44 protein-coding genes and 2 pseudogenes (1 of these 46 only partly in view) are annotated in these 57,671 nt (G+C 40.1%); 26 read left to right on the forward strand and 20 right to left on the reverse strand.

The genetic code is table 11. From position 1 onward, the window contains the following. The first annotated feature begins 115 nt into the window (after window positions 1–115). From WH223_RS14665 to WH223_RS14685, 5 genes are all read left to right on the forward strand, one after another. Window positions 116–904 carry an ankyrin repeat domain-containing protein gene (locus WH223_RS14665; RefSeq protein ID WP_340048501.1) on the forward strand — a complete coding sequence of 263 codons (789 nt, stop codon included), beginning with the start codon at window positions 116–118 and terminating at the stop codon, window positions 902–904. 282 nt (window positions 905–1,186) lie between these two features. Next, entirely contained in the window at window positions 1,187–1,753 is a 567-nt protein-coding gene (locus tag WH223_RS14670) for an RNA polymerase sigma-70 factor (RefSeq protein WP_340048502.1), read from the forward strand. 45 nt (window positions 1,754–1,798) lie between these two features. Beyond that, entirely contained in the window at window positions 1,799–2,818 is a 1,020-nt protein-coding gene (locus WH223_RS14675; RefSeq protein WP_340048503.1) for a FecR family protein, read from the forward strand. Window positions 2,819–2,957: 139 nt separating this feature from the next. Continuing rightward, on the forward strand, window positions 2,958–6,296 hold the full coding sequence (locus tag WH223_RS14680; RefSeq protein WP_340048504.1) for a SusC/RagA family TonB-linked outer membrane protein: 3,339 nt from the start codon (window positions 2,958–2,960) through the stop codon (window positions 6,294–6,296). Between the two features lie 28 nt (window positions 6,297–6,324). Beyond that, window positions 6,325–8,016 carry a RagB/SusD family nutrient uptake outer membrane protein gene (locus WH223_RS14685; protein ID WP_340048505.1) on the forward strand — a complete coding sequence of 564 codons (1,692 nt, stop codon included), beginning with the start codon at window positions 6,325–6,327 and terminating at the stop codon, window positions 8,014–8,016. Window positions 8,017–8,103: 87 nt separating this feature from the next. Here the strand turns inward: WH223_RS14685 and WH223_RS14690 are convergent, their stop codons facing one another. Further along, window positions 8,104–8,583 (reverse strand): DUF6265 family protein, encoded by a 480-nt coding sequence (locus tag WH223_RS14690; protein ID WP_340048506.1) that lies wholly within the window; start codon window positions 8,581–8,583, stop codon window positions 8,104–8,106. Between the two features lie 22 nt (window positions 8,584–8,605). Further along, window positions 8,606–9,169 carry an RNA polymerase sigma-70 factor gene (locus tag WH223_RS14695; RefSeq protein WP_340048507.1) on the reverse strand — a complete coding sequence of 188 codons (564 nt, stop codon included), beginning with the start codon at window positions 9,167–9,169 and terminating at the stop codon, window positions 8,606–8,608. A 120-nt stretch (window positions 9,170–9,289) separates the two neighbouring features. Between WH223_RS14695 and WH223_RS14700 the strand changes: the two genes are divergently transcribed. The 8 genes from WH223_RS14700 to msrB all read left to right on the forward strand — a co-directional run bounded on the left by WH223_RS14700 (window position 9,290) and on the right by msrB (window position 19,335). Then, a complete protein-coding gene (locus tag WH223_RS14700) occupies window positions 9,290–10,306 on the forward strand; it encodes a FecR family protein (protein ID WP_340048508.1) in 1,017 nt (338 codons plus the stop codon). 166 nt (window positions 10,307–10,472) lie between these two features. Then, window positions 10,473–13,730, forward strand: coding sequence for a SusC/RagA family TonB-linked outer membrane protein (locus tag WH223_RS14705; RefSeq protein ID WP_340048509.1), 3,258 nt, complete (start codon window positions 10,473–10,475; stop codon window positions 13,728–13,730). 11 nt (window positions 13,731–13,741) lie between these two features. Then, window positions 13,742–15,175: a RagB/SusD family nutrient uptake outer membrane protein gene (locus tag WH223_RS14710; protein ID WP_340048510.1), complete on the forward strand. Its 1,434-nt coding sequence runs from the start codon at window positions 13,742–13,744 to the stop codon at window positions 15,173–15,175. A gap of 20 nt (window positions 15,176–15,195) precedes the next feature. Further along, the gene (locus WH223_RS14715; protein WP_340048511.1) at window positions 15,196–16,650 is read left to right on the forward strand and encodes a TlpA family protein disulfide reductase; all 1,455 of its coding nucleotides are present in this window, start codon (window positions 15,196–15,198) and stop codon (window positions 16,648–16,650) included. Between the two features lie 226 nt (window positions 16,651–16,876). Beyond that, window positions 16,877–17,431, forward strand: a complete 555-nt coding sequence (locus WH223_RS14720) for a sigma-70 family RNA polymerase sigma factor (RefSeq protein WP_340048512.1) — start codon at window positions 16,877–16,879, stop codon at window positions 17,429–17,431. After that, the gene (locus WH223_RS14725) at window positions 17,424–17,714 is read left to right on the forward strand and encodes a hypothetical protein (protein WP_340048513.1); all 291 of its coding nucleotides are present in this window, start codon (window positions 17,424–17,426) and stop codon (window positions 17,712–17,714) included. The genes WH223_RS14720 and WH223_RS14725 overlap by 8 nt, the downstream gene beginning before the upstream one ends. Window positions 17,715–17,786: 72 nt before the next feature. Beyond that, the gene (locus tag WH223_RS14730; protein WP_340048514.1) at window positions 17,787–18,236 is read left to right on the forward strand and encodes a DUF417 family protein; all 450 of its coding nucleotides are present in this window, start codon (window positions 17,787–17,789) and stop codon (window positions 18,234–18,236) included. 4 nt (window positions 18,237–18,240) lie between these two features. Then, window positions 18,241–19,335 (forward strand): peptide-methionine (R)-S-oxide reductase MsrB, encoded by a 1,095-nt coding sequence (gene msrB, locus WH223_RS14735; RefSeq protein WP_340048515.1) that lies wholly within the window; start codon window positions 18,241–18,243, stop codon window positions 19,333–19,335. A gap of 178 nt (window positions 19,336–19,513) precedes the next feature. On the opposite strand, the pseudogene WH223_RS14745 reads toward msrB, so the two are convergent. The 3 genes and pseudogenes from WH223_RS14745 to WH223_RS14755 form a co-directional block, all read right to left on the reverse strand. Continuing rightward, window positions 19,514–21,453 (reverse strand): annotated as a pseudogene (locus tag WH223_RS14745) (oleate hydratase). 314 nt (window positions 21,454–21,767) lie between these two features. Then, window positions 21,768–22,526 carry a LytR/AlgR family response regulator transcription factor gene (locus WH223_RS14750; protein WP_340048517.1) on the reverse strand — a complete coding sequence of 253 codons (759 nt, stop codon included), beginning with the start codon at window positions 22,524–22,526 and terminating at the stop codon, window positions 21,768–21,770. Window positions 22,527–22,536: 10 nt separating this feature from the next. Next, window positions 22,537–23,610, reverse strand: coding sequence for a sensor histidine kinase (locus tag WH223_RS14755; RefSeq protein WP_340048518.1), 1,074 nt, complete (start codon window positions 23,608–23,610; stop codon window positions 22,537–22,539). Between the two features lie 283 nt (window positions 23,611–23,893). On the opposite strand from WH223_RS14755, the gene WH223_RS14760 reads away from it, so the two are divergent. Together WH223_RS14760 and WH223_RS14765 are read left to right on the forward strand one after the other, a co-directional pair. After that, complete coding sequence (locus WH223_RS14760) at window positions 23,894–26,371, forward strand: outer membrane beta-barrel family protein (protein ID WP_340048519.1); 2,478 nt, start codon at window positions 23,894–23,896, stop codon at window positions 26,369–26,371. 94 nt (window positions 26,372–26,465) lie between these two features. Next, on the forward strand, window positions 26,466–27,086 hold the full coding sequence (locus tag WH223_RS14765; protein ID WP_340048520.1) for a GNAT family N-acetyltransferase: 621 nt from the start codon (window positions 26,466–26,468) through the stop codon (window positions 27,084–27,086). 312 nt (window positions 27,087–27,398) lie between these two features. Here the strand turns inward: WH223_RS14765 and WH223_RS14770 are convergent, their stop codons facing one another. From WH223_RS14770 to WH223_RS14780, 3 genes are all read right to left on the reverse strand, one after another. Further along, window positions 27,399–29,876 (reverse strand): ABC transporter permease, encoded by a 2,478-nt coding sequence (locus WH223_RS14770; protein WP_340048521.1) that lies wholly within the window; start codon window positions 29,874–29,876, stop codon window positions 27,399–27,401. A 322-nt stretch (window positions 29,877–30,198) separates the two neighbouring features. Beyond that, window positions 30,199–30,846 carry a TetR/AcrR family transcriptional regulator gene (locus WH223_RS14775; RefSeq protein ID WP_340048522.1) on the reverse strand — a complete coding sequence of 216 codons (648 nt, stop codon included), beginning with the start codon at window positions 30,844–30,846 and terminating at the stop codon, window positions 30,199–30,201. Window positions 30,847–31,631: 785 nt separating this feature from the next. After that, window positions 31,632–32,291: a YceH family protein gene (locus WH223_RS14780; protein WP_340048523.1), complete on the reverse strand. Its 660-nt coding sequence runs from the start codon at window positions 32,289–32,291 to the stop codon at window positions 31,632–31,634. Between the two features lie 107 nt (window positions 32,292–32,398). Here WH223_RS14780 and WH223_RS14785 point away from each other — a divergent pair, with 107 nt between their 5' ends. The 3 genes and pseudogenes from WH223_RS14785 to WH223_RS14795 all read left to right on the forward strand — a co-directional run bounded on the left by WH223_RS14785 (window position 32,399) and on the right by WH223_RS14795 (window position 35,528). Then, a complete protein-coding gene (locus WH223_RS14785) occupies window positions 32,399–33,307 on the forward strand; it encodes a histone deacetylase family protein (RefSeq protein WP_340048524.1) in 909 nt (302 codons plus the stop codon). A gap of 78 nt (window positions 33,308–33,385) precedes the next feature. Next, complete coding sequence (locus WH223_RS14790) at window positions 33,386–34,441, forward strand: nucleoid-associated protein (protein WP_340048525.1); 1,056 nt, start codon at window positions 33,386–33,388, stop codon at window positions 34,439–34,441. A 76-nt stretch (window positions 34,442–34,517) separates the two neighbouring features. Then, a pseudogene (locus WH223_RS14795) lies at window positions 34,518–35,528 on the forward strand (DUF3810 domain-containing protein). A gap of 2 nt (window positions 35,529–35,530) precedes the next feature. Here WH223_RS14795 and WH223_RS14800 read toward each other — a convergent pair. The 5 genes from WH223_RS14800 to WH223_RS14820 form a co-directional block, all read right to left on the reverse strand. Further along, window positions 35,531–36,691: an MFS transporter gene (locus tag WH223_RS14800; RefSeq protein ID WP_340048526.1), complete on the reverse strand. Its 1,161-nt coding sequence runs from the start codon at window positions 36,689–36,691 to the stop codon at window positions 35,531–35,533. A gap of 204 nt (window positions 36,692–36,895) precedes the next feature. Continuing rightward, entirely contained in the window at window positions 36,896–37,234 is a 339-nt protein-coding gene (locus WH223_RS14805; protein ID WP_340048527.1) for a DUF2853 family protein, read from the reverse strand. Window positions 37,235–37,408: 174 nt separating this feature from the next. After that, window positions 37,409–39,064: a M3 family metallopeptidase gene (locus WH223_RS14810; RefSeq protein WP_340048528.1), complete on the reverse strand. Its 1,656-nt coding sequence runs from the start codon at window positions 39,062–39,064 to the stop codon at window positions 37,409–37,411. A gap of 15 nt (window positions 39,065–39,079) precedes the next feature. Further along, on the reverse strand, window positions 39,080–39,436 hold the full coding sequence (locus WH223_RS14815; RefSeq protein ID WP_340048529.1) for a hypothetical protein: 357 nt from the start codon (window positions 39,434–39,436) through the stop codon (window positions 39,080–39,082). Between the two features lie 61 nt (window positions 39,437–39,497). Continuing rightward, the gene (locus WH223_RS14820; RefSeq protein WP_340048530.1) at window positions 39,498–40,064 is read right to left on the reverse strand and encodes a YqgE/AlgH family protein; all 567 of its coding nucleotides are present in this window, start codon (window positions 40,062–40,064) and stop codon (window positions 39,498–39,500) included. Window positions 40,065–40,198: 134 nt separating this feature from the next. On the opposite strand from WH223_RS14820, the gene pdxH reads away from it, so the two are divergent. The 6 genes from pdxH (at window position 40,199) to WH223_RS14850 (ending at window position 46,918) form a co-directional block, all read left to right on the forward strand. After that, on the forward strand, window positions 40,199–40,852 hold the full coding sequence (gene pdxH / locus WH223_RS14825; protein ID WP_340048531.1) for a pyridoxamine 5'-phosphate oxidase: 654 nt from the start codon (window positions 40,199–40,201) through the stop codon (window positions 40,850–40,852). A 3-nt stretch (window positions 40,853–40,855) separates the two neighbouring features. Then, complete coding sequence (locus WH223_RS14830; RefSeq protein WP_340048532.1) at window positions 40,856–41,347, forward strand: NADH-quinone oxidoreductase subunit C; 492 nt, start codon at window positions 40,856–40,858, stop codon at window positions 41,345–41,347. Between the two features lie 7 nt (window positions 41,348–41,354). Next, window positions 41,355–42,545, forward strand: coding sequence for an NADH-quinone oxidoreductase subunit D (locus tag WH223_RS14835; protein WP_340048533.1), 1,191 nt, complete (start codon window positions 41,355–41,357; stop codon window positions 42,543–42,545). A gap of 468 nt (window positions 42,546–43,013) precedes the next feature. Further along, window positions 43,014–44,351, forward strand: a complete 1,338-nt coding sequence (locus tag WH223_RS14840; RefSeq protein WP_340048534.1) for a dihydroorotase — start codon at window positions 43,014–43,016, stop codon at window positions 44,349–44,351. A gap of 4 nt (window positions 44,352–44,355) precedes the next feature. Further along, window positions 44,356–45,411 (forward strand): S66 peptidase family protein, encoded by a 1,056-nt coding sequence (locus WH223_RS14845; RefSeq protein ID WP_340048535.1) that lies wholly within the window; start codon window positions 44,356–44,358, stop codon window positions 45,409–45,411. Between the two features lie 13 nt (window positions 45,412–45,424). Next, window positions 45,425–46,918, forward strand: a complete 1,494-nt coding sequence (locus WH223_RS14850; RefSeq protein WP_340048536.1) for a M14 family zinc carboxypeptidase — start codon at window positions 45,425–45,427, stop codon at window positions 46,916–46,918. A 58-nt stretch (window positions 46,919–46,976) separates the two neighbouring features. Here the strand turns inward: WH223_RS14850 and WH223_RS14855 are convergent, their stop codons facing one another. From WH223_RS14855 to WH223_RS14865, 3 genes are all read right to left on the reverse strand, one after another. After that, the gene (locus WH223_RS14855) at window positions 46,977–47,282 is read right to left on the reverse strand and encodes a hypothetical protein (protein ID WP_340048537.1); all 306 of its coding nucleotides are present in this window, start codon (window positions 47,280–47,282) and stop codon (window positions 46,977–46,979) included. Window positions 47,283–47,354: 72 nt separating this feature from the next. Beyond that, on the reverse strand, window positions 47,355–48,389 hold the full coding sequence (locus tag WH223_RS14860; RefSeq protein ID WP_340048538.1) for a hypothetical protein: 1,035 nt from the start codon (window positions 48,387–48,389) through the stop codon (window positions 47,355–47,357). A gap of 142 nt (window positions 48,390–48,531) precedes the next feature. Beyond that, window positions 48,532–50,700 carry a S46 family peptidase gene (locus tag WH223_RS14865; RefSeq protein ID WP_340048539.1) on the reverse strand — a complete coding sequence of 723 codons (2,169 nt, stop codon included), beginning with the start codon at window positions 50,698–50,700 and terminating at the stop codon, window positions 48,532–48,534. Window positions 50,701–50,810: 110 nt separating this feature from the next. On the opposite strand from WH223_RS14865, the gene WH223_RS14870 reads away from it, so the two are divergent. Both WH223_RS14870 and WH223_RS14875 read left to right on the forward strand, forming a co-directional pair. Further along, a complete protein-coding gene (locus WH223_RS14870; RefSeq protein WP_340048540.1) occupies window positions 50,811–51,752 on the forward strand; it encodes a hydrogen peroxide-inducible genes activator in 942 nt (313 codons plus the stop codon). A 62-nt stretch (window positions 51,753–51,814) separates the two neighbouring features. After that, window positions 51,815–53,557 (forward strand): chloride channel protein, encoded by a 1,743-nt coding sequence (locus WH223_RS14875; protein ID WP_340048541.1) that lies wholly within the window; start codon window positions 51,815–51,817, stop codon window positions 53,555–53,557. Window positions 53,558–53,593: 36 nt separating this feature from the next. On the opposite strand, the gene WH223_RS14880 is transcribed toward WH223_RS14875, so the two are convergent. The 4 genes from WH223_RS14880 to WH223_RS14895 all read right to left on the reverse strand — a co-directional run. Further along, window positions 53,594–54,184, reverse strand: coding sequence for a riboflavin synthase (locus WH223_RS14880; RefSeq protein WP_340048542.1), 591 nt, complete (start codon window positions 54,182–54,184; stop codon window positions 53,594–53,596). Between the two features lie 722 nt (window positions 54,185–54,906). Continuing rightward, on the reverse strand, window positions 54,907–56,106 hold the full coding sequence (locus tag WH223_RS14885) for a pyridoxal phosphate-dependent aminotransferase (RefSeq protein WP_340048543.1): 1,200 nt from the start codon (window positions 56,104–56,106) through the stop codon (window positions 54,907–54,909). Between the two features lie 175 nt (window positions 56,107–56,281). Further along, complete coding sequence (locus WH223_RS14890; RefSeq protein WP_340048544.1) at window positions 56,282–56,656, reverse strand: DUF1573 domain-containing protein; 375 nt, start codon at window positions 56,654–56,656, stop codon at window positions 56,282–56,284. Between the two features lie 128 nt (window positions 56,657–56,784). Further along, window positions 56,785–57,671, reverse strand: partial view of a KpsF/GutQ family sugar-phosphate isomerase gene (locus tag WH223_RS14895; protein ID WP_445265624.1) — the 3' portion only. The gene runs 76 nt beyond the window's last position; 887 of the gene's 963 nt are visible here — the last part of the coding sequence; its start codon lies off the right edge, out of view — the gene reads right to left on this strand; it ends in the stop codon at window positions 56,785–56,787.

The raw sequence follows: 57,671 nt of genomic DNA on the forward strand, positions 1-57,671 counted from the left end.
TAATACGTTATTGTAGCGTTTATACATAGCAAAGTATGCTCCTTTTAATACTTAAATAACTATGAGATTTATTGTTTTATTAACCACACTATTATTCACGTTAAACAGTTGCAATATGCCAGATAGCAGGTTCCCTCCAGAAAGATTTTTTGATGGTAAAGATTTAAAAATAGCTGAAGCTATTTATGACAATGATAGAAGGATGTTGAAGAATTACATCAAAGAGCCCGGCTTTGATATTAATAAGCTAGGAAAACAAAATATTACGTTTCTACTATATGCGCTTTATGCCGGACAAATGGATATGGTAGAAATTTTGTTAGAAAATGGAGCAGATTCTAATCTAATAAATCCAGAAATTGATAGTACGAATGATCCGATATGGAAAAATACTATCTCTGACGAACTACCTTTAAGTTTTATTGCCCGATCTTATTCCTTTTTCGATTTAGCTGATGTTAAGCTATTGCTAAAGTATGGTGCCAAGATAAACGATTCAAGAGTAAATCCTGCATTAATTGCGTGTATGGTAAGCGCTGATGATAAAAGAAAACTAAAACTAATAGACTATTTATTGGATAAGGGCGCTGATATCAATATAAAAGGAAGTGAAAATAGGACGCCTATACTTGCAGCTGCTGATATATCGCTATGGGATATCGTTAATTATCTTTTAGATCATGGCGCAGACTATACGGCAGAAGATAATGCAGGTTGGTCTGTGGCTTATAATGTACAGGATGAAATTGAGATGAACAAAGGCACTGACGAACGTAAGCAAAAGGTGCACGCCTTAAAACGTAGACTGGAGGGCTTGGGCGTAGCATTTCCTGTGCAAAAAGGAATAAATATATACGATAAGAAAGAAGTGCCTGATAGTATTGGTGCAAAGGGGTTTGAGTAACTGGTTATTTTAAAATCTGTTAGGGTTCTTGTCTGCATGTGCTTTCCCATTTGTAGAAATAATAGCTTAGATTATCGTTTTGTAAAACCATAAAATGGTAGCTAAACTTAAAATCTTCTTAGCATTTTCTTAATCCTACTTTCTTTTTTTTGTAGGAGAATGTATTGGGGACTTATGTTTGTATGCTATGTTGTTTGTGGGATTGTCACGTTGATTCTTCCAGGTGCTCTTGATAAATCCAACTTGTTTATTTAATTTGGATAAATTTTGACGCCAATTCCTATGTATTTTGATCAAGAGCTTCTCGAACAGCTGAGGCACGATGATGAATCTGCTTTTAAAGCAATTTATGATCGGCATTGGTCACTCATGTTCGGTATTGCTCTACAAAAAACAGGGATTACAGCGGTAGCAGAGGAGATTGTCCAGAATATTTTTATTGACTTATGGGAAAATAGATATAAGCGAAATATAGATAATCTTAAATCTTATTTGGCCACAGCGGTGCGCTATGCTGTCGTTAATTACATAAAAAATCAATTGGTTCAAGAGAAGTATAGGCAACATGAGCAGCAATGCGCTATGCATAATGCATCTATAGAAACTACTTATAACCTGAAAGAACTAAATGCAAGGCTAGAGTCAGGTATTGCGCTATTGCCACCAAAAACTCGAGATATCTTTAAACTAAGTCGCTTTGAGCGTCGTAGCAATAAAGAAATAGCACAGGCTTTTCAAATCAGTGAAAAGGCTGTAGAATATCATATTACCCAATCTTTGAAAATCCTTCGCCGCCACTTAAAAGACTATGTGGTTATCTTTTTTTATTTTTTCTTAAATTCTCTTTAGGGGTAAACCTTCTTTGCTTTACTTACCTATAGAAACAATAGGTAAATGGATACGGAAGGATACAAAAAATTACTACAGAAATACCTAGATGGACAGTGTTCGGAAGAGGAAGAAGCGCTTCTCCAACGCTGGTACGATAGCTTAGATATTATGGAGATGCAACAGCAGGCTGCGCCACAAGGCACAGAGCTGGAAGCGACGGGCACCCGTATTTGGGAGCGGGTGGCGAAGCATAGCCTAGAAAAACCAAAGAAAAAATCTTTTACTCTATTTTATAAAGTCGCAGCAGCGGCACTCGTCCTGCTTAGCCTTTCTTGGGTCTACTATGAGAAAACCAATCTTGTACCACTGACATATCGCTTGGTGGAAGGAAAACCGCAGGAGAAGGAAAATACAAGTTCAGAAATTCAAGAATTACATTTGAGCGATGGTACGCATATACAATTGTATCCAGGAGCGAGCCTGAGCTTCCCGAAAGATTTTAAAGGCGATAGTCGGGAAGTATTCCTGAAAGGAAAGGCCTTTTTTCAGGTAGCAAAAAATAAAGAAAAACCTTTCATCGTACATAATTACCATAATGATGTGCAGGTGCTGGGAACCAGTTTTATGGTCGTGTCGGCTCCCGAGATAAGTGAAAATTTTATTGAAGTCAATACAGGGCGTGTATGGGTACGCCCAAGGAATACCATTTTTTCAACGGCTAAACATGTGGATGAGGCGATTATCCTTACACCTAATAAGCGCTTAGCTTACAATGTAAAAGCAGGCGATTTTGAAGAAGCATTAGTAGATAAACCCAAACCAATGGCCGTAGATATGGAAAGCCATGCAACGCAGTATAGCTTTACATTTAACGATACGCCTTTAAGTCAAGTAGTAAACGCATTGGAAGGTATGTATGGCGTTCGTATTATTCTTAAAAATCCGAAACTACAGCAGTGTACATTCACCGGCGATTTAAACGATGAAGATTTGTTTAAGAAATTAACCCTGCTTTGCGCGACGATGGGAGCAAAGTTCTCCATTCAAGAGTCGACTATAATTATTGAGGGAGAAGGGTGTTGATTGTGATTTGTTTATATAAACTTTAAATAGATGGCCTATGTGAAAAAGTAGCATCCAATTAGAAAAAATATGCCGACAGTGTACGAGACTGCCGGCAAGAATATGTCCGAATTAAGCAAAACGAACAAAAACCGAATTTATGAAAAAAAAGCGAATTATTGTCGATTCAAAGACCGTGATGAGAATTTCCCTTGCACAAATTTTACTGCTTGCCTTAGGTAATACAGTAATAGCGAGCCCCGCCAATGGCCAGGCCGTATTAGATGCTAAAATCAGCCTTACGGCAGAAAACAATACCTTGAAAAGTGCCCTGAAGAGTATCTCTACACGGTATAATATTGAGTTTGTATATAGCCCGACGGCGATTGATGCCAATAGAAAACTGACTTCTAAACTAGAAAATCAATCTTTATCCTTTTTCTTGAAAAATACCTTGAGACCCTACGGTATTGATTTCAAGGTATATGAAAATAAGGTAATCCTATATGCTCGATCCATTAGTGCAGATACAGAAAACCAGCTCTTAGAAAAGCAGGTGCGCACCATCAAAGGGAAAGTAGTTGATGAAACAGGAAAGCCCTTACGTGGCGTAAATGTTGTCGCTATAGGTACTACAGCAGGTACCATGTCTGACCTGAATGGTTTTTATGAATTACCTATTCCAGATGGTACTAAAGCCTTAAGCTTCTCCTTCATCGGTTATCTAAAGCAAGAACTACCAATCGGTAGCCAGTCGACAATCAATGCATCTTTAGTCGTAGATAGTCAAGCATTGAGTGAAGTAGTGGTTGTCGGTTATGGTACACAGAAACGTAGTGATGTGACAGGTGCCGTGTCTACGATTAACGTCAATACGGCAAAAGCTATTCCGACGACCAACGTGTCGGAGATGCTCCGTGGGCAGGCTGCCGGTGTATCCGTTTCCTTGGGGTCGGCAAGACCTGGGGGAAGGTCCAATATTTTAATCCGCGGGCAGCGTTCTATTTCTGGAAGTAATGAGCCTTTGATTGTCTTGGATGGTTTTCCTATCGAGAATATCAACGATGTGAATCCGGATGATATTGCTTCTATTGAGATTCTTAAAGACGCTTCTTCACAAGCTATCTATGGGGCGCGTGCCTCCAACGGTGTCGTGTTAATCACCTCAAAAAAAGGAAAAGAAGGAAAGACCACCATTGCAGCAAGTACCTACTTGACGCAGCAAAAGCTGACGAAAAACTTCGACCTCTATTCGCCTGAGGAATTTGCTCAATTCCGCCGTGAGGCAAAGCGTACAAGCAATAATGGGGTGTTTTTACCGAAAGATGCTGACAACTTCGGCGGCGAAAACTCGCCAGAATATATAAATTATAAAGCTGGGAACTTTGCCAACTGGGAAGATGCGGTCTTGAAAAATGGTACCATCAGCAGCAGTACGGTAAGTATCAATGGCGGAACAGCACAAACCAAAGTGTTCAGTAGTTTAAACTATTTCGACCAATCCGGCTTGATTCCTTCATCGGGTTACAAACGTGGTAACTTCCGCTTGAATTTGAACCATAAAGTCAACGAAAAAATCAGTATCGAGGCCAACCTAAATACAGCATTAGACCAGCAGAAAAAGGAGTCTACAGGCTTAGATTTTATCACCATCAACCCGTTTACAGGTCCTTATGATTTGAACGGCAACTTGGTAAATAATGTAGCAGGTGTAAATGCCAGCAGTAGTACGATCAATCCATTATGGAGCATTCGTGAATCAAGCAATGATGTGAAGACAAATTTCTACAACATCAACTTGGTCGCTAACTACAAAATCTTAGATAACCTAACGTATAAAATCAATACTTTATTTAGCAACAAGAATATTGATGAAGGCTCTTATCGTACACGTTTGCATCAAGAGGGAATGGGGAGTGTTAATGGTAAAGCCATGGTTTCTGATTTGAAACGCCAAGAATACTTAATTGAGAATATCTTAACCTACAAGTTGAATATCAATGATATTCATGACATTGATATCACCGCAGTACAATCTATCAACCAGATTGATAACTCCTTGACAAGTACACAGGCGAATAATTTCCCGAATGATTTGCTCGGCTATAAAGGTATCAGCTCAGCCTTGAATTTTAGAACCTTACGTACCGATGATCGCCGTCGTTTATTGTCCTACATGGGACGTGTACGCTACAGCTTAATGGATAAATACCTATTGACAGTAACAGCGAGACAAGACGGTGCTTCTGTATTCTCCGCTAATGATAAGTGGTCATTTTTCCCTGCCGCATCCTTGGCGTGGAAGATTCACCAAGAAGAGTTTTTAAAACCTTTAACTGCCATTAATGAATTGAAGGCACGGGTAAGTTATGGTTCTGTAGGTAATCAGGCATTGAGCCCATACCAAACTTTAGGTTTGGTGAACGTACACAATTATGTGTTCAATGGTAACATCGTGGGGGGAAGTTTACCGGGTAGTCAGTTGCCTAACCCTGGTATCACCTGGGAAACATCGACTACCTTCAATGCTGGTTTAGACTTCGGTTTATTGGAAAACCGTATTACAGGGTCGGTAGATTACTACACCACACGTACGCGTGATTTATTGTTGACCGTACCGGTTAATCCATTGACTGGTTTTACGAGTACTATTGCTAATGGTGGAGAGTCTAAAAACTCAGGTATTGAAGCTATCGTAAACTACGCTATTATTCGTAACCAAGATTTCAAATGGTCAATCAACGCTACCTTCGCTAAGAATAAAAACCAAATTGTGAAAACAGGATTGGTAGATGCGCAAGGCAGACCACGCGATGATGAGAACAATAGCAGATTTATTGGTAGCCCAATTTCGGTGATTAACTCCTATGCTTTTGATGGGATTTTCCAAACGGATGAGGAAGCTAAAGCATCCGCGCAAGCGAACACGCCAAACTTCCAAACGCCAGCTTCATTGACGGCTGGTGCTATCCGTATCAAAGATATTAATGGCGACGGTATCATCAATGATGGAGATAAGGTGCGTTATAAGATGCAACCCGATTGGATTGGATCTTTTGCGACGACTTTCTCCTACAAAGGTTTTGACTTGCTCGCTGATTTCTACCGTGTGAAAGGCGCGATAAAAAGAAATCCTTATCTGAGCGATTTTAATCAAGGAGGTACCTTCCAGTCTGTGCGCAATGGTATAAAGGTGGATTACTGGACACCAGAACGTCCGTCCAACGAATTTCCGCGTCCTAATTTTGATATGGCGCCCGCAAATATCGGTGTCTTGAGCGTTTCGGATGCTTCTTACTTTAGGTTGCGTACCCTGTCTGTAGGCTACACGCTGCCGAAGTCGTTGATTAGTAAAGCGAATTTAAGTAGTCTGCGTCTGTATTTTACAGGGACTAACCTTTGGACATCTACGAACTACAAATCCTATAACCCAGAGAATAATCCTAATGAATTCCCGGATGCTAAATCATTCACTGTGGGTATCAATCTAGGTTTATAATTCAATCACAGGTATAATAATTGAAGATATGACACATCTATATAAAAAGGGAAAAACAGTATGCCTTTTAGCATTAATGGCTACGCTATCCTTAAACTCTTGTAAAGACTTTTTAACGGAAAATCCGACGACGCAGTTTTCTGCCGACTTTGTGTATAATACACCTGAAGGACTCGAGGCTGGCGTTGTTGGTTTGTACAACTTGCAACGTGCATTTTTTGATAACAATGATAATAATGGATCCAATAGTTTAATTATTGATGCAAAAGATGATTTGACTGTACCTCGTGGTGGTGAAATTTCCAACTACGGCTTGCTACGTCAAGGTATTCATGCCGAAAGTAGCTCTGTACATTCCTACTGGTGGAATAGCTACTATAAAATTGTTGATCGCGCTAATGCTTTAGTTGCAGCAGGGGAGAAGCTAGCCAGTATGGATGAGAATAAGCGTAAAATCGTGCTTGCAGAAGCTAAATTCTTCCGCGCAAATGCGGTATTTACCTTGTTTCGTACATTTAACAATATCTACGTAACGACGGAGCCAACGAGCTTTGAAACGGCTTTTAGAACAATCAATACGAAGACGCCAGAGGCTGATATCTATAAGTTGGTGAATGAAGATTTAGCTTTCGCTATTGCCAATCTGCCGTGGGCAAGCTACCAGGTCGGCCGTGTCAACCAAGCTACAGCTCGCCACTTAAAAGCGGAAGTTGCTTTATGGCAGAAAAATTGGCAAGAGGCTAAATTACAAGCCGAAGAGGTGATTAACCAGAGTGGTACCTATAGCTTGGTGCCAACGACTGGGCAAGTGTTTGCTGGCGATTTAAATCATAGAGAATCGTTATGGACATTGCAATACAAAGAGTCTATTGATGGCAATCCAAATAAGCTGAACTTCAACTTAATGCCGAACTATGCCGAGTTAATTCCAGGCTCTAAATATTCGATTGAGCAAGGTGGACGTGGCTTCGGATGGTTGACGGTTAACAATTACCTACGCGATCTATTATTGAAAGATCCAAATGATACCCGGATCAAAGGAACCTACTACATTAAAGATTATTACTACAATGATCCCGCTACGTTGCCTGTTGGTCAAACGTTAGGAAGTAGAATTGACCATCCGCAGTGGAAAGAGTTTGCTGCTACAGGCAATGACCGCCATCTATTCTTTGTGCGATTGACCACAGGTTGTAAGAAGTTTTTCCCAACGACAGGGATTCCAATTAGTGATGCCCATACCATGAACCGTATGATGTTCCGCCTTGCGGAAACTTTACTTTTTGCGGCTGAGGCAAATTTAAACCTTGGAAATATAGGTACGGCAGCCGACCCCGTGAATTCAAAAACAGCACTCGGACAGGTGAATGCTATCCGTAAGCGTGCCAGTGCTACTGCCTTAACAAGCTTAACTTTTCAAGATATCTTGGATGAGCAAGCGCGTGAGTTGGCTTTTGAAGGTAAAAGATGGTTTATGCTGAAACGTACTGAAAAGTTGTATGATTTTGTGAAAGAGCATGCTGGCTATGGTCGTTCTGGAGATGAGAGCTCGGATACCAACCAAAATACGGGACATGCTAACACGCCGACAGACCCATATCCATACCGCAATGATGCACGTAGAATTATACGTCCTTACATGGTGAACTGGGTAATACCGAGAGCACAACTGAACCTTTTAGGTCCTGATTATCCGCAAAACGACGGATATGCAAGATAACCCATATGGGAATTTTAGATAGATAAGTTGGGAACGGCGAAGCTTAGGTTTCGTCGTTTTTTTTGCGCTTAGCGGATGCGGAACGTGCTACTGTATACGAGACATAGGGAAACTGTGCTTCTGCTCTTTTCCGTTTATGCTACCGTATATTTCAGCAATAAGAGAGTCTTTTTCGATATGCGTGTAGCTAATATACTGAGGAAAATCATGCTCAGGATTGCTAAAAAGGAGCTTGGAAGCAGATTGCTCTTGTAAATGGAAGTGTATTGGCAATCCACCATTCTGATTACTAACCGTCGGTATGTAAAATAGATTATCACCTTCTTGTATCAAACGTACCGTTTCTAATAAAACCGTATCCTGCCCGTTGAGCTTATAACTTTTTCCAACATATTCCTGTGTAGATATTTTGCGCCAGTTTTCGTAGATAATGCCACGCGATGTTTTATTTTTCCAGGTGCCCAATAGCCAAGATGCTTCATCAAGTGTTGGTTGCGGTTTCGACATCCAACTGCAAGAGAGTAGGAAAACACTCAGGTTTATACAGGTTTTAAAAGTAACTTTCATCAAGCCAATTTCTACTTTTTTTCTATAATATTTTAAAACTATTCATCGCTTGTCGAATAGATTTTAAGGCGGCGCTAATTTGATTTTTTACGGTATGTTTAGAAATGTTTAGCTTCGCCGCAATCTCCGTATACTCCAAACCTTCGTCCCGTAATAGGTAAATCGCTTTGCGCTGTGGAGGCAGCTGATTAATAGCTTCTTTAAGAACGGCAGTAAATTCTTTTTCTTCGAGCTTGTTGCTTGTTGTACTTGGTTCGCCTTGCATCGCTTGCCAAATTTGTTGTCGCATGCGTGCGTCGGACGATACCTTCCGTAGGTAGTCCATAATTTTATTACGCGTCATCGTAAATAGGAATGACTCGATAGACTTAATCTCATGAAGCTGATGACGTATTTCCCATAATTTTAAAAATACATCATGGACAATGTCTTTCGCCATATCGGTGCTTTTTGTGAAGCCGAGGGCGAGTTTAAAGAGGTCTGTTTCGTAGGAGATGAAAAGATCATGAAATAGAAAACGAAGGCCCTCTTGTTCGGGGTCGTTAGCAGGTTGATCTTGTGGGTTTAGGTGGCGATGACTACTCATTCTGAAATCTAAGTTATGAAATAGTTGACTGTTAAACAATTGTTAAGGGAATTGAAAAAATATTTTTTTATGGAGTAGGACACATCGCCTTCGGCTACGTCATTATTATATATACGGGAGATGAAAGAAAAAATAAACTATTTGTTAACACAATATTTCAATAATAAATCTACACCGGAAGAGCTGGAAGAACTGTTTGACTTGTTCAACTCGGCAAACCACGATTCGGAGATTGAACGATTTATTTCAGAGAAATATGAAGCGTTGAAGCGGGAGGTTCCTTCTTTGACCTATGTGGATGATGATGGCGTGCTGCGCGATGCCGCTCGCATGCCGCCAGCATCGGTAGTGAAACCGATGCCACAAAAAAGGCGGAGCACAAAGCTCGTGATGGTAGGTAGTTTAGTGGCTTGTTTAGCCTTGGTCTGGGGAACTTGGTTTGCCTGGAATAAGCATGTAGAGGATATAACCTTACCAAAAGTGGAGCAGGTAGTACGTAAATCGGCACACGACGAAAATAAACTCCTGACTTTGGCCGACGGCACAAAAGTGTGGCTAAATGCTTCAAGCCGTCTGGAATATCCGACAGCATTTGAAAAAGGAAATCCACGCGAAGTAACCTTAATTGGGGAGGCTTATTTTGAGGTGGAGAAAGCCAAAGATTGGCCCTTTATTATTCATACAGCCGATGTGCAGACAAAGGTGCTTGGTACCAAGTTTAATATTAAAGCTTATCCGGGTTTCGCAAATATTACGGTATCAGTCAAATCAGGAAAGGTGAGCGTAAGCCGTGGCGAGAAGTTATTGGCAACTTTACTAAAAAATCAAGAGTTCGAAGTTTCGCCAAATAAACCATCCGAATTGGGATTCTTGAAAGAAAAAGAACTGGAGACGAAAGTCGCTGGAAGTTGGAAAGATGGCTACCTAGAATATGAGGATGAAAGCCTCAAAAGTATTGCTGCCGACTTGGAGCGAAATTTTAACATACGCATCCTATTTAAGGATTCCATTATGGCCGATAAGGTCATCACCCTATCGGTATTACGGGAGGAGGATCCTGCCCATGTGATGGATGTTTTAAGTCGTTTAATTGATGCCCATATAAAGAAAGAACAAAATAACTACACCATTTATTAATCGCCTAAAGCCTATGTAAAACAGTTGTATACGAAAAGATAAAATAAAAAAGCCATCTCGACTGGTCCTCGAGACGGCTCATAGATTCAATAAACAGATTACGTCATACTAAATCAGTAACAAAATTATGCATTTCATTCGAAACAAGTGCAAAGGGAGCGTATTAATGAAAATTTCCTTATCAGCCATACTATTTACAAGTGCCGCTTCCCTCTGGGCCGGCCCTTCCACAGGACAAAACCTGAAGGAAATCAAAGTCCATATGGGGACAGGAACGATTTCTTTGAAAGATGCCCTACGGCAAGTTGAAAAACAAACCAATATTCGGTTTACCTACATTTCTAAAGATGTAAACCCCGTTAAAGTACAGACTACTTCCTCTACGGGAACGGCGGTAAGCACCATCTTAAATAACCTGTTAGCAAATACTGGCTTGGTGTATGAACAAGTAGGAAGAACCGTTTTAATAAAGAAAAAGAACGATGCTGTAAATACAGACACACCGCAAAACAACGGATCTGACTTTAAACAAGGCCAATGGCATGGGCGTATTGTTGATGAGCAGGGAACACCCTTACGTGGAGTAACCATTCGCTTGAAAAATACAGCGCAGGTCTTTACCAGCGCAGGAGATGGTACTTTCAGTCTTCCTGCACAGGAAAAAGGCATTTTAGTGATTTCTTATGTTGGCTATCAAAGTCGCGAAATCCAAGTAAATGCAGCGACAAATGGTTTGAAAGACATCAGCTTATTGCCCGATTTTGGTAGCCTTGATGCGGTAACCGTCATTGCTTATGGTACAAGTAGTAAACGCGTAAGCACCGGGTCGACAGCTACCGTTACAAGCGCTGATATTCAAAAGGCGCCTATAAATAATCCTTTAGAAGCACTGCAAGGTCGTGTGGCAGGTTTGGATATCAATGCTAGCAGTGGTTTGCCAGGTTCGTCTTTTAGTGTGCGTTTACGTGGATTGAACTCAGTATCGAAAGATAATAGTCCGTTGTATGTTGTGGATGGTATTCCTTACTTCTCGGAATCCTTAAACATGTTTAATGGAGACAACGGTAAACAAAGTCCGTTAGCGGCTATTAATCCCAATGATATTGAACGAATCGATGTGCTGAAAGATGCGGACGCTACGGCTATTTACGGATCAAGAGCGGCCAATGGCGTGATTTTAATCACCACAAAGAAAGGCAAGGCGGGAGAGACGAAGGCTAATTTTAATGTATACTCCGGAGCTGGAAAGGTGACCAATTTTGTAGATATGTTGAGCACTTCCGAGTACTTAGAGCTACGTAAAGAAGCGTTTAAAAACTCTAAGGTAGAAACGGGACCAGCCCAGCTGGATTTGTTTGAATGGGATCCTAATCTAGATCAAAATTGGCAGAAGAGGCTGTTTGGAGAAACCGCTAAGCTGACAGAGGCGAATGCTTCTTTTTCGGGTGGATCTGAACTAACGAACTTTTTGTTGAGTGGTACTTTTCGTAATGAGACAACTGTGCAACCTGGAAGTAATGGTTATAAAAAAGGCGCTGGATTATTGAGCGTCAACCATAGAAATGCTTCTGGGAAGTTTTCTATCACAGGGTCAGCAAACTTTACAGGCGATTTTAACAACGCGCTAGCGACGGATATTACGCAGTATTATAACCTTGCACCCAATATTCCAACACATAATCCGGATGGTTCTTTTTACTGGTATGGTAACACGCAAAACCCTTTGGCCTACCTGTTGCGCAAGCATGAAACACGTAATAAAGCCTTGTTGACAAGTAGTTCTGTGCAGTATAGTCCCGTCAATGGCTTGAAGCTATTAGCAAATGTAGGGTATAACTATACAACCTTAAACCAAACACAGATGTTTCCATCGAAGAGTTTTAATCCAGAGACCTCTTCGGGGAGCATGTCTTATTTTGGCAATGGTAGCCAGAATTCCTACACGGTAGAGCCACAGATTTCCTATACCTATCAGTTGGGTAAAGGTAATTTAGACCTCCTTGCTGGAGGAACATGGCAGCAGGTGGTGAATGACGGAAGCTTCTACCAAGCGGAAGATTTTGCTTCCGATGCACAGCTGGATAATCCAAGTGCGGCCGTTAGTCTGCGTGCACGTGATATTCGCTATTACAAATACCGTTACAATGCTTTCTTCGGTCGTGCTACCTACAACTGGGAAAACAAGTATATTTTGAACGGTGCATTTCGACGAGATGGATCATCACGTTTTGGTCCTAATAAACGCGTGGGCAATTTCGGCTCTGTAGGGGCTGCATGGGTGTTCTCCGAAGAAAAAGGTGTTCAAGAGGCTTTACCATTCTTAACTTTTGGTAAGCTAAGGGGGAGTTATGGCGTGACGGGAAATGATCAAATTGGTAACTATGGTTATATGGATACTTGGTCTTTCACCTCTTATCCATATGGAGGCAGCTCGGGTCTTTATCCGACCCGTGTCGACAACCCGAACTACAGCTGGGAGTCTACGCGCAAGCTGGAGGCAGGCTTAGAGTTAGGCTTCTTCGCTAACCGATTGACGGTGAATGTAAATAGTTATTTCAACAAAACAGACAACCTACTTATTGGTCAGCGCTTAGCGAGCCAAACAGGTTTTACCAGCTACTTGGCAAATCTTCCTGGAGTTGTACAAAACCGAGGCTGGGAGTTTGAAGTGGGTTCCGTAAATGTGAAAAATAACGACTTTGAGTGGTCGACAAACCTAAACTTGACGATTTCCAAAAACAAGTTAGTGGCCTACCCAGATTTGGAAGGAAGCCCTAATGCACAGTATTATGCCCTTGGCCATCCAATAGATATCGTGTTTGGTTATAAATTTACAGGTGTCGACCCGCAGACGGGAATTGCGCAATTTGCAGACCTAAGTGGCGATGGGGCAGTAAAAGCAGAACTTGCCGATCAATATATTATGGGTACACACTTGCCGAAATTTTTTGGCGGATTGAATAATAGCTTTACCTATAAAAACTTCAACCTAAGCTTCCTGTTACAGTTTGTGAAACAGGAAGGTGAACAAATGAACTATGGTTATCAGTCCAATGCAGCCTTAGGTATCATGAGTAACTTTGATAAATCCGTGTTAAACCGCTGGCGGAATCCTGGAGATGTGACCGATATTCCGCGTGCAGCGGCAGTCTCTACGGATCCTGCGTATGTTGCCTACAACACTTTTTATCGTCATTCGGATGCTTTTTGGGGTGATGCATCTTATATCCGTTTGAAGAATTTATCCATCAGTTATGATTTCACTTCTTTGCTGTCTGTTTTAAAAACTCAAAGCATTAGTCTGTATGGTCAAGGACAAAACTTGTTTACGATAACCAAATACAAAGGGTTTGATCCAGAAACGAAAGGCTATGGTTTACCTCCAATGAAGTTTTACACGGTGGGTATTCGTTTCACTTATTAATTTGTTAGCTCATGAAATTTAAAATATATGTCTTAAGTATAGCCCTATGTTTAGGGTTTAGTGCTTGCGAAAAATACTTGGAAGTCGGTAATCCGAAGAATGAATTACCTTCTACCTTAGCCTTCTCGGATGATAAAACAGCTACGGCTTCCGTTTCTGGAATCTACGTGCGTATGAACCAGCTGAACTACCAGTTTGCCAACGTGCTATCGATGATTCTTCCTGCAATGTCGGCCGACGAGTTTGTGTATGCTGCAGCTTTTGCAACCTACGATGAGTTTAAAAATAATGCTGTTCTACCATCGAATTCCTATGTAAACACCTTGTGGAGCCAGCCTTATCAATACATATCGCAGGCTAATATGTGTATCGAAGGTCTAGAGAAAGCAACGAACCTTTCTCCACAGGTGAAAGCGCAACTCCTTGGTGAAGCGAAATTTATACGTGCCTTCAACTATTTCTATTTGGTGAATTTCTTTGGCGATGTGCCTTTGTTGTTGACTTCCGATATCACGCTGAACAATGTGCGTCAGCGCGATCCGCAAGCGGATGTTTACGCGGCAATCATCAAAGATCTGCAAGAGGCGAAAGCTTCTCTGTTTGATGGTTACCCAAGTGGTGTGAAGACAAATGTTGCCGCCGCCGAGCGTATTCGTCCAAATAAAGCAGCGGCTTCAGCACTTTTGGCACGTACTTACCTATATACAAAGCGTTGGGCAGAAGCAGAAAGTGAAGCTTCTGAAGTGATTAAAAATCAGAGTTATAAATTAGTTTCTGCAAATGATTTAGAAAAGACTTTCCAGAAAAATAGTGTAGAAAGCATTTGGCAGTTGCAACCTGTAAACATTGGTGGTGGTCGTAATACCTGGGAAGGATTCTTAATTGTGCCGGCGACAGCAACAGCATCACCTTTATTTCGCATGATACCAAATTACCTGTACAATGCTTTTGAAGCAGGAGATAAACGTGATGAAAAATGGGTAGGTAAATTTGTAGCCTCGCCTACTGTAACGCATAAGTTTCCGAGTAAATATAAAGTGCGTACCGCTACAGGTACATTGCAAGAGTATACTATGGTGTTGCGTTTGGCGGAACAATATTTGATTCGTGCCGAGGCAAACTACAATTTAAAGAAGTTTGACCTTGCTGAAGGCGATATCAACATTATCCGTAACCGCGCCAACCTAGGTTCTTTGAGCCTTGCTAACAATGAAGCAGAAGTACGTAAGGCGTTGGAGCAAGAGCGTCGCGTGGAGTTGTTCGGCGAATGGGGGCATCGTTGGTTTGATTTGCGTCGATGGCCTAGTGTGACGGGAACAGCCGGAAAAACAAGAGCTGATGATATTTTACCGGCATTAAAAGCCGGATGGAAGCCTACGGCGATTTACCTGCCTTTGCCACAATCGGCACTATTGGCAAACCCGAATTTGACACAGAACGATTAATACAGCTTAACAAGATAACTATGAAAAGCATGTATAACGCAAAACTCATCATTAGCTGTCTTTTCCTGCTGCTTGCAGCAGGAAAAGCGGTGTATGGGCAAGCAATCGTTTCGGGTAAGATTTCTGGCTATAAAGCTGGAACAGTAAGTATAAATTATCAGCCTTATGCTTTGTTGGAAGGCTTGCAGAAGCAGGAAGTAGCGATTGATGCTGAAGGGCATTTTTCCTGCCAAATTGATAGCAAAGGGCCTATGCGTGCCTTTATTCTGTTGGATAGTTATCCGGTGGAAGAGGCTATCACCTTGGCAAAAGGAGACGGCCGCGACACGACGATGCAGGTGAAGACAAATCGTGCCGCGATAATCTATTTGTACCTCAATGCTAAGGATAACCAACAGGTGGAGGCCAACTGGAAGAATATTCCAGCAACCTTAACCATTCGTGGTAAAAACAGCGCAAATAGTAGATACCTTAATGAAGAGGATTGGCGCTTTAACAGCTACAAGGATAAGCACCTGAAGAACTACTTTGCGTATGTGCATTTCGATGAAGCTCAGTATACCGCCTATGTGGAGCAACGCCAACAGGAACGTCAGCAGTTTTTAGCGGATTTTGCAAAGAAGCACAGCTTAGCGAAGCAGCTGAAAGCTGTCAGCAATTGGACAATTTATGGTGATGCCATTATGGCTAAGTTGCTGTATCCGTCAATGCGCAGTTCGTATCGTAAAGAGGATTACAAGCCGACAAATGGTTATTTTGATTTCCTGCCAGGCGTGAAGCTTGACCAACAGTATAGCGACAAAGGAATAGCGTACTATTATTTTGCGGATTATTACCTGAAATTTGCCTACAAGCAGGAAGGATCCAAATCAGATTATTTTGATTTCGTGGCTACGAAAGTTTATGGTAAAGCGCGCTACGCCTACGGTGCTTTTGCGCTAGGGAGCAATTTCAAACAAGCTTTGTATAATAAGCTTACCGTGGAAAATCCGTATAGCGATATACGTAAACTTGTAAAGGCCAAATATGCCACTTTGGAGGGCATGTTGGAAGGGAAGCCTGCACCAGCAGTAGCGCTCGAAAATGCGCAAGGGCAGCAGCTGACCTTAGCGGACTTCAAAGGTAAATATGTTTACATCGACTTTTGGGCCACTTGGTGTGGACCGTGCATTGCGGAAATTCCAGCTTTAGAATTGCTTCAGCACGATTATGCTACGCATAACATTCACTTCTTGAGCATTTCTGTTGATCAGGAAAAGGATAAAGCCAAGTGGCTTAATTTTATTCAGGATAAACAGCTTAAAGGCAATCAATTGTGGATTTCTAGCGCGGAGAATAAGAAAGTGTCGCAAGCATGGAATATCTTACAGATTCCACGATTTGTGCTCTTAGACCCCGAAGGAAAAATTGTGGATGCTAATGCACCAAGACCTTCGGATGCTAAAATCCGTACACTATTTGATGCGTTAAAATAGTTTTACTTTTCAGGTAGCCAATCTAGATTGGCTACCTTTTTTTTGCCCTTTCTATAAGTCCCTATCGCTATTCCTACCATTACGACACCTTCGTATTTTATTGTTTTATAAATAAGACATTCAGCAGACGAATACACATTTAGTAAACCAGCTTTATTCTTTAATTTTAGGCAAGATGTTTGTCGCTAGTTTGGTAGCTCGAAAATGTCTTAGGAAAACAGCATAAATGGATCAACGATCATCCGAAATACAACAATGGATTGAGGACTACAGTGTAGCCTTATTGCAACGTGCTATCTTCCTATTGTCAGACCGGAGAGAGGCTGAAGATATCGTTCAAGATGTGTTTGTCGCTGCCTTTGAGGCCTATCCTTCCTTTAAAGGAGATAGTAAGCCTAAGACCTGGCTCATGCGTATTTTGCAAAATAAAGTAGCCGACTTTTACCGAAAGAAATACCGACATACAGGGATGATTTCGCTAGATCATTTTTTTGACGACTCTGGATCGTGGAAAAGTACAGATTTGCTCGAACCATGGGAAGCATCGGAAAGCAATCTTTTGGATGACTTGGCATTTAGAGCTAAACTGGATGAATGCCTTACGGCTTTGCCGCCCAAATGCCTGATACCAGTAAAGCTATATTATCTGGAGTCAAAAAAAGCAGATTTGGTTTGTCAGGAAGCAGGTATTACAACGACTAGCCTCTGGAAGATATTGCAGCGTAGTAGAATGCAACTTCGTGAGTGTTTAGAATTTAATTGGTTTCGGAAGCATGACTAAGAAGAATGGACTTATCGCGAAAACTGCACACTGGATTTTTATGTCTTGTGCGCAGGCGACATTAAGTATGGAAAAGGAGAGTGCGCAGCAGTTAGCAGGCTGGGAGCAGTGGCGTTTGCGTGGCCACCTGCGTATTTGCCAGTGGTGTAGGGCTTATGCTGCGAAAGCCAAAAAGCTAGATACGATATTGGATAAACATCTAAGAGATATTGAAGTTGATAAGTTGGAAGATGCAGATTTACAGTCTTTTAAAGAAAGGCTCAGAGAAAAGTTGAAAAAATAGTTCTTTTATTTGTCAGGATAGCGAACATAGCACGACAAAAGGAGTAAAATAATTCATTTAAAAATTAAGAATATGAATGCTACTCCCACATCTGCTGTAACCCGTAAAAATTATAATATCGGTTACCTCGTTTCGCTCTTTGGTACAGTCCTTATTTTACTGTGGATAGGTCTTCTGAAATTTACACCTACGGAAGCCAACGGTATTAAACCATTGATTGAAAATCACCCTTTATCCTTTTGGATGTACAAGGTTTTTTCTATACAGATGGTATCCAATATTGTAGGGACAGTTGAGTTTATCGTTGCTATTTTACTGCTCTTAAGCTTGAAATTCCAACAGGTAAAAAAATATGCGGGCATCGGCATGTGCATTATTTTTGTAATGACCCTCAGCTATTTGTTTACTACGCCAAATATGTGGAAAGAAATGGATGGCATACCGACAACAGACTTTTTTATCTTAAAAGATATTATGCTATTGGGCTTTGGAATTAGTTTATTAGAAAAAAATAAATCATAAAATCATGAAAAAGGGAATCGTCCTTACCCTATTTACAGTACTGGTACTGTTCGTGGTAAATCGCAGTTTTACGCATACAAAAAATCAAGAAGTAAAAAATAATACGAAGATGGAAACAACATATAATAACGATAAGCCTAGGGAAATTTATTTCGCTGGCGGTTGCTTCTGGGGAACGGAGCATTTCTTTAAACAGGTACGTGGTGTGACAGCAACGGAGGTTGGTTATGCGAATGGGAAATCTGGAAAACCATCCTACGAACAAGTGTCGACAGGGAATACTGGTTTTGCGGAGACGGTGAAAGTAACCTACGACCCGCAAGTAATAGACCTTAGTTTATTAATCGATTTGTTTTTCAAAACGATAGATCCAACGACATTAAACCGTCAAGCACATGATGTAGGTACACAATACCGAACTGGAATTTATTTCACCAATGAGGCCGATAAACCGCTTGTCGAAGAGAAATTGGCCGAGTTAGCTGGGCAGTATACGTCGAAAATTGTAGTAGAAGGAGAGGCTCTACGCAACTTTTACGATGCGGAGACTTACCATCAGAAATACCTAGATAAAAATCCAGGAGGCTATTGCCATATCGGTCCTAACTTGTTTGAGCTAGCGCGCAATGCAAATCCGCCGACGGCGACAACAGCATATAAGCGTGCCGATAAAGCAACCTTGAAAAAGGAGTTGACGGCTATACAATATGAGGTAACGCAAAATAATGGTACCGAAAGAGCTTTTTCAAATGAGTACTGGAATGAATTTAGAGAAGGAATTTATGTTGATGTCACTACGGGGCAACCGCTTTTTGTATCGACAGATAAATTTGAGTCCGATTGTGGATGGCCAAGTTTCTCTAAGCCAATTGAAGAAGAATTAGTAGACGAAAAATCAGATAATTCATTCGGCATGCGCCGTACTGAGGTGCGTAGCAAAACAGGTGACGCCCATTTAGGACACGTATTTGATGATGGTCCTGCTGATAAAGGTGGATTACGCTACTGTATAAATAGTGCTTCACTACGTTTTATTCCGAAAGATGAAATGAAAGCTAAAGGCTACGAGAGCTACTTGAAGCTGCTCGATAAAAAATAGAAATTTAAAATATTGGCCTTAAGCCAATGCCTATCTTGCAATAAATTGTTTATTGATAAGGCTGCCTCTAGAGGCAGCCTTTTTCTTTATGTTTTAAACAAACTACAGGATACTATATCTTAAAAAAAGGCCGCCTCTACTAGAGTGACGACCTTCGGTCTTGGTTAGCCTATATTATTTATCCACGTATTCCTTTTACCCAGTCTTTAAATTTAGTGACCTGTTCCGTGATGAAGGACTCTTGTTCTTCATGCTCCGCATCGCTGCCTGGTAGCACATGCTCGAAATAGGTGCCTTTTAGCACACGGCGCAACAAACCTTCACCGACAAATGCTTTATCATCGTTAAGCGTTTTTGCTGCTTTCAGTAAATGACGGATATCGTATTGTAATGGGTTGATATCTGGTACTTGCTTGTTGAGGTTCAACAATTCGTAAACAGCTACACGAGCCGTACGTACCGAACTCTCCATCGTAAAGACTACGTCGTTTTTCGTTTCAACGAACTGCCCAATTAAACCTAAGTTTTTACAGCCTTCAGGTACGATTTGTGGACGGTCACCTTTTGCTCTAGGCATAAACATGGAAGTGATGTATGGCATGAAAGATGAACGTACAATGGTGTTCTCTACGATATTGTCCAATTGGTCAATGATGCCGAGGTGATGTGCTAACTCTGCTAGAAGCTCATTACCGGTACATTCAGGCATTGGTTTCTTAACATAGTTGCCATCTTTATCCATAAATAAAGCGTATACCCATAGCACCAAAATATCATCCGGTTGCTCAGGGAAATGCGGTTGACGGTTACAGGTGAAACTCATTAACCAGTTGGAATCCGTAATGGTAATTATACCACCAGTAACTGTTTTTCCAGAATAGGGGTCGTTGACACTATATTTTTTAACTTATCTACTAATGCGGAAGGACGACAGGTTAACGTAGCAGATTCCCAAGCTGATTTTTCAATGTTGCCACAGAATTTCTCTGGCTTACCGAATATCGGAGATTTAGCCGCTAAGTTTTTCCATATTTTCCATCCCGCACTTTGTCCACTCGTTTCGTTATTAATCGCAACGACAGGCGCTGTTAAATTATCACCATAAGCGGTGTCTTCAGTCATCGATCCTGTAGTAACAATCACATAGTCATCTTCTTTTACTGGAATAACGACTTCTTTACCATCCTGTTCGGTGATAATGCCTTTCACGACTTTACCTTCTGTATTGATTTGTAGGTCTAGGTCTTTTACTAAGGTGTTAAGCTGAATTTTAACACCTTTTTCTTTTAAGAATTTACCCAGCGGTGTAACGAATGTATCGTACTGGTTGTATTTCGGGAAAACTAAGGATGAAAGATCGTTTAGACCATCAATAGCATGTAGGAAACGGTGCATGTATAGCTTGAACTCCAGTAAACTGTGCCAGTTCTCGAAAGCAAACATCGTGCGCCAGAAAGTCCAGAAATTGCTTTCTAAACACGACTCATTGAAAAATTGCTCAATAGTGATGTCGTCGAGGTCTTCTTTCTTCTTTAATAATAATTTGATAATTGCCAGCTGATCTTTCTTCGCTAGACCAAATTTGCTAAAGTCTTTTATTAAACCTTGTTGGTGTATAAGGCGTGCTTTAGAGTAGTTCGAATCGTTATCGTTGATAAGGCGATATTCATCCAAAACACTATAAGGAGCAGGCATTTCTAAAGCCGGAATATCTTGGAAAATGTCCCATAAATTTTCATAGGTCATATCCATCTCGCGACCACCACGGATAATGTAACCGTCTTTCGCATTACCAGCACCATCAAGGGAGCCTCCATCGATATGTAACTGTTCAATAAAAGTTATGTTTTCTGCAGGAACATGACCATCACGGATAAAATAGTAAGCCGTGGCCATACCCGCAATACCGCTACCTACAATATATACCTTACTGTCTTTGTAGGAGCGTGTAGGAATACCCTTGTTACGTTGGTAGTTCCCGATTTGGTCAGAAAAAGGCATAGATTTTTCTGGCGTATTTCTTTGTCTCTCTTTGCTGGAATCGGGTTGATGATCAACCTTACCATTAGCTGTTGAAGCTTGTAATACCTTGTCGAATTTTGAAGTGATTTCTCGCATGGCTCTTAAATTTTTAAGATTTTCTTTTTTGACTTACAGTCGCATTAAGCGACTCGTTAATAATTATTATTAGTTTAATTATTTAATCAAATTTATGGCGATAATGTTTTCTATCCTGTGACTTTAGGCACTATTTTTTGTTATTTTTCTAATTATTTTTCGGATTGTTTCATTGCTTTTTCTAATTCCTAACGTTAAGTTATTGACCTTTTGTTAGCTAGGTTTTTTTAATATAAATAGGGTTTTAAGTATTTATATGTTCTTTTATTGTGTTTTTTTAGAAATTGTCACTTGTTTTTCCTGCACTTCTATATTTATCGGTCTAACCATTGCTTAAAGATTTTTGATCTATCGCGACTAATAATGATTTTTTCTGTTGACGCAGGTTTTACAACGATATGCAATTTTCCATTAAAGTAATTGTTGATACAACTAATGGAGCTGCTGTTTATTAAATATTGCCTGCTCACCCTAAAAAAGACCGTCGGGTCAAGCTGCTCTTCCAATTCTTCCATGGTAAAAGGAAGGATATGCTGGTCACCATTAGGCATAACAGCTCTGCAGATTCGAAATTCTGTGTAAAAATAGGCTACTTCCTGTGTAAGTATGGTGTAGAAGGTATCACTATGCGGAATCAAAAAACGAGTTCTGTATGTTTTTTTCTGCTGGCGCAGGATGTTTGCCATATCCGCAAGTATATGCTCTAGCTGTGATGTCTGCTTCGTGTGCCGAAGTTTAGTGATGCTTTTTTCTAATTCTTCTTTTTTGATAGGCTTAAGTAAGTAATCGATGCTATTTACTTGAAATGCACGAAGAGCATATTCATCAAAAGCAGTTGTAAAGATTAATGGACAGCTTGGCTTTATGACAGCGAAGATGTCAAAACATAAGCCATCTGTAAGGCGTACATCCGTAAATATGACATCTGGATGCATGTTGTTTTTTAGCCAATCAATGCTTTCATCGACTCCTTCTAAGCGTGCCAACACTTCAATCGATGGGTCAATTTCGCTAAGCATAGCAAGGAGTCTTTTGGCATTAAGTACTTCGTCTTCTATAATCAGAACCTTCATAAAATGTGATTTAAGAGATTAACGGGATTTTAACCTTGAAATCATAGGGCGTGGCGATGACCTCAGGAAGCTCTTCTGCAAGTAGTTTATAACGATTTATAATATTCTTCAAGCCTATTTTTGAAGAATGTAATGGGGATGGTAGTTTTTGGAGATTATTTACCACATAAACATAGCCGCCTTCGGCATATATTTTTATATAGAGCGGCTGCTTGCGCGACGCAATATTATGCTTTATGGCATTCTCTATTAGTAGTTGTAAGGTGGTTGGCGGAATATGTTCCGTATATAATGTCTCTGGAATAGTAACCTCGATATGTAGATTCTCCGAAAAACGTATCTGTATTAAATAGTTAAAGGCTTCAACAAAATCAAGTTCTGCCTTTAACGGAATCAGATGTTTATCTAGGTTGATGAGCATATAGCGATGCACTTCCGACAGTCTGTCTAGAAAGAGTTGTGCATCCTTAGGGTTTTCATCGATAAGACTAGAAAGGGTGCTGAAATTGTTAAACATAAAATGAGGGTCTAACTGTAGCTTGAGCGATTGCAGCTGTGCCTGTAAGCTTGCTTGTTTAAGCTCGGCTGCTTCTAGTATAGAATTTTTCCAATTGAGCAGGAGATGGTTTCCTACATGAATGGCCGTAACCATCAGGGACAGCAGAAAACCAATAAATATAGTTTGTCGGTAGCCGACCCACTCTTCTTCATCGCTATACTCAATATCTGGCGGACCAAAGGAAATCACAAACCAAAGGATACTCAGAGCGATAAGAATGCCAATGAACTGTAAGAATAGTTGTATGCTTAGCCTTTTTAAGGTTTGTTTTTCCCAAGGCAGCCGTTTATCTAAATAGTTGGATAGCCAAATCGAAATTTGCGTAATAGCGAATGCAATAGCGACAAACCAACATAATTCGGCTAAAAAATACCAGCTCCATTCTGGATCTAACACTTGATACGACTCACTGATTGGATTAATCACCAGCATGGAGATAATCAAAGCGATAGTCACAAATAAGGTGATCCCCAATTTGTAGTTCTGTAGATTAAAGAAGGGGTAATATGCCTTTTTAAAAATCATGCTGTACGCATTTTATATAAACAAAGATATAGCGTTTTCTTATATGGGACATAAAGTTACACGATTCGTTGCCTTATGTGGAGTGTTAATCACTTGAACTCTCCAAAATAGGTGCTGAGTTAGCACTTATTAATCCTAAGCCTTTTTGGTGATAGCCGAAAATGTATAATGGCTTTCATTCATTTCGGGGGTAGGAGTAAACGATTGACGGGTCATTTTAGCAAGTTGAGTTTGTTTGTTAATCAATGCCTTTTTATAGATCTATACTTTTGTCGCAGTATTAATGATTTATAAAAAGTACATGCGTTATATCTATAGTTTTTTATTTCTTTTATTGAGCAGCTACCTGTCGGCTCAACAACAAATTCGTGGTAGGGTTGTCGATGAACAAAATCAGCCGTTGGCCGGTGCTACACTTACGTTAATGGATGTCGAGCAGGGAAAAGTATACCTGTATACCCAAACGGATTCCCTTGGCACATTCGCTTTGATGAATATTAAACAAGGGAAATATGTACTTAGTGCAGCCTTCATTACCTATAAAATGGACGTAAAACAAGTTGAAGTAGGGAGCACTGTTCTGGGCATGCTATCGTTTCAGCTCTTTCCAGAAACACAGCTTTTGGAGGCTATCAGCATTAAAGCTAAGAAGCAACAAACGATAACGATGACAGCTGGAAAAGCAGTGTTAAATGTAGAACAGAGCAATTTAGCGCAAAGCCAATCTGCTTTTGAGCTTCTCAAAAGCTTACCCGGAGTTAATGTCAATAAAGATGGCGACATACGCATAAAAGGGAAATCAGGTGTGACGGTGATGATTGATGGTGAGCCTGTGGAGATGAGTAGCAGTCAGTTAAAGAATGTACTTAAAGGTACGCCAGGAACAACCTTACAAGCTATTGAAGTGATGGATAATGCTCCTGCAAGTATGGATGCTGCTGGGACAGGCGGCGTTATTAATTTGGTGTTTAAAAAGAAGGTTAAGCAGGGATTTAATGGTTCTTTAAATACATCGATAAGTAAGGGGAGCTTTTATAATCACAGCCAGAGTATAGATTTACGCTATGGATCCGAGAAATGGAATCATAGTATGATGTATGCACACGACTATGAGAAAAGTAATGACCGCGATAGTACTTTTCGACGACAGCCGATGGGAGCTAGTGGTGCAAAGATAGGAGGTAGCGATTTTTATATGAGCCAGCTACAAAAAAATCCCAACCGTTCAAAATCTCATCTTCTGAAGCTTTCAACAGATTATCAGCTAAACGAGAAAAACAGCTTAGGCATAAATCTATCATTTAATGATTTAAGGAATCCCACAGATGGCTATACGGTAACACGTTTCGGAACGGGAGAAAAACAAGACTCCCTGTTGCAACAGACCAACTTTTTACGTAATAACCTAAGAAACCTCGACTATGGAATGAAGTATAAGCATATGTTCAATGAAAGAGCTAACCTCATCGCATCCGCCCAGTTTAATAAACTTAAGGGAGACGGCTTCGAGGATTATACCATCACAAAAAGTAATGCTTCAGGGGCTGCAATCGGGAATAGCCGCTACCGTAACCTATATCCATCGACTGTTGATCGAAAGGTTTTTAAAGCCGATTACCAGCAAGAGCTCATGAATGACGATGAGAAAATTGGGAAATTTGAAGCTGGCCTCAAAACTACGCTAACGGATATTCAGACTAGCCAAGTTAGTGAGCATAGAATTGCTGAAAAGTGGCAACTAGATCTTTTGCGAAACAATAGGTTCAACTACCACGAGTCAGTGCATGCAGCTTATGTGTCATCAGCTATTAAGAAGGGGGCTTGGACCATGGAAGCAGGCCTTCGTGGGGAGTATACTCGAGTGAAGGGTGATGTGGTAGATGAAGAAAAGTCTATACAGCAGGATTATTTTTCATTGTTTCCGAATGCATTGCTAGGTTATAAAGTGAGTGACAGCTACGCTTTGTCTTTAGCGTATAGTCGCCGTATTGAACGGCCTGACTACGATAAATTGAATCCATCGATACGTTACATCGATGTGTACACCACGCAGCAAGGAAATCCTAATTTAAAGCCACAGTTCTCGAGTAGCCTGGCGTTGAACCAGCAGTTTTTTCAATTTATCGACCTAAATCTGGGATATAGCGCTATCAAGAACCCAATCAACTCCACCTACCTTATGCTGGATGGAGCGAAATCTACCTACACGATGCTCAATACAGGGACGCAGCATCAATGGGAAGCGTCGCTTTCCTTCCCCATACCTGGGATTGATTGGTGGGAAAATTACCAGAGCTTTTATCTGTACAACTCCCAGTTTAATGCGCAGCTCGGCAATCAAAATTTTAAAGAACGTGCTAATAGTTTTGGAGCACTTTCATATAATTCCTTCAAACTGCCGAAGCGGTTCTCCGTTGAGCTCACCGCGTGGTATGAGAGCGGTGGTATATATGCTAATTTTCGCTATAAGCCTACATCAGAAGTCAGCTTAGGCGTAAGTAAGAAAATGCTTAATGATAGGCTAACGATGAGTGTAGCCCTGACCGATGCGTTCTACTGGAGCAAGTTTCGCGCACAAGTTTTATCCAACACGGCAGAGTCTACCTATATGCTTTCAAAATGGGACAGCAGACAGGTTAAATTTAGCCTCAATTGGAGTCTAGGGAAGTCTAAGAAAGAGATTTTTACGCCTACGGCGGAAGATGAAGACGCATTGCCAGCAGGTCGAAATAAACAAATGTCAAAAAGGGCGAGGCGCTAATACAGAGCGGTTAGCCGTCTCCTTGGGTAAATGATCAAAAAATATAAGCTTAAATAGACTTTTCTCGTACAGAAGAGTAAATAAAGAACATGAAATGTTAAAATTAAAGATTCACAATCGATTAGCGCCAGCGCAATGTCATGAAGCAGCTGAGCTGTATGCTGCAGCTTTTGAAAGTAAATGTAGTTACTTCTTTGGTTCAAAGGCAGATATTGTGTCTCTTTTCCCTGCCATGGTCAATAGCGATCAAGTTTTGGCTTTGATTATGAACGATAATGAATTGATCGGGATTACGGGATTCAGCCTATTAAAAAGCCCTATGCTTCAGGTGAAATTAAGCGTCATGCTCCAAAAATATGGCTATTTGAATGGTTTACTACGCTACTGCCGTTGGCGTTTATTTTTCTATCGTAGCTTTCCGGATAAGCACCTTTATATTGATGCTGTAGCTATAAAAGAAGGTCATCGTGGTAAAGGTTATGTACGTCTTTTGCTAAATGAAGCTGAAAAAATCGCCCTTCAGAAGGGAATGACTTATCTGGAACTTGATGTTGCGGATGATAATGAACCTGCTTTCCAGGCGTATAAAAAAGAAGGATTCACAATAGTAAAGGTGACCGAAATTCCGAACTACTATGCTAAGATTTTTCATGTCGCGAAAGTAACAACGATGGTGAAAATACTAGAACAAAACTGGTTTAAAACAAAATCTTAATAGCTTATTATTTCCTCAATAATAAAGCCTGCTTATTCTTCTTAGTGAAGGATAGCAGGCTAACTTTTAACTTTAGTTGAGAGTCAAGGAATTTAAGATGCCTTTCATGGAATCAGCGCTTTGCATCTAATATTATCGTGTTCTTCAGAAAGAATAATACATTCTTAGCCGTCGATGATAACCATATGCTATTATGGTTGAAGTGTAACTCCGATTAACGAAGATTCTGAAATTTAAAAACACTTGTGCATAAAAAATCCGATCTTCTGTGGGAAGACCGGATTGCAGGTTTGGTTAGATTGAGGATATCTTTTATTCGTCGCGTAGGCTATCTACGGGATTTGTTTTGGCAGCTTTAATGGCTTGGTAACTCACTGTAAGTAGAGCGGCAAAGCAGGCAACGAGTCCACCAGCGGCAAATGGTAACCAAGATATTTCGATGCGATAAGTAAAGTCCGCTAGCCAGTTATGACTGAACCACCATACAATAGGGGCTGCAACAAGCAAGGCTATAAATACCATCTTTACAAAATCTTTGGACAGCATGCCCACAATACTCGTTATTGAAGCGCCTAATACCTTACGTATTCCAATCTCTTTACTGCGCTGAAATGCCGTAATGGTCGCTAATCCAAAGAGGCCAAGGCAACTTATGAAAATAGCTATGGCGGTACTCATATTGGTCAGTGTGTGTAGTTGTTGTTCCTTTTTATATAAAGAAGCGATGCTCTCATCGTAGAAAGTATATTCGAATTGGTCGATAGGAAAGAAGTTTGCCCATTTCTGTTCAATTTTTTTGATGATCTCGGGCCATTTTTGTTGTTGCGTTGCTTCCAGTTTGATATTATAGTTATTCGCTGATTCCATATTGCTACCTAAAGCCATTGGATCTATCGAATTGTAGAAGTCACGTTGGTGAAAATCTTTAACTACGCCTACAATGGGATATAGGTTAGGCTCCTGACCGATACGTTTGCCCAAAGCTTCTACATTGGAGGAAAAACCAAAGGCTTTTACCGCGCTTTCATTGACTACAAGACCGTTTACCGTATCCGAAGGTGTCAAATTTGTACCAGCGACTAATTCTAAGTTGTACAGACTAATGTATTGTGTGTCAATATTTTTTAGATAAGTGATTACTGAAGTCGGCTCTGTGCCATCTGCCGGTTTGTAATCGTATAGAGACGATGAGTAACCGTTCGTTAACGGTCTGGTACCTAGACTCACTTGCTGAACACCTGGTATTTTGCGAATTTCCTCGGCTAAAGTTTGCTTCTTCGTATGGAAATTCTCCATTTGATATAGCTTGAAAGGAATGTTGCTGATAATTACAGCATCCTTGTCGAAGCCCATATCCTTATGAAGGACATAGCTTAACTGCTGACCGATAATAATACTGCCTATAATAAAAAGTTGAGCAATGATAAACTGGAAGACGATTAACCCTTTGCGAAAGTTTAGCTTGTTTTTGCCAATCTGTACCTGTCCTTTATTGCGGAAGATATCAATGGCATTCACTTTGGTAATCATCCATGCAGGGTAGACACCCGAAATTAATAGCGTTGTCGACAGGATGAACGTTAAGAATAGCGTAAAGGTCGTTGTGTTGCTATAGGCCAATGCTTCAGCGCTCAGTAAGTCCCCTAAAACACCAATAAACAGCTTGCTAACAAAGAATGACAGGATTAAAGCCGTCAGTACAATAAGGGCTGTTTCAAGTATCATCTGTGCAATCAAGTAATGGCTCCCGCTACCTAATGTTTTACGAATGCCTATCTCCTTGTTGCGTTGTGGCAGCTGTGCCGTAGTTAAGTTGACATAGTTGATGCACGCTAGCAATAATAAAAAGATGCCCACACCGATAAGACCATAAATAACAGATTTACTTGTTTTAGCTGGTGTGTTTTCTTGTAGATAGGTTGCAAAATGAGATTCTTTTAAAGGTAATAATTGGATGACGCGGTTGTACGAAAACGTTGGCTTGCGATCTTGTTTAAACAATAACCATTTTTCTTGCACCATATCTTGTACTTGCTTAAGTACATGGGCTGCTGAGGTAGCATCTTTAGCTTGAAAATAAACGCGGTCAGAACCATTAGTATTGGTCCACTGTGCTAAGTCATTATCCTTTTCTGTCTTTTGAAGTAAAATAAACTCTTCACCATCAAATTCCGTATTATAATTGAGCGACGCTACAACACCAGATACGGTCATATTTAGCGTATCTTTATTTTGACTAATATAACTGATGTTTTGACCAATAATATCCTCATTGCTTAAGTTGGGAAAATAGATCTTCGCTCTACTTTCATTTAAAACAACTTGGTTGGGGTGTTCAAGTGCCGATTTTTTGTTGCCAGCCAACCAATCGTAAGACAACATTTCAAAATAGGATGAGTCTGTACGTATTATCTTTTGTTTGTCTAATTCTACTTCTTTGAACTTGGCCCCCTGTTTTTCTTCATTTTTAATACGAACAGACTGAAAATAGGCTTGATAAACAGGTGTTACACGCGTTAAACCATTGGTGTTTTCGCGCATAGAAAAGAAAATCGGTCTGGAAAGGCCTCCGTTAAAGTTTTCCTTACCTGATTCTCCAAACTGAGAGACTAGACGATAGGTGTTTTTCGCCTCAGGCATGCCCGACTCGTAACTAAGCTCATAGCTGGTGTATTTATAAATAACCCAGCAGGCACTAATACCGATGGTCAGGCCCAATATATTGAGTGCTGTAAACAACTTGTTTCGTAAAAGATGCCTTGTGCTATTTTTAATAATAAACTTCCACATGCTTAATAAAGGTTGACTTGTAAAACACTGAAATTGATTTACAATTGCAAGGCCAATTTTTTAATATGTTGTTTATTAGGTCTTTGTTGTTTTTTTTTGTGGTTTTCTACTGTTCGTTATCGAACAGTCTTGTCCGTCTGTGGACAATTACCAACAAAAACTATCATAAATAAATTATAGAAAAAAATGCTCCTAATGGTTTTATTGGAGGTATGTCTCTATGTAACCTGTATTTATAGATGTACTATTTAACAAGCTGTTGAAATTTCAAAAGTATGGGATTAGGGGAGCGAATTTTACTAATTTATGCTAAGGGCAGCAGTTAAATTCTAGCTGGTTTTCCCTGTTGTACATTGGCTTCTTTGTAAATCAAACTCATTATTTGTTCAATGCTGTTGTGCAGTTTTTGGAAGCTATTTTCATCGTGTAAATCTATCCCAAATAAAGATTCTTCTTGTTTATTTTGGTAAAGAATAAGGTAGTTTATTCCTGCCGTTAATAGAGCGAAAATGACGGGAAAATCTATCGTTGTATTTTCAAAACGCTCGGTAGATAAGCTAAATAATTTTTCGACTAGTTCATTGCGACCTTGTGATAACTTTTTTAATGTTTCACTCTCTTGGTTTGTGAGTGCTAGTAAGTTTATTTCCTGCATAACGCGATCTTGTAGAAGACCGGATAGCTGTTTTTTTAGCAAAATCGTAGCGAGTTCTTTACCATGTGTAATCTTATGATTCAGTTTAATTTTTTCAAATAGGATGGCATAAGGCTGCCAGGGGTCATTCTCTTTGAGAACAATCTTTAAGAGGTTTTCAATACTCCCAAAGTAATCATAAACAAGCCTTTTGCTCATTCCCGATTCTTTTTCTAAACGATTAACACGAAGCTCTTTGATTCCTTCTTTTTTTATAATGGTTAGCGCAGTCTTTTTAAGGTGCTCTATGGTCAACTGTTTATTTCTTTTTTGCATGAGGTGTGTATTTAGGGTTTGAAGGGCGAGATGATATTGGTTAAGTGTATAGAAATAATATAAATCACAACGCCAGAACTATTTTCGGGGATGAAATAGTGGAATTGGAGTTGTCCGTGCAATATTGGTACTGATTATATAAAAATTGGTATTTAATCGGATATCACCTAGAGAATTATCTCACTGTATTCTTGTTGTTAGTGAGTTTTTATTAAAATGGATAGGGGGAAGTAAACGATAGGTTTTAGCTTTCGTTAGCCGAAAGTCGTCATAGGTGAGAACGTACTTTGCTTACAGTTTCTATGAAAAAAAAAGGTAAAGAGAATCCTAAATCCATAGAAAGGATATTTCTCGAGAAGTTTTGCTCTTCTCTGGTTTTACTTTTATGAAGCCTTAGGCTAAGCCCGAGCAAGTTGTTGCGAATATCATGATGAAGGCAATAACAGCCAGGAGCACAAACGTTGTTAGTGGGGTTCTTTTCATATTTTATAATTATTAGTGATAAGAACTACACAAAATGCGTGCCTTGTTTTTAAGGTGCAATATTCTATACTATTAATACATAAATATGTAGCGCTTAGGCTACTTTGAGGGGTGGAAATTGAGAAAGTCTAGGTGCTATTCAAAAAATAAATGCCTCCTTCTCCATATAGAGTAAGGTTTCTCGGGCTTTAGATTGGCTAATAATCATATTTCCTTCCGTTGAATTAATCAGCATGCAATAGGCAAAACTTATTGATCCAACGGAAGGATTATTTAAGTATGATTAGCTATTTCTGGAGCTACTAGCTTAATTGCTCCATTAGTTTATCAAACTCTTCTCGTAGACGTGCTAATTGTTCCTCAAGGCTTTCAACGCGGCTTTCTAAAGCCTGAATTTTAGTGTTTGAAGCAGGGTCCGAGGCGGTCGATGCAAAGTCGTAATCTTCTTCATTTACTTCGCCTAGTAGATGTACAAAACGAGCCTCTTTTTGTCCTGGACGTTTTGCTAAGAGCTTAACGTAAGCGGGCTCTTGCTCCTGAAGCCTGTTTAACACTTCCTGTACCTCATCAAGGCTCTCAAAATCGAATAAACGGCCGGAGTTCGAATTTATCTCTCCGCTTGTTAGTGGGCCGCGTAAAATTAATAAACATAAGGCTGCCAAATCTTGTGGCAAGAGTGGATATTGAATCGCTAAGTTATGTTTGTATTTAGTAACACGGCTTCCACCTCCGACGACAGTCGAAATAAGACCGCGCTTGCGTAAACTGTCTAAGGCTTGTATAATGGTATTTTCCTCATAAGCAACAACAGGTCTGCGCGAAGTTTTCTGGTTGCAGGCCGTCTGTAGGCTGTTTAAGGTCATCGGATAATATTCAGGCGTAGTCTTTGATTTTTCAAGCAAAGAACCTAATACACGTAATTCTTCAGCATTCAAAATGGGGAGACTCTGGTTTTCTTCCATGGCTTATTGATTAATCGTTGTTTCCGAAGATAGGAAAAATATAGTTTTATAAAAATCAGTTTTATGACAATCGTCGATTTAGTACCTTCGTAGTAAAGAAATTTAGCTTGCTACAAATCGCCTATCATTCCGCCTATGTGCACCCTGTGCGTGAAGGACATCGCTTTCCGATGGCGAAGTATATCGGTATTCATGATGCTTTGTTGGCTAAAGGGCTGGTTGAGGAGACTAATTTTGTCGAGCCTAAATTGGTTGATCGACAATGGCTCTACCTAGCGCATCAATCCGACTATGTAAACCAGCTGCTAGATTTAAGCTTATCTCCTAAGATGGTACGCCGAATAGGCTTTCCGTTAACGCAGGAGTTGATAGATAGGGAGCTTTACCTCGTTGATGGCACAATTCAAGGGAGTTTATCTGCCTTACGTCAAGGGCTTGCTTTTAATATAGCCGGCGGCACCCATCATGCGGGTTACGATTTTGGAGAGGGCTTTTGCCTACTTAATGATCAGGCTGTTGCTGCAAGCTTCTTAGTACAACAAGGATTAGCACATAAAATATTAATCATTGATTTGGATGTACATCAAGGCAATGGTACTGCACATATTTTTGCAGAAAGCACCCATGTTTTTACCTTTTCTATGCATGCCGAAAAAAACTATCCCTACGTCAAAGAGCCTTCTTTTTTGGATGTAGACTTGCCTGATGGGATGGAGGATGAGGCTTATTTAGCCCTTCTAGAAGAGAAGCTTACCTATCTTTTTGCTTTTGTTCAGCCTGATTTTGTATTTTATCAAGCAGGAGTAGATGTGTTAGCATCCGATAAGCTTGGCCGCTTGTCGATGACGGCCGATGGTTGCCGTAGGCGTGATGAATTGGTATTCACTTTTTGTAAACAAGAGGGCGTTCCGGTGCAGGTAAGCATGGGAGGAGGCTATTCGGTGGATATTCAGGATATTGTGGATGCCCATGTCGCGACCTTCGCTACTGCCCTTAAGCTTTATGGCTTATCTTAAGAAAATTTCCGCGCCGATTGTTTCAAATTATTAGTATTTTGGTCGTTGGCAAACAATAAATAACAGTAATTACCCCTTATGTTTTTTCACCAAGACGCAACATTTGAGTCCCTAGCTATTCACCGTGTCGGCAATAAGTCGCAAGATGAATTTTATGTTTTATCCGATGCGCCTGTCGACCTTTCGGGCGATGAGGTATTGCCTCAATTGCTGATGCAGTATTTTATGCAACCTTTTAGCAAAGCGAAAGAGGTATACCGCTTTTATCATCCCAACGATGACTTACAGCTAAACGAGGTTTACTACTTCGTAAAGCAATATTTCGAGGATAAGATAGAATTTCAATACCTCTCAGAGCAGCTAGCTAAGCATCTCTATGAGGTATCTGACCATCCTAAAATTAAAGCTGGTGAGGTTTATATCGTGGCTTTAGATAATGTGCAGATGGAAGGTGAAGACCATAAAGCTATCGGCATTTTTAAATCTGAAAATAAAGAAGCTTACTTGAAAGTTTATCCAAATACGGGTGGTTTTCAAGTGGACTATGAAGAGGAAGCTATTAACATCAACAAGCTTGATAAAGGCGTTGTGATTGTAAATATTGAAGAAGAAGAAGGCTATAAGGTATTGGTGGTCGATCAGACGAACCAGTCGGAAGCTATCTATTGGAAGGATGATTTTCTGAAGATACGTCCGCGTAATGATAATTTCCAACAAACAGGAAACCTTTTGAAGGTATATAAAAACTTTGTTAACGAGAAGTTGGATGAAAGCTTTGAGCTCGAGAAAGCAGATAAAATTGACCTCCTAAACAGATCAATGGAGTACTTCAAGACGAAGGAAACATTCGATGAACAGGAGTTTGAAGAAGAGGTGATTGCGAATCCACAAGCAGCGTCTTTATTTAAGGAGTATAAGCAGTCTTTTGAAGAGGAATTTGATAGCCCTTTTCAAACGAATTTTGATATCGCAGACTCTGCTGTAAAGAAAATGGCTTCAGCCTATAAAACGGTAATTAAGCTCGATAAAAACTTCCATATCTATATTCATGGTAAGCGTGAATACCTAGAAACAGGGTTCGATGAGGAAAAAGGAAAACAATATTATAAGCTCTATTTTGACCAAGAGAGTTAACACGAGCGCTAAACTGAAGAAAAGATGCCAAGCCTATGCCATTGCAATAGGACTTGGTATTTTTCTTTGTTTACTGATGGGCTGGTTTCAATCCTACCCAGCGTTCATTGAGAAGGGCTATAGTCGTTTGTTTTTACCAGCCTATAGTTATTTACCTAAACTTTTATTAAGCTGGATTCCATTCAGTGTGGGGGATTTATTTTATCCTGCAGCCGTTATTTTTATTGTTTACCTACTCGTGCAAACGATAGTGAGCTTGTTTCGAAAAGCATGGCGACATGCACTGCTTCGTTTTCTCAAGCTTAGCTGTTCGATCCTGTTGCTGTATATTTTTTTCTATATGAGCTGGGGCCTCAATTATTATCGAGAGCCGCTCTACCAGCAGATGGGGCTAGACCTTAAAGGATTGAAAAAGGAAGATTATTTGCAGGTTTTGGATAAGCATATTCAACGTTGCAACGACCTGCGTATCCAGTTTTCTCCTTCGGAGGATGGGCGAGGCCGTGCAAAGAAAGAACTCGAGGACCTAATGAAAACGGACACGAGATTGCAACCTATATTGTCGACAACGCAAGTGAAAGCGAAGTCTCCTTTAAGTAGTCATTTGGTTTCCTATTTTGCGGTATCGGGCTATTTTAATCCCTTTACCCAAGAGGTACAGGTAAACGAGAATATGCCCTTGCCGGGCTATCCTTTTACCGTTGTCCATGAGCTAACACATCAGATGGGAATTGGCTTTGAAGATGAGTGTAATTTCATTGCTTTTCTAAAGCTACAAGGTCATAAAGACCCCTGGTATCGCTATGCCGCTAGTTATGAAACGGTGCAATACCTATTACGAACGTTGGCTGCACAAGATGAGTCTTTGTATAAATAATATTATAGTCGATTATCTGAAGAGGTGAAAGCCGATTTAAAAGGGGAACGCGACTACTGGAGGCACTACACAGGATGGATAAATGACCTTTTTGGATTCTTATATAGTGGTTATCTACAGCATAACAACCAACCCGAAGGTTTAGAGCGCTACAGCATGATGAGCCGTATGGTTGTTGCTTGGGAAATAAAACAAATACCTAAGCCTTAAGCTTAGGTATTCATTTTTGCACGTACTACTTTTACCAAAAAGATGTACGCTAAAATTGCGCCTGTACTCGCCATCCCCACCCCAATAAGTGAAGGGTAGTTATAGGTGTAACCTAAAGTAATCGGAATAGCTCCTAAATAAGCACCTAATGTATTTCCTATATTAAAGCTGGCTTGACCTGCAGAAGCAGCGAAGGTTTCAGCACCTTTTGCATTATTGATTAACATCATTTGCAATGGCGACCCAATAGTGAAAGATACCAGTCCAGTAATAAAAGCCATTGGATAAGCTAATTCATGAATATGAGCTGTGAAAAATACAACCACTAAACAGATAGCCATAGCCGTGAAGCTTGTAATTGCAGCTTTTGAGGGCGATATCGTGTCTGCTAATTTTCCGCCGAGAATATTTCCGAAGAACATGCCCAGACCAATTAGAATCATGATAAATGGAACACGGTCGGGAGAGATACCCGACTCGTTGGTTACCAAAGGGGCTATATAAGACATCCACGCGAACAATCCGCCGGTACCAATAGAAATGACAGCAACCATAAGCCATGCATCCCAGCGGGTGAAATAACTAATCTGTTGTTTGATATTATTGTCTTTATTGGCCGGGAAATTAGGCATCCATAAGTAAATCGTTACAAAGGTCAATAACCCAAGTAGGCTAATAAATGTATAGGTAATTCGCCAGTCGTAGTGATGACCGATATAGGTGCCTAGTGGAACACCCGCAAGATTGGCTATTGTCATCCCGGTGAACATCATCGATATTGCTTGAGCCTCTTTGCCTGGCTTCGCCAATTTCGCGGCAACAACAGAACCTACACCAAAGAAGGCTCCATGCGGAAGTCCCGACACAAAACGGGAAATAAAAAGTAATGCCTGGTTAGGGGCAAAGGCAAACAGACCGTTGAAGATGAAAAACAAAAGCATTAAAAAGAGTAATACTTTTTTTGGTGAATATTTAGAGGTAAAAGCTACCAATAAAGGTGCACCAACAACGACGCCTAAAGCGTAAAGGGCAATAAGATTACTTGCTGTTGGAATGTCGACTTGAATATCTTTGGCAATATCAGGAAGGATACCCATCATGGTAAATTCCGTCATACCAATGGCTAAGCCGCCAAAAGCTAAGGAAATAAGTGCTTTGTTCATGAAGAAATAATATGAGCTCAAAGGTAATGGTTTCTTGCAGTGCTTCTCAAAAATTTTTGAGAAAATTCTGTTAATACCAAAGTGTTTCTTGGTGACTGTACTGTTTTTATGCGCTAAGCTTTAAAAAGTTTAATGAAAGCTTGACATGCCGGTGCATTATAAATTTAAAAAGGCAGGTTAATCGGGTTAACCTGCCTTTTTATGTTAAGCGTAAACGCTTTGTTTTTTGAATTTTTCAACCAGGAGGGTGTAAAAAATTGCTCTGTACTTATGCTTATTAGACTTGCCAAGTTTATCTACCACCTCATGAATCGCTTCATCTAAAGCTGGACTATCTGCTAAGCCTAATTTTTTGATTAAAAAATTGTTCTTCACAAGGTCTAATTCGGCTTGATCTCCACCAGAGACAACCTCTGCATCAGCCTTGTAGATAGAAGGACCGAGACCTTTAGTCACGGACGCTAACAATTTTTCATCGATTGATAAATTTAATTTTTTTGCCTCTGCAGCGTATGCCGCAATTTTTTCATCTAGTTGACTCATAAGGTTGTTATTTGTAATTGTTTAATTTATTATCCTTAAAGTTACTGATGATTGTTTTTAAAAGAAAATTTTTATTTACTTTTTTTTCTTGCTGCAGAAAAATGTATTTAACACACTGATAAGCGGATAAATTATCTTATTTAATTCATTTTTTGCTTATCAGTGTGTTGTTTTTTAAAGAAGGCCAGCGCGTTTCAATAGCGGTTCTACGCGTGGTTCTTGTCCTCTGAATCTTTTGTATAGTACCATCGGATGTTCAGTTCCTCCTTTTGCTAAAATATTGGTTTTGAACTTTTCGCCAATCGCTCGGTTGAATATACCTTCTTGCTTGAAGAAGTCGAAGGCGTCGGCATCGAGAACCTCAGCCCATTTGTAGCTGTAATAGCCCGAAGAGTATCCGCCATCAAAGATGTGCGAGAAGGATGTACTCATCGCATTGTCGGCAACATCTGGGTATAGACTTGTGGACGCAAATTGTGTGCGTTCAAAGTCTTTGACTTTTTCAATAAGGGAAGGATTGGCACCATGCCAGCCCATGTCTAAAAGACCGAAACTGATTTGGCGTAGTGTAGCCATCCCTTCTTGGAAGGATGCTGATTCTTTAATCTTGTCTACTAAAGCCATCGGAATAACCTCCGCAGTCTCGTAGTGCTTCGCAAAGTTCGCCAAGCAGGCCTCTTCGTAGCACCAGTTTTCCATAATCTGACTTGGTAGCTCCACAAAATCCCAAAATACAGATGTGCCCGATAACGTAGGGTAGGTGGTGTCAGCAAGAATGCCATGAAGGGCATGTCCAAATTCGTGGAATAATGTCGTTACCTCATTAAAGGTTAGCAAGGAAGGACGCGAAGCAGTAGGCTTTGTGAAATTACACACGATAGATACATGTGGACGTTCTTCTTGACCGTCCTTCCAGTATTGTGGTTTGTAAGAAGTCATCCAAGCACCATTGCGTTTCCCCTTACGTGGAAAGAAGTCTGCATAGAAAATAGCTACAAATGCATCGTTTTCATCGCGTACTTCGAAGGTTTGTACATCTTCATGGTATTTATCAATCGTGTCAACTTCTGTGAAGCTAAGCCCATATAGTTGTTTGGCAACATCAAAAGCACCTGCCAATACATAGGCAAGATTGAAGTAAGGTTTTAGCTTTTCATCATCTAAGTCAAACTTTTGTTGTTTTAACTTCTCTGCATAATAAGCGGAATCCCATTTCTCTAGTTGCTCAATACCATCTAATTTTTTAGCGAAATCTTGCAGTTCTTGAAACTCTTTTAACGCTGCAGGCTTTGCTTTGTCTAGTAAATCCTGTAAGAAAGCATTTACTTTTTCTGGACGCTGTGCCATACGCTCTTCCAAAATAAAATTGGCATGACTGCTGTATCCTAACAGCTGGGCGCGTTGGTGACGTAGATTAACAATCTCTAGTACATTTTTTTCGTTATTATGTTCATTGGCTTGAAAGGCTTTTCGGCCTGCGGCCAAAGCAATTTCTTTGCGCAGCTCACGCTTATCAGCATAGGTAACAAAGGGAATATAGCTAGGGTAGTCTAATGTAAATATCCAACCCTCTTTGTCAAGGCTCTTTGCCAGGTCATGCGCTGCTTCAATGGTACCTTCAGGTAATCCGCTCAGGTCAGCAGCATCAGTTAGATGCAGTTGGTAGGCTTGTGTTTCAGCCAATACATTTTCACCAAATTTCAACTTCACAACAGCCAAGGCTGCATCAATCTTACGGAGCTCCTCCTTTGCTTCATCAGATAATAACGCGCCATTTCTAGTGAAGTCTTTATATGATTTTTCCAGTAGCGTTTGTTGCTCTGCCGTCAATTCTAAGTTTTCTTTTTAGGTATATACCTCTTTTATGCGTTCAAATAACGCTAAGTTGAGGGTGATGTCGTTTGCCAATTCAGATAGCTTAGGCGCTACCTCTTGTGCAATACGATCCATCTCTTCATTTGTTTCTGCCGAATGTAGGTTGAAGAAAATAGTTGAAACGCGATCCAGCTCCATGCCAGAGAAGGCTAGTGCTTCTACCGTATTGCTAAAACTTGGTTTTTCAGTATTTTGGGCAATAGCGTCAATCTCTTTGCGAGTCTCTTGGATGGCCTGCTCGAAAGCCGGTAGGTAATCGTTAATTTTTATTTTGGAAAACGGAGCCGTATCATGCACCGTATTAAATTTTGTGTTCAATATACTCATGGGGTAAAGTTAATCTATTTTGAAAAAATAAATGTCGTTTGGCTGTCTGAAAGCTGCTCCCTTAATTTAAGTCAGGGCGCTGTGGAAAATGTGCCACATGCGCATACTTCGGCCCCAAGCTAATCAATGCTTGCTTCCATAAATCCTCACCATCACTAAGAAACACAATTTCTGAAGGAAACTTGTTATGTACAGCCCAGCTATTCTGTTCTATTTCCTCTTGCAACTGGTTGGGCGACCAACCGGCATAGCCGATGAAAAATTTAATCTGTTCGTTCTTGACGATACCTTCCTTAATCAGGAAAAGAGCCTGTTCAAAATCTCCTCCAATATATACATCATCCAACAGATGTACGGAGTGTGGAATTTGGTCACCTAGGTTATGGATGAAATATAAGGATTCTACCTCCACGGGGCCACCGATGTATACTGGGAAATTGACATCCTCCATATCTGGCAGTAGGTCGGAGAGGACTAAATTTGATCGGTTGTTCAATACGAAGCCCATGCTGCCATCCTCTGGATGATGCTCGCAAAGTAAAACAACAGATCGCTGAAAGTGGCTATCGAGCATGAAGGGCTCGGATAACAGTAGACTTCCTTTTTTTGGGTTAAATGCGCTAAACATAAATAGTGTTATCAGTCTAAAAACGAATCAAAATATACGTAAAAAATGATTAAAAACACAATATTTTAAATTATTATGACCCTTTTATTTCAGGCCTTTTGATTAAGTTTGTAGCTAAATCAAGATACAACGACATGGCTATTGTACAAAAAGATATAGCAGCGATACGTGAAGATTATAGCAAATATAGACTTGATGAACAAGATGTATTAGCTACACCAATCGCGCAGTTTCAGAAGTGGTTTGACGAGGCGCTTACCGCCCAAGTGATGGAACCTAACGCCATGACTTTGGCTTCGCATAGTCATAATGGCTTTCCTTCCTCTCGTATTGTTCTTTTAAAAGATATTAAGCCTACTGGCTTTAGTTTTTTTACCAACTATGAAAGTAAGAAAGCCGAAGAGCTTGCCGCTGATGATAAGGTCAGTCTTTTGTTTTTTTGGCCCGAGCTTCAACGTCAAGTACGTATTGAAGGATTGGTGAAAAAACTGCCGGTAGCAGACTCCGATGAGTATTTTGCCTCGCGACCGCGCGCAAGTAAAATTGGAGCACACGCATCGCCACAAAGCAGCGTGATTGCTAATCGGGAAATTTTGGAGCATGCGGTAGAAGAGCTGGAAGCGACCTACAAAGACCAAGAGGTGATACCAAGACCTGCACATTGGGGCGGATATCTTGTCGAGCCTATTTATATGGAATTTTGGCAAGGTCGTCGTAGCCGTCTGCATGATAGACTAGTTTATGAATTAGAGGCTGGAGCCTGGAAATTGTATCGAATAGCACCCTAATATATGCTTGAAAATATACAGAAACTAATCATTGATAAATTAAGCGAAGAAGCACTGGTTTCCGTCGAAGAAACAGGATTGCAGCCTGCGCTGATTGTGAATAAAAATTACCTAGAGGCTATTGCCTTTTTGTTGCGTGATACGGAAGGTTTTTATTTTGACTTCTTGTCTAATATTACGGCAGTTGATTATTATCCTGAAAATCGTTTTACCCTTGTTTATCATATCGCCTCTATTCCTTATCAAACACAAATAGTTTTGAAGGTTCACCTAGAGCATGAGCGTGATGCAGATCAGCTACCTGAATTACCTTCTGTAGCGGCCGTATGGCGTACCGCCGATTGGCATGAACGGGAAGCTTTCGATTTGATGGGGATTTTCTTTACTGGACATCCGGATATGCGACGCATCTTATTGCCTGATGATTGGGACGGTTTTCCGCTGCGTAAAGATTATCAGGAAAGTGAAATGTATCATGGTATTGCGATTAAATAAAGGGTAGATGTCGAAATATAACGAAGGTTTACAGAACTATCATAAAAAAATAGCGGAAATAAAGCCGCAGGAAATGGTCATCAACATGGGCCCTCAGCATCCTTCAACACATGGTGTATTGCGCTTGGAGCTTATCACCGATGGAGAGCTTGTGAAAGAGGTTATTCCGCATATGGGCTACCTACACCGATGTTTTGATAAGCATGCGGAGTCCATGAACTACACAAAGTCTATCCCATTTACAGACCGCTTAGATTATCTGGCGTCCATGAATAATAGCCATGCTTTTGTCATGGGGGTGGAGCGTATGTTGGGGATTGAAGGGGCGATACCAAAACGTGTTGAATATATACGTGTTTTGGTTTGTGAACTAAATCGTATAGCCTCCCATCTGATTGCCATAGGAACATACGGTATTGATATTGGTGCCTTTACGCCGTTTATGTGGTGTTTCCGTGACCGTGAGCATATTATGAATATGTTGGAATGGGCTTCAGGATCGCGAATGTTGTATAATTATATATGGATTGGCGGTTTATTTTATGATTTGCCAGTAGGCTTCGAGGAGCGCTGTCAAGAGTTTGTGAAGTACTTTAAACCCAAGTTGGTTGAGCTAGACGACCTTCTTTCTAACAACCAGATTTTTATATCCCGTACGGCGGGTATTGGTGCCTTGCCAGCAGACGTGGCGATAAATTATGGCTGTAGTGGACCTCTGCTGCGTGCTTCAGGAGTTAAATGGGATTTACGCCGCGTAGACGGATATTCTGTTTATCCAGAGCTCGATTTTGAGATTCCTGTCGGAAAAGGGGAGATGGGCGAGTTGGGCGATTGCTGGGATCGTTATAAGGTGCGTGTGGATGAAGTGAAGGAATCCGTGAAGATTATTGAGCAATGTTTGGAACGTTTACTGTCCGATTTTAAAAGAACACCCGATTTTGATCCTCGTGGACTCGTTCCGAAGAAGGTAAATTTAAAATCACAAGATTATTACATTCGTGCTGAGAACCCAAAAGGAGAGCTTGGTTTTTACTTCGTTACACAGGAGAAAACGGATATTCCAAAACGTGTAAAAGCAAGAGGACCAAGCTTTAATAATTTGTCGGTGTTGCCTGAATTAGGACGTGGACAGTTGATTGCCGATTTGATTGCTATCCTTGGATCTATAGATATTGTGCTTGGTGAAGTCGATAGATAAATGAAATGCGCAAAAATATGCTAAAAAAATTTTGGAATATTACGGGAAACCGTATATTTGCAGTCTCATAATTTAAGTTTATAATTGGTTAATAGAGAAGCTCGTAGTCGCCCGATTGCGAGCTTTTTCTTTTTTGTCTTATTTTTTATGTTAACCTGTTGTTTATTAGTTTTTTGTGAGCCCTGCTTGTAGCTTGTTTTTATATGGGTGTCCTTAAATGTGCTTTAAGCTTAAATGATATGAGTCACTTTTTTTTCGGCCCCCAATTTAAAATTATATAACAAAGAGGTTGATATCTTGCTTTTTTCGTAACGACGGGTTAAAGAAAACAATCGATTGCGTTAATCTGTATTGTAAAAAGAAAGTAAATGATTTGCTAAGACATCGTTATGCTTGTTTGTGTATGTTTTAAAGCCGCCGCTTTACATTTAGATTTTCTATATTTGTTTATCATAAAATGAAATAAACATGCCATCTATCCTTATTAAATCCGCTCAAATCGTAAACGAAGGAAAAACCATTAAAGCAGACATATATATCAATCATGGTCGTATAGAAATGATTGCCGAGAAGATTGATCATCCGGCAGATCAAGTTATCGATGCTGAAGGCCTACACTTGTTGCCAGGGCTTATTGATGATCAAGTGCATTTTAGAGAACCTGGATTGACACACAAGGCTGATATATGGCACGAAAGCCGTGCGGCTGTGGCGGGAGGTACGACTTCCTTTATGGAAATGCCCAATACGGTGCCGAATACATTGACGCAGAAATTGCTGCAAGATAAATTCGATATTGCAGCGGATAGCTCTTTGGCTAATTATTCCTTTTTTATGGGAGCTGCCAATGATAATATTGCAGAGGTCTTAAAAACTAATCCACGTGATGTTTGTGGTATTAAAATTTTTATGGGTTCCTCTACGGGTAATATGTTAGTAGATAATGCGGAGACCTTGGAGCAAATTTTTTCGCAAGCGCCAACTTTAATTGCGGTGCACTGTGAAGATGAGGAAACGGTACAAGCAAATTTAGCTGCCTTCAAAGAGAAGTATGGTGAAGAGAATTTAGATGCTACTATGCATCCTTTAATTCGCTCTGAAGAAGCCTGCTACTTATCTTCTTCTAAAGCTGTGGAATTGGCTAAAAAGCATCAGGCACGCTTGCATGTGCTTCATATTTCAACCGCAAAAGAAACTGAGCTTTTTGATAATAAAATACCGCTAGAAGAGAAAAAAATTACTGCCGAGGCTTGCGTTCACCATTTGTGGTTCTCGGATGCAGATTATGCTGAAAAGGGCAATTTTATCAAATGGAACCCTGCCGTAAAAACAGCAAAAGATAGGAATGGAATTTTAAAAGCACTCTTAGATGGACATATCGATGTGATTGCTACTGACCATGCTCCACACACCTTAGCAGAGAAACAGCAGAATTATTTGCAAGCTCCTTCTGGAGGTCCTTTGGTACAGCATGCATTGCAAGTATTGCTAGACATGGTGAAGCAAGGGAAATTAACATTAGAGCAGCTGGTACAAAAGTCAGCACATAATACGGCTATACTTTTCCAAGTTGAACACCGTGGTTTTATTCGTGAAGGATACTGGGCAGATTTAGTATTGGTCGACTTGAATAAACCTTATCGTGTAGAAAAGGAAAATATCTTATCGAAATGTGGTTGGTCGCCTTTTGAAGGGCACGAGTTCTCTGCTTCTATCGCGCATACTATTGTTTCGGGTAATTTGGCTTTCACGGACGGTAAAATTGTGGAGGTAGGAACAGGACACCGCTTGTTGTTTAATCGTTAGGTCTATGGATAAACGGAGTTTCTTAAAGACGATGGGACTGGCGGCGGCCGCAATCACAATTAGCCCATCGGCAGCTACTGCAGCAACTTCCTCTGCGGAAAGTCAAGGTAAACAAGTATTGAAGGCTACAGCTTTAAAGAAAGGGGATACCTTAGGGATTATAACCCCCTCAAGTGCTTTAGCAGATGAAGAAGCTATTCAAAAAACGAAAGAGGTTTTCGAAACGTTAGGCTTTAAAGTTAAAGAAGCTCAAAATATACGCGCTCGCTATGGTGATTTGGCGGGAACGGACGATCAGCGTATTGCTGATATTCATGCCATGTTTTCTGACCCAGAGGTGAAGGGGATTGTATGTATTCGTGGTGGTACGGGGGCTTCTCGTTTGTTAGATCGGTTAGATTATAATCTCATCGCTAACAATCCGAAAGTATTGCTCGGTTATAGTGATGTGACGGCTTTATTACTTGCTTTTTATACGAAGGCAGGTCTGATAGGCTTTCATGGCGCGGTGGGTACAAGTACTTGGACTAATAAGCTGGCTGCAGCCTTTGGTGAGCAGTTTTTTGATAACAAACTCCAGCAGTATCAAAATCCTACAGACAAAGGGGATAACTTGATTATGTATGATAATAGAATCCAGACGCTGCACGAAGGGGTGGTCGAAGGCCGATTAATTGGAGGAAATTTAACGCTCATAGCAGGTTTATGTGGTTCTGATTTTTTACCTGATTTTAAGGATGCTATTCTCTTTGTGGAGGAAGTAGAGGAGGGAATTGAACGCGTGGACCGTATGTTTTGTCAGCTCAAGAATGCCGGTATCTTATCTCGTATTAAAGGTTTTATTTTTGGACATTGCACAGATTGTAAACCAAGTGGTGGATATGGCTCCTTGTCTTTGCAAAATGTGTTAACTGATTATATTAAACCACTAGGTATTCCTGCCTATAGCGGAGCGCGAATAGGACATATAAGTAATCAATTTATCCTTCCTGTTGGTGCTAGGGTACGCATGGATGCACAGAAGGGGACAATACAGCTATTGGAGCAAGCCTTAGTTTAATGAGATCGTGAACATGAAAAGTGGTATATTAATTTTTTCCTTGTTGTTTTCTTTAACTGCCTGTCAGCAGCATGAAAAACAAAACCTGCAAGATGCGAATATGATAACTTTAGATACAGCGCAGCTGAATGCTGCTTTCGATCAGTATAGAGAACCTGCTTTGTTTCATCGTCGTTTTAAGCATAGTGATGTTGATTCATTAATCCAAAATCACCGTAAAAAAGGTGCGCTTGATGTCGAATTGATTGGTAAGTCGGTGGAGCAACGCGCAATTTATAAGTTGCATTATGGAGCAGGTAAAAAAGTAGTGATGCTATGGTCACAGATGCATGGTGATGAGCCTACTGCAACGATGGCATTATTTGATCTCTTTAACTTTTTGACCGCTAAAGGTGATGATTTTGATGCTGCACGTCAGTTAATTCATAGTCAACTGGACTTGCATTTTATTCCAATGCTTAATCCTGACGGTGCTGATCGTTATATGCGTAGAAATGCGCAGTACATTGATTTAAATAGAGATGCGCGAGACGGGCAGACGGTTGAAGGATCGTTACTGCGAAAGATGGCAAAGGAAATAAAGCCGCGTTATGCTTTCAATCTACATGATCAAAATATTTATTACAATGTGCCGGGAACAAAAAATCCAGTGAGTATATCTATGCTTGCTCCGGCATATAATGATGCTCGTGACATTAATGATGTACGTGAAGGTGCCATGCAGCTCATTGTAGGTATGAATAAGCTTTTACAAGGGTATATACCTAATGCCGTAGCTAAGTATGATGACACACATACAGCAAGAGGGTTTGGTGATAATTTCCAGGGCTGGGGTGCAAGTACGGTACTGATTGAATCGGGAGGTATGAAAGGAGATGTAGAGAAGCAGGTAATTCGTAAGTTGAACTTCGCAATGATCTTATCGAGCCTTTTGGATATTGCACAAGAACGCTATAAGCAGTATGATGCTAAAGATTACGAACAAATACCATTCAACGCTTCGCAGTTGCATGATGTAGTTTTACGTAATGTCGATCTAGGTACTGATGCTGTTGCTTTGACGAGTGATTTAGCTATCCGTCGATCCGAGGTTACGGTAGGAGGCGATTACTTTGTTCGTGGCCGTATTGAAGATATTGGTGACTTGGATGAGTCCTATGGTTATGATGAGTTGGATGCGAAGGGGCTGACGTTTATTCAAGGAAAGGTATACCCTAAGCCATTGGATTCCGTCGCTCAATTAAGCTTTGATCAAGCATGGAAATTGTTGAAGCAAGGATATATTGCCATTCAGGTGAAAGATGTTAGTATGGATCGTCTACATAATTTGCCATTAGTGGTTTACACGCAGCAACGTTATATTCCTGTACCGCAAGCAACATTGGGCGGATTAACAAATTTCTACTTGGGCAATGGTTCACATTTTAGATATGCTGTTGTTAATGGTTATTTAATTGATTTGGAGAATAAACCTGAACCGGGTTTGTACAAAAACCGGGTGAACTAGCGGATAGAAGATAGTAGTATAGCAATAGCCTGTTTTTAATAAATAGGCTATTGCTGTTTTAAGATGAAATTAGTTCTATCTCCGTAGTTGAGAGTTTAGTGAATTGTACAATTTTATCGATAGGAAAACCTTCTTTTTTCATTTCAGCGGCAATAGAAAGCATTGATATGTGTTTCCCTTCCTGCAGTCCTTCAAGTTTTCCTTCTTGCAGTCCTTTAAGTTTCCCTTCCTGCAGTCCTTCAAGTTTTCCTTCTTGCAGTCCTTTAAGTTTCCCTTCCTGCAGTCCTTCAAGTTTTCCTTCTTGCAGTCCTTCAAGTTTCCCTTTTTCTCTTTCCTGTTTTTTTATTACTTCTAGTACATCCATATTAATTGAACCTCCTGATTATTGAAGTGATTGGAGATGGTTTCGGTAGTTAACTAATTAAGATTTTTTAATTTAAATCTTTTGAATTTCAGTAATCGATAGTTTAGTGAATTGTTCAATTTTATCGATAGGAAAACCTTCTTTTTTCATTTCAGCGGCAATAGAAAGCATTGATGTATGTTTCCCTTCCTGCAGTCCTTTAAGTTTCCCTTCCTGCAGTCCTTTAAGTTTTCCTTCTTGCAGTCCTTTAAGTTTCCCTTCCTGCAGTCCTTTAAGTTTCCCTTCTTGCAGTCCTTTAAGTTTTCCTTCTTGTAGTCCTTCAAGTTTTCCTTTTTCTCTTTCCTGTTTTTTTATTACTTCTAGTACATCCATATTAATTGAACCTCCTGTCCATTGAAATAATTGTTTGTTGAAAATATTGTCAATCTCTTGAACATCAATATACAAAAAGTTCTTCAGAAAGATGAGGAACTTTAACGTGTTATCGTATGGGTAGTTTCGACGAATAGCTTCTTTCGCTATTAGGAGCCTTTCCTTTCCGAGGTCTTCATCGCTAACTTTTCCTTCCATTGTTGCTTTTTGACACGTGAGTATTATCAAGCCGAAAATGTTATTCATAGCAAGAAGGTCCTTTTCATGGTGATCGAAAATATGATAGCTTGGATAATGAAAGTAGATTTTGGTCTTTAAATTTACTCCTTTGTAGCTTGTTGGTCCTTGCTCATGTTTTGCCCCTATAAAGAAGGCTATGGTCTCTATAGGGCTTCTGTAGCGGTCTATAAGTCGGTAGTGGTATTGAAATAGGCGGAATGCTAAGTCTTTTTGTATGCTGCTTTGAATTTCGGTGTGCACTATTATCCAGTTTTCCTGTTCTTCCTTTTTCCGGATTTTAGCCAGTATGTCTACTATGCGCTTACCTCTTTTTCGAGCTCGATAAGGAGAGATTTCCAGAAGCTCTTTATTTAAGAATTCAATCTCTTTTGTTAGATCGAACCGTTTTTTCGCATTTGGGTACATAAAACATAAGAACTCCAAAAAGTTAGCTTCGAACATTGCTTTTAGCAGTTCATCGTTTTGTTTTGGCGGTTTAAGTATGTTTTTCTGCATGGTAGCTAGAATATACCTTTTATTTTTAGCTTTCTACCATTTGTGGAAAGGTCTTATTTGTCGTAGATGTATCTTTCACTAAAAAGCGGCGTTATCTACATCGAGATAACGCCGCTTTATAGGGACATTCTTACATTAAAGCTTAGATGCCCATTTCTTTTAATATAAATTTCGCATTGTCGATTTTATCGGCAATCCAAAGGACATAACGAATGTCTACACCAATTGAACGGCTGTAGTTTTCATTCCATGCAAAGTCGTTGATGGTTGCATCATAAGAACGGTCAAAGTTTACACCAATCAATTCGCCTGAGGCATTCATAATCGGTGAGCCAGAGTTTCCGCCCGTTGTATCCATGTTGTAAAGAATATTTACAGGTACATCATTCAAATCTTTTTTAGCATAAGCACCAAAGTTTTTCGCTAACCATGCCGTTTTGATACTTTCTGGATATTCAAATTCTTCTAAGCCAGAATTTCCTTTTTCAATCAATCCTTTAACAGTCGTGAAAGGCTTCATGTAGGACGCATCAGCAGGGCTGTAGCCTTTGATATTACCGTAGGTAAGACGAAGTGTTGAATTGGCATCCGGAATAAAGCTTTTCGCTTGGTAAAGCTCTTTAACGGCTACATAATCACCCATCAATCGATTTAAAGTTCCTTCTCTACGTCTTTGGTCTACATCAAAGCTTTCCATTTCCGTCGCTAGTCCATCTTGAATCGTTAATAGCTCATCATTATAATTTTTCAAGCTTTGGAAATCCTTAAGGACGTCAGCATACAAAGCTTGTTTACTGTTCAATTTAGAACGCTCTAAAGCTTGTACAATTGTATTTCCAGCATCCTCTTTGCTTGTAAAGGCTCTTTTTGTAATATAGTTGATGCGGTTATCGCCGGTGAATTGGTACGCATCTTCAAACATACGCTTCCCAATAGCACGGTCAACGGCTGCATCATAACTTGCATAGTAAGCATCTATTTGTTTTCTTACTTGATCAATATTTAGCTTGTAAACCTCTTCCTGTGCTTTTAATCCATTCTGTTTGAAAATGACAGATTTAAAGCTATTGATAGATTTCGCAACCTGCAATAGGCTCGTGCTGCTGTAAATATTATTGAACCAAAGTTCTTTTTGAGCTACCTGGAACACGGCTTCGTAATGCTTGTCTATATCCAACATTAAAGAGCCATATTTCTTTTTCAAGTCTGCCTTGCTATTTATAAATTGAGCTAAAGCCTGATCTTCTTCTTCTTTAGCAGCCACAAGACTTAAGTTGTGTAAACCTTTTAGTTTGCCACGGTAGTTTTTCAATACGTTAGCATTACGCTTGATCCGTGTTGCTAAAGCCAATTCTACTGCTACGTTATCTTTTCCTGCCTTCAGCATTTCAGCATTCTGGAAGTCATAAAGATCAGCCGTGTAGGGCAGCAAAAATTTTTGTTGGTACTCCATATACTGTGCAGGGCGGTGACGGAAGGTGCGTCCAGGGTAACCTAAGATGAATACAAAATCATTTTCTTGTACACCATTTGGATTTATCTTTAAGTGTTTCTTCGGCTTGTAAGGGACATTCTCTTTGGCATACTTAGCAGAAGAGCCTGTAGGTGATACATAAGCACGTAAGAAAGAGAAATCACCAGTATGTCTTGGCCATACCCAGTTATCAGTCTCTCCTCCAAATTCACCAATATCTTGTCTTGGAATATAAACCAAGCGAACATCTTCAATAGTCTTATAGCGGAATAAAACATAGCTTTTTCCGATAAACATTTCCGATACTTCTGCTTTTATAGTTGGGTCTTCGCTTTCCGCACGCTTAGCAATTTCTATTCGTTTTTTATTTATCGTGTGGATACGCTCGGCAGGGTCACTAATCTGCGCTACAGCTTGAAGTATTTCGTTGGACACATCATCATAAGAATCTGTGATACGAATTGTTAATCCCTTCGCTTCAATCTCTTGCTCCAAGTTGTTAGCAACGAAGCCATTCTTGAGGTAGTTAAACTCGGGCGAGCTAGCCAATTGTACCGCACTGAAGGCACAATGATGATTCGTGATGATAAGTCCGTTGGGCGAAACAAAAGAACCTGTACAACCACTTACTTGCACGAGGGCGTCCACTAATCCCACTTGTCCAGGATTGTAAATGTCTTTTTCTGAAATTTTTAAACCTGCTTTTTTTAAGCCTGCTCTATTCAGTTCGCTTAATGGAAACATCCCCTCATCGGGTACGGAAGCAGAAAAGTTAAATGCCCCAACCCCTAATAATACTGTACATAGTAAGCTGTACTTCGACTTTAGTTTTATCATAATCAACCTTATTTACTTTCTCAAAGTTAATAAAACATTTTTTGGTGGTATGCTTTCGGTTCGATTTTCTTACAGAAAAGCCTAACTTTGTTTTGTTAAAACGTATTAGGATGACGCTTGTTCAATTGGAATACATTATTGCCGTAGATATGTATCGTAGCTTTGTGGCGGCAGCAGAGCACTGTTTTGTAACACAGCCTACCTTGAGTATGCAAGTGCAGAAGCTAGAGGAGTCTATTGGTGTTAAGATTTTTGATCGTAGCCGACAGCCTGTTGTACCTACAGAAATTGGCCAAAAGATTATTCAGCAGGCACGTGTTATCTTGACGGAGAGTAAAAAAATTGAAGAGCTACTCTTGGAGGAGAAAGGAGAAGTGTCGGGTGAGTTGCGTGTCGGGGTTATTCCAACAATTGCCCCTTACTTGCTACCTGAAGTGTTGACACGTTTTATTAAGAAATTTCCGAAGCTACATTTACAAATTTGGGAGTATACGACAGAGCGCATTATCCAAGAACTGAAACAAGGAAAGTTGGATTGCGGAATCCTGTCGACACCTCTGCATGAAAATGGGATTGATGAGATCCCCTTATACTATGAACCCTTTGTGGCCTACGTGTCTGAAAAAAGTGCTTTGTATGCAAAAAAAATGATTACTACAGAGGAATTGGATGATGAAAAATTATGGCTCCTTAATGAGGGACACTGCATGCGTGGTCAAGTTTTGAAACTATGTCAATATAAACATAATCAAACAGCAAGTGGTGCTTTTGCGTATAATACAGGGAGTGTAGAAACTTTGAAGCGTATGGTCGATATAAACTCAGGTTTAACCATTTTACCAGAGATGAGTATTTTAGGTTATGACGAAGAGCAGCTGGCTCATATACGCTATTTTAAAGCTCCAGAGCCTGTGCGCGAAGTAAGCTTGGTGATAACACCTAATTTTGTAAAGAAGCAGGCTGTTAGCGCGCTAAAAGCTGAAATTATAGCCGTTGTGCCTGAACGCTTTCAGACGAAACAGAAAAAAGACGTATTAACTTTTGAACTTTAGATAAACAGATGGATGTTCGTAGTAGATTGAGGAAAAAACTAGAACGCTTAAATCGGTGGCGTATGCAGAAGATTTCTAATCGGAATTTTTTGGTCATCTTAGCCTTTGCTGTCGGAATTATTGGTGGGCTTGCCGCTGCACTATTGAAAGGATTGACGCATTTTATTGCCTCAACTTTACAAAATGATGTCGAGTGGCACTATAAGTATTCTTTTTACCTTGTTTTCCCTCTCGTTGGTATTTTACTAAGCGTACTCTATGTGCGTAAATTTTTAAAAGGTAAGAAACTTGAGCATGGTATCACACCGATTATCTATGCGATATCTCGTAAATCTAGTCGTATTGATGCTCACAACATTTATTCGCAAATTGTTACCTCAGCGGTAACAGTAGGGTTTGGTGGTTCATCCGGATTAGAGGCGCCGATTGCGTTGAGTGGTGCTGCCATAGGGTCAAATACCGGACGTTTCTTTGGTTTGCAGTACAAAGAGATAACGATGCTCCTTGCTTGTGGGGCAGCGGCGGGTATTTCAGGAGCATTCAATAGTCCAATAGCGGGGATGATTTTCGCTATTGAAATTTTACTTCCCGAGTTCTCCATTCCTGCATTTATTCCATTGTTGATATCTGCGGCTTTAGCAGCTGTTGTGTCGCGTTTATTATATAGTGAGCCTTTATTACACACGGCAGTGACAGGATGGGAGGTGGAGGCACTCTTCTTTTATATTCTACTTGCTGTTATAGTTGGTATATATGCCATCTATTTCTCGAAGCTGACGGAGTACGTTAAAAACTGGTTTAAGAAAATTGAAAATCCATACAATAAAGTTTGGATTAGTGGGATTTCGCTAGGTGTATTAATTCTTGTTTTCCCAACACTATATGGGGAGGGATATATCACCATTCAGCAGATTCTCGATGGTCAGTTTGATAGCATCGTCAAGAACAGTTTGTTCTCCGATTATAAAAATATGGCTTGGGTAGTCGTTGCTTATACGGTGCTAACGCTGTTTGCTAAATCTTTTGCGGCCTTGTTTACCATTCATGGAGGAGGAAATGGTGGAGTTTTCGGGCCTAGTCTAGTCATGGGAGGATTGATAGGTTTTGCTTTTGCATACGGCTTTAATCAGTTTGGCTTCGTGCAACTCAATGTGCCGAACTTTGTGATGGCGGGTATGGCAGGAGCTTTGGCAGGTGTGATGCACGCCCCGCTGACCGGGATGTTCTTGATTGCGGAGGTTACCGGTGGGTACACCTTGATGGTGCCGCTAATGCTGGTAACTTCGATTTCTTATTTGATTAACAAATCGGTGATGAAGCATTCTATCTACACGAAGGATTTGGCCGGATCGGGCGATTTACTTTCCTATGAAGATAAGGATAGGACCGTCCTCAGTATGATGAAGCTTCGCTATATCTTAGAGAATAATTTTGTCGTCTTAGGTACACAAGAAACCCCGCTGTCGCGAAAAACAGATATTATTCATTCGAAAAGGAATATTTTTCCAATCGTCGATGATAAGGGAATATTGGTTGGAATTATTTACAGTGAGCGATTATTCTCCATCTTACTCGGGGAAGAGGAAGGTGTAGAACGTACTTTCGGTTCGCTTGCTCAAAAGCCTAATGATATCATCCATAAGGAGGAACATATGGAAATGGTGATGGCCAAGATGAATCGTGATGATGTTTGGATTTTACCTGTGATTGATGATGAAGGTAAATACCTAGGCTTTGTTTCTAAGTCTAGTGTTTTCAATAAGTACCGCGCATTGCTGGTGCGTCAGGGACATTATCTCGAGTAGTGTAGGGAAGGGGCTAAAAAAATAATGGCTATGCGCTTAAGCACGCATAGCCATTATTTTTGATACATATTTTCCGATGATATCGAATTCTATATTTATGGTGTCTCCGATTTCCACTTGTCCTAAGTTTGTATGCTCTAGTGTGAAAGGGATAATCGCTACCGAGAATCGTTGATCTTGTGAGTTTACAACCGTGAGGCTGATTCCATTTACACAAATTGATCCTTTCTCTACGGTGATATTACTTAAAGTAGGTTCATACGCAAAGGTAAATAACCAACTTCCGTTCTGATCTTCTTTTCCGACGCATGTTGCCACCTGATCCACATGTCCCTGCACAATATGACCATCAAAACGTCCATTTGCTACGGTGCAGCGCTCGATATTTATGGTATCTCCCAAAGCAAGGCTACCTAAGTTGGACTTAATGAGCGTTTCTTCGATAGCAGTTACTTTATGAATATCATTTTCAATGCCCACAACGGTTAAGCAAACCCCATTATGTGAAACACTTTGATCAATTTTTAATGCGTTGGAGAGTGATGACTGGATGTAGAAATGGATATTTCCAAGTTCTTGCTCTATTTTAACAACCTTTCCCAAGGTTTCTATAATCCCTGTAAACATAGTTTTTTATCCTTTTATACAAAGTTAAGGATATGCCTTGAAATAAAAATTAAAAAAAAATCAAAAAATATTTGCTTAGTGTAAAAAATACACTATCTTTGTTCTATCATAATTTAGGTTTATAATTGGTTATAAAGGTTTTCATTCTCCCCGTTTGAAAACCTTTTTTTTGTGCCTGAAAATCATGATGTTATCATTTTAACGATGATTATTCGCTTAATTTTACTTTTTAGACTTGAAAGTTCGGGAAATATGTTTTACCTTTGCCGTAGGTTTAGGTTGATTACCTCTCGAAAGAGGGGTTATAAAAAGCCTGGGAAGTCGCCTGACTATCCCAGGCTTTGTTCTTTTAAGGCATTTTGCTAATTTTCCCGTACAGACTCCTTCCAAAATCAATCCTTAATAGCTTTTTTCTTTAAGTGTTCGACATAGCTTTGTAAGGTAAAGCTACAATTGGTTGTTTCCATCGTAATGGGCTTGGTACTGCTTATTCCGGTGTCGCGTTTTTTTAAGCATTAATTTACTTAAAAGGTGGGGTGGTCTAGTAGGGATGAAGCATAGATCAAGCATACATATCGTATGAAAATGTGCTCGTGAATGTATGCGGAAGGCGGTAGCCGAAAATTGGATTGATTACTAAAAATAGCAGAGGATTACTATATTGAAATAGCCATGTTTTTGTACTTTAACTAAAGCGCAAAAACATGGCTATCTTTTATTTTTTAGTCTTGACGACCAGGGTATACTGCTAATGCATGTTCTAAGCACACTAATGCTTTCTTCAAATCTGTTTGGTTTAAGACATAGGCCAAGCGTACTTGGTTGGTGCCTGCGCCTTCAGTGCTGTAAAAACCTGTCGCTGGAGCCATCATAACCGTTTCATTTTCGTAAGAAAACTCCTCTAAAATCCATTGACAGAATTTGTCGGCATTGTCAATTGGTAATTTAGCAACAACATAGAATGCACCACCTGGATTCGGACAGAATACGCCTTCAATAGCATTTAAGCCTTTTACCAAGGTGTCACGACGTGCCGTGTATTCTGTAGATACCGCTTCAAAGTAGCTGTCTGGTGTGTCTACCGCTGCTTCGCCCGCAATTTGTCCCTCTAATGATGGGCTAAGACGTGCTTGCGCAAACTTTAATGCTGTCTGGAATAAAGCTTTGTTTTTAGTGATCAAACAGCCGATACGTGCGCCACAAGCGGAGTAGCGTTTCGATACCGTGTCGAAAACGACAACATGCTCTTCTAAACCTTCTAAGTGCATAGGAGAAAGAAACTCCTTACCATCGTAGCAAAATTCGCGGTAAGCCTCATCCGAGAATAAGTATAAATCATGCTTGATACATAATTCTTTTAGTGCTTCTAGTTCTTCTCTAGAGTATAGGTAGCCTGTTGGATTGTTCGGATTACAAATAGCAATAGCCTTTGTCTTCGGTGTTATTACTTTTTCAAATTCAGCAATCGATGGTAAAGCAAAACCATTATCAATGTAAGACATGATTGGTTTTACGACGATATCTGCTGAACAGGCAAAACCATTATAATTAGCGTAAAAAGGCTCTGGGATAATAACTTCTTCACCAGGGTTCAAACAAGCTTGCATCGCAATAGTGATTGCTTCCGAACCACCATTGGTTACCAAGATATCACTAGGGCTTAGGTTGTAGTTTAATTTATTGTAGTAAGACGCTAATTTTGTACGGTAAGAGGCAGTACCTTCTGATGCGGTATAGGCCCATACTTTAAAATCTATATTTTTTAAGGCATTCAACATAACCTCTGGCGTTTCAATATCTGGCTGGCCAATGTTGAGGTGATATATTTTCTTACCTTCCTGTTTAGCCTTGTCGGCAAATGGAGTTAGTTTTCTGATTGGTGAAGCAGGCATATCGATGCCTTTTTGCGAAATTTGTGGCATTATATTAAGTTATGATTTGTAAGCAAATGTAAAGAAAAGAAAGGATTGTTTAGGTATTCTTATACATATCCGCAGGAAAGTTGTCCTTCGCGGTAAATAGGTGTATAGACTTCTTAATAACAAAAAAAGCTGTTCCGAAAACGAAACAGCTTTAATCGTGATTATTTTGTATGTCTTAATCAACACTACCTTTAACCGTTAAGGTCTTGATAGGTGTTTTGGTATTCGACTTTACCGTAAATTGTTTAGTGAATGGACCCGTTGCTGCTGCATTATACGTTACTGTAATCACACCTGAATCACCTGGTTTAATTGGTGTACGTGTGAATTCCGCTACAGAACAGCCACAAGCTGGCTTCACTTCTGTGATAATAATAGGAGCATCTCCTGTGTTCGAAAATTTGAAGTCGTAAGACGCAGGCTTATTTTGTGGAATAGAGCCGAAGTCATGTGTTTCTTTTTCAAATCTGAACTCTCCAATAGCTAAAGCCATCGATGTGAAACCTATGATAGCAACCAAAACGGTTAAAATTCCTAAAGCTTTTTTCATGAGTATGTATAGTTTAGTTTGTTAAATAGTTTAAACAGTGATATGCAAATTGTCTGCCAAAATTAAGGATAACCTTTATCTTTTGCCTTATAACGACTAAATAGCACAAGAATATTACAAAGAGGAACCTAGATAATTCCTTCCTTTAATAAGTCTTGAATATGAACAATTCCGCTGTATACCTGCTTTTTGGTGACCAGTAATTGCGAGATGTTATTCGCACGCATACGGTATAATGCTTCCGCGGCAAGCTCGTCTGCTTCTATTGTTTTTGGTGCGTTGGCCATGATATCTTTGGCCGTTAGCGAACTGAAGTTTTCATACTTTTCTAGCATTCTACGGATATCACCATCGGTGATGATACCGATTATTTCTTCATTGTCAATAACTGCAGTAGCTCCTAGTCTAAATTTAGTAATCGTGATGATGACATCGCGGATAGGGGTGCTTGGTGCTACTTTCGGACTTGCATTAGCATCGGTTAAATCGGCTACTTTAAGGTATAGCTTTTTACCCAAGGCACCACCAGGGTGATATTTTGCAAAATCTTGATCCGAAAACTGACGGCATGTCTGTAGCGAAACAGCTAATGCATCGCCCATGGCTAGCTGTGCTGTTGTGCTTGTTGTTGGTGCTAAGTTGTTAGGGCAAGCTTCACGTTCCACCGTCGTGTCTAGAATAAAGTCGGCTTGCTGAGCTAAGTAAGATTCTAAATTACCAACCATGGCTACCAAGGTGTTTTGTGTCTGTTTAAGAAACGGAACCAACACTTTAATTTCCGGCGTATTGCCGCTTTTTGATATGGCAATAATCAAATCGTTCTTTTGGATAATCCCTAAATCACCATGAATAGCATCCGCTGCATGCATAAAAATTGATGGTGTACCGGTCGAATTGAACGTCGCTACCATTTTTTGTGCAATGATTGCGCTCTTGCCAATTCCAGTCACAATTACACGTCCTTCGAGTGTAAGAATCTTATTTACAACCGTAACAAAATTGTCGTCAATGAGCG

It is taken from the genome of Sphingobacterium sp. MYb382 (genome assembly GCF_037572665.1).
In the GTDB taxonomy this organism is placed as follows: domain Bacteria; phylum Bacteroidota; class Bacteroidia; order Sphingobacteriales; family Sphingobacteriaceae; genus Sphingobacterium.

Excerpts from the sequence above, each read along its gene's own strand:
- WH223_RS14665 (WP_340048501.1), top strand. The coding sequence starts at position 116 with ATGCCAGATAGCAGGTTCCCTCCAGAAAGATTTTTTGATGGTAAAGAT.
- WH223_RS14670 (WP_340048502.1), top strand. The coding sequence starts at position 1,187 with ATGTATTTTGATCAAGAGCTTCTCGAACAGCTGAGGCACGATGATGAA.
- WH223_RS14675 (WP_340048503.1), top strand. The coding sequence starts at position 1,799 with ATGGATACGGAAGGATACAAAAAATTACTACAGAAATACCTAGATGGA.
- WH223_RS14680 (WP_340048504.1), top strand. The coding sequence starts at position 2,958 with ATGAAAAAAAAGCGAATTATTGTCGATTCAAAGACCGTGATGAGAATT.
- WH223_RS14685 (WP_340048505.1), top strand. The coding sequence starts at position 6,325 with ATGACACATCTATATAAAAAGGGAAAAACAGTATGCCTTTTAGCATTA.
- WH223_RS14690 (WP_340048506.1), bottom strand. The coding sequence starts at position 8,583 with ATGAAAGTTACTTTTAAAACCTGTATAAACCTGAGTGTTTTCCTACTC.
- WH223_RS14695 (WP_340048507.1), bottom strand. The coding sequence starts at position 9,169 with ATGAGTAGTCATCGCCACCTAAACCCACAAGATCAACCTGCTAACGAC.
- WH223_RS14700 (WP_340048508.1), top strand. The coding sequence starts at position 9,290 with ATGAAAGAAAAAATAAACTATTTGTTAACACAATATTTCAATAATAAA.
- WH223_RS14705 (WP_340048509.1), top strand. The coding sequence starts at position 10,473 with ATGAAAATTTCCTTATCAGCCATACTATTTACAAGTGCCGCTTCCCTC.
- WH223_RS14710 (WP_340048510.1), top strand. The coding sequence starts at position 13,742 with ATGAAATTTAAAATATATGTCTTAAGTATAGCCCTATGTTTAGGGTTT.
- WH223_RS14715 (WP_340048511.1), top strand. The coding sequence starts at position 15,196 with ATGAAAAGCATGTATAACGCAAAACTCATCATTAGCTGTCTTTTCCTG.
- WH223_RS14720 (WP_340048512.1), top strand. The coding sequence starts at position 16,877 with ATGGATCAACGATCATCCGAAATACAACAATGGATTGAGGACTACAGT.
- WH223_RS14725 (WP_340048513.1), top strand. The coding sequence starts at position 17,424 with ATGACTAAGAAGAATGGACTTATCGCGAAAACTGCACACTGGATTTTT.
- WH223_RS14730 (WP_340048514.1), top strand. The coding sequence starts at position 17,787 with ATGAATGCTACTCCCACATCTGCTGTAACCCGTAAAAATTATAATATC.
- msrB (WP_340048515.1), top strand. The coding sequence starts at position 18,241 with ATGAAAAAGGGAATCGTCCTTACCCTATTTACAGTACTGGTACTGTTC.
- WH223_RS14750 (WP_340048517.1), bottom strand. The coding sequence starts at position 22,526 with ATGAAGGTTCTGATTATAGAAGACGAAGTACTTAATGCCAAAAGACTC.
- WH223_RS14755 (WP_340048518.1), bottom strand. The coding sequence starts at position 23,610 with ATGATTTTTAAAAAGGCATATTACCCCTTCTTTAATCTACAGAACTAC.
- WH223_RS14760 (WP_340048519.1), top strand. The coding sequence starts at position 23,894 with ATGATTTATAAAAAGTACATGCGTTATATCTATAGTTTTTTATTTCTT.
- WH223_RS14765 (WP_340048520.1), top strand. The coding sequence starts at position 26,466 with ATGTTAAAATTAAAGATTCACAATCGATTAGCGCCAGCGCAATGTCAT.
- WH223_RS14770 (WP_340048521.1), bottom strand. The coding sequence starts at position 29,876 with ATGTGGAAGTTTATTATTAAAAATAGCACAAGGCATCTTTTACGAAAC.
- WH223_RS14775 (WP_340048522.1), bottom strand. The coding sequence starts at position 30,846 with ATGCAAAAAAGAAATAAACAGTTGACCATAGAGCACCTTAAAAAGACT.
- WH223_RS14780 (WP_340048523.1), bottom strand. The coding sequence starts at position 32,291 with ATGGAAGAAAACCAGAGTCTCCCCATTTTGAATGCTGAAGAATTACGT.
- WH223_RS14790 (WP_340048525.1), top strand. The coding sequence starts at position 33,386 with ATGTTTTTTCACCAAGACGCAACATTTGAGTCCCTAGCTATTCACCGT.
- WH223_RS14800 (WP_340048526.1), bottom strand. The coding sequence starts at position 36,691 with ATGAACAAAGCACTTATTTCCTTAGCTTTTGGCGGCTTAGCCATTGGT.
- WH223_RS14805 (WP_340048527.1), bottom strand. The coding sequence starts at position 37,234 with ATGAGTCAACTAGATGAAAAAATTGCGGCATACGCTGCAGAGGCAAAA.
- WH223_RS14815 (WP_340048529.1), bottom strand. The coding sequence starts at position 39,436 with ATGAGTATATTGAACACAAAATTTAATACGGTGCATGATACGGCTCCG.
- WH223_RS14820 (WP_340048530.1), bottom strand. The coding sequence starts at position 40,064 with ATGTTTAGCGCATTTAACCCAAAAAAAGGAAGTCTACTGTTATCCGAG.
- pdxH (WP_340048531.1), top strand. The coding sequence starts at position 40,199 with ATGGCTATTGTACAAAAAGATATAGCAGCGATACGTGAAGATTATAGC.
- WH223_RS14830 (WP_340048532.1), top strand. The coding sequence starts at position 40,856 with ATGCTTGAAAATATACAGAAACTAATCATTGATAAATTAAGCGAAGAA.
- WH223_RS14835 (WP_340048533.1), top strand. The coding sequence starts at position 41,355 with ATGTCGAAATATAACGAAGGTTTACAGAACTATCATAAAAAAATAGCG.
- WH223_RS14840 (WP_340048534.1), top strand. The coding sequence starts at position 43,014 with ATGCCATCTATCCTTATTAAATCCGCTCAAATCGTAAACGAAGGAAAA.
- WH223_RS14845 (WP_340048535.1), top strand. The coding sequence starts at position 44,356 with ATGGATAAACGGAGTTTCTTAAAGACGATGGGACTGGCGGCGGCCGCA.
- WH223_RS14850 (WP_340048536.1), top strand. The coding sequence starts at position 45,425 with ATGAAAAGTGGTATATTAATTTTTTCCTTGTTGTTTTCTTTAACTGCC.
- WH223_RS14855 (WP_340048537.1), bottom strand. The coding sequence starts at position 47,282 with ATGGATGTACTAGAAGTAATAAAAAAACAGGAAAGAGAAAAAGGGAAA.
- WH223_RS14860 (WP_340048538.1), bottom strand. The coding sequence starts at position 48,389 with ATGCAGAAAAACATACTTAAACCGCCAAAACAAAACGATGAACTGCTA.
- WH223_RS14865 (WP_340048539.1), bottom strand. The coding sequence starts at position 50,700 with ATGATAAAACTAAAGTCGAAGTACAGCTTACTATGTACAGTATTATTA.
- WH223_RS14870 (WP_340048540.1), top strand. The coding sequence starts at position 50,811 with ATGACGCTTGTTCAATTGGAATACATTATTGCCGTAGATATGTATCGT.
- WH223_RS14875 (WP_340048541.1), top strand. The coding sequence starts at position 51,815 with ATGCAGAAGATTTCTAATCGGAATTTTTTGGTCATCTTAGCCTTTGCT.
- WH223_RS14880 (WP_340048542.1), bottom strand. The coding sequence starts at position 54,184 with ATGTTTACAGGGATTATAGAAACCTTGGGAAAGGTTGTTAAAATAGAG.
- WH223_RS14885 (WP_340048543.1), bottom strand. The coding sequence starts at position 56,106 with ATGCCACAAATTTCGCAAAAAGGCATCGATATGCCTGCTTCACCAATC.
- WH223_RS14890 (WP_340048544.1), bottom strand. The coding sequence starts at position 56,656 with ATGAAAAAAGCTTTAGGAATTTTAACCGTTTTGGTTGCTATCATAGGT.